The sequence below is a fragment of the Aneurinibacillus uraniidurans genome (assembly GCF_028471905.1).
Classification (GTDB): domain Bacteria; phylum Bacillota; class Bacilli; order Aneurinibacillales; family Aneurinibacillaceae; genus Aneurinibacillus; species Aneurinibacillus uraniidurans.
In genome coordinates, this window is record NZ_CP116902.1 from 1,971,354 (window position 1) to 2,029,024 (window position 57,671).

The window sequence follows — 57,671 nt, forward strand, 5'->3', positions numbered from 1 at the left end:
TTATGAACTGGCCGCTATGCTGCACACCCATATGCAAGAAAAAGGCGTCGATCTCATTTTAGAAGATGAAGTGGAAACATTCGAAGATCGCGGGCGTACCGTGAACTTAAAAAGCGGACGCCGTATCGCAACCGATATGATCCTGCTTGCAATTGGCGTTGAGCCGGAGAGCCAGCTTGCTAAAGACGCCGGACTTGCACTCGGTGTACGTAACGCGATCAAAGTAAACGCCACCTTGCAGACGACAGACCCAAGCATTTATGCGATTGGAGACGCCATTGAAGTCACCGACTTCGTAAGCGGCAAACCGACAATGATTCCACTCGCATGGCCAGCCAATCGCCAGGGACGTCTGGTGGCGGATCATATTAACGGATTGGACGCAGCGTATCGCGGAACGATGGGAACGTCCATTGCGAAAGTATTCGATCTCACCGTTGCTTCAACTGGAATGAACGAAAAAGCTTTGCAGCGCTTGGATCTTCCGTATGAAGCTGTTCACATTCACCCAAATTCACATGCCGGATACTATCCAGGTGCGTCTCCAATCTCCTTGAAACTTCTGTTCAATCGAGAAGATGGCACCATCTACGGAGCACAAGCCGTAGGGCGGGATGGTGTCGATAAACGAATTGACGTGATCGCAGTCGCGATTAAAGCAGGCATGACCGTACACGATCTGCCAGATCTTGAGCTCTCATATGCACCACCGTATTCCTCTGCCAAAGATCCGGTCAATATGGCAGGCTATGTTGCCTTAAATATTATGGACGGTTTAAACGACATTGTGCAGTGGCATCAAATCGATGACATTGTAGCGGACGGCGGTCTGTTAATTGATGTACGGGAGCCGATCGAACGAGAAATGGGCTTTATCCCAGGCTCGATTAACATCCCGCTTGGTGACATTCGAGAGCGGATGGACGAAATTCCAAAAGAAAAGCCTGTCTACGTATCCTGCCAGGTCGGCTTACGCGGCTATCTCGCAGCCCGCATCCTGCGTCAGTACGGCTATCAGGTATATAACGTAGATGGTGGTTACAAAACATACAGCAACGCATTCCAGCCACAAAAGCATCAACCCGTGGTCACAAATGATAGCGGAGTAGCCGAAATAAAAGGAGAGACACAAGTAGTGAATACAGACGCCCAACCAATCGAAGCGACCGTAACGCTTTCTGTGAATGCATGCGGCTTGCAATGCCCAGGGCCGATCATGCAAGTATATGAAAACATGCAAAGTCTCAACGACGGCGACATCCTCGAAGTAAAAGCAACCGATCCAGGTTTTGCCCGCGACATTGCCGCATGGTGCAAAAATACCGGCAATACGCTCGTATCGTCTGAATTCGACCAAAACACCTGTATCGTTCAGATTCGCAAAGGATGCGATGCCTCACAGGCTGTATGTAACCTATCCGCAGGAGGCACACAGGAAAACGCAACACTCGTTGTATTCAGCGGTGATCTAGATAAAGCAATGGCTTCGTTCATTATCGCATCCGGTGCCGCAGCGATGGGTAAGAAAGTGACCATGTTTTTCACCTTCTGGGGGCTGAATATACTACGTCGTCCTGATGCTCCAAAAGTTGAAAAAGATTCGATGGAGAAAATGTTCGGCATGATGATGCCAAAAGGAGCAGGTGCACTGCCGCTATCTAAAATGAATATGGGCGGTATGGGAACCGTTATGATGAAGAAAGTAATGAGCAAGAAAAACGTTGACGATCTCGATACGCTGATTGCTAACGCGAAACGAGCAGGTGTAAAAATGATTGCCTGCACGATGAGTATGGATGTGATGGGCATTAAAGCTGAAGAATTCATTGACGGAGTCGAACTAGGCGGCGTCGCTACCTACCTTGGCGAAACAGAAGGCTCTGGCCTAAATTTATTTATCTAATCGCAAAACCCGGAACAGTAGATTTTGTACCGTTCCGGGTTTTTTCCCGAATTCTGGTTGTGAACACCTTCATCTGCATGTATGATAAAAAAAGGATACCGTTGCGCAAGGCGGGAGACGAAAGGGGAAGGCACACGTATGAAACAGATCGTCGTAGTAGGAGCCGGCTATGCCGGTATTTCATTTTTGCACACCGTGCTGTCATTTATTCCAGAAGACGTTCAGATTACGGTACTAGATCGACTGCCCTGTCATACCATTAAACCGGAATACTATGCACTAGCCAGTGGTTCATTAAACGAAAAAAAAGTAAAGGCTCCGTTTCCCGTACATGAACGGGTGACCTACATACAGGATGAAATTCAGGAACTGCGGATTTTCAACCACGAAGTCGTGTGTGCAAATCAGACCGTAAAATTTGACCAGCTGATCTTTGCGCTTGGCTGCATTGATAATCATTTCAATGTGCCGTGGGCCGATGAGTATACGGAAAGCATCCAAACGTTTAGCAAGGCGATGAAAACACGCCAGAAAATTGATGCGCTTCATGAGGAAGGCCATGTCGTCATTATCGGTGGTGGGTTATCTGGCGTCGAATTCGCAAGTGATCTGCGCGAACAGCATCCGAAGCTACGAATTACGATGCTTGAACGCTCTAATCAGGTGCTTCCAACATTACCGGAGCGCATTCGCAACTACGTGCGCCAGCACCTTGATGATCATCACATTGATGTAATGACCGATATTAGCGTAGTGATGATTGATGATAAACAGGTGTATTATGGAGCGGAGCGAAAGACGCTGCCATACGATGTATGTGTGTGGACTGCTGGGATTATGCCGCATCCGCTGTCAAATTCGCTTCTGGCGTACAGCAACGCTGATCGAATGAACCGAATTGCTGTCAAGGAAAACTACGAGCTGCCGTATTACCATAATATTTTTGTGATCGGGGATTGCGCTGCTTCAGAATTTGCGCCAAGCGCCCAGCTTGCACATATTCAAGGGGTTCAGTTAGGAGAATTTTTCCTTTCTGAATGGTATGAAACTGAGTATAAACCAGCACCAATCAAGCTGAAAGGTGTTTTGGGGTATTTAGGTAAAAAGACTGGCTTTGGCCTGGTGAATGACAACGTGTTACTTGGTAAGGTACCGAATGTAATTAAGTCTGGTGTGCTATGGATGCATAAACATCATATGGGATAATAAAAAATAGCCTTGGGAGATCCAAGGTTATTTTTTATATCTAAAACTTTTCTCATCTCAAAATCTTAAAAAATCTTAAATTAAGAGATATATTTTTTGTGTTTTCGTTTTGTCCGATAATATATATTATGTTAACTTAGAAAAAATCAAGACGTACCAATACCTTTCGGTTCGTTGTTCTGATGTCGGACGACAAGAAACTACTCCGTTTAGCGACAAGAAACTGCTCCGTTTCCCCCTACTCTTTCCACTATCACCATATCATCATTTGCTTTCTTGAATAATTTTTACAGTTTCATCTTGAAACAAACTTTACTTTTGTATATATTCATAGATCAGAACCTGAATTCACGACGAGAAAATACTCCGAACCTTGTAAAACGACAAGAAACTACTCCGTTTAACTAAGCAAAAGCCCGGTCAACCTTTATGTGATCGGGCTTTTACAAACGGACATGTTAAATTCGCCTGTTTTAATGCTGTTTGATAACTGACCGTATTATTCCAATAATGGAATTCAGCACTTTCCCCTTTTACTTTTGGGAAAAATATAATATAGAATGGCAAATTTTTATAATCAAAAGAAATCACTGGATCTAGAATTCTTTTCCGTGCAAACTCAGGAACGACCTCTGCCCAATTTTTAAGATGATTGAGTACTAAAAAAGCCATGAGTTTAGTAAATATCCAACAAGATGTTGTCCATCCTGTATGTGCTACATCACCTTGGATACGTTCCCATCTTTCAAATATTCGATTTAGATAATGAGAATCTTGTTTTGAATAAAAGTTTACTCCCATCTTCCGAAGACCAATCCGTCTTCTGTTAACAACATCCCAGTAGTTGTTTATTTGCTCGATATGTTGCTTCCATAAGATATAGGTTAATGCATATGCGCATACCTCTTCATGATTTTGTACATCTTTATGGAAATATCGAATGCAATTGCAATGATCTTTAAATACAGTTTTCCGAAGGTGTCGGTCGATAGACTTAAACACCTGAAGTGAGCAATTGTATAAAACTTGATAAACAAAGTGCTGGCGTTGAAAAAAACTCTTAAAACCGCCATATTCCGGATTAGCAAGGAACTTCCTCTCCTGTTCCCCATGTAAGGTTACAATGTATGATGCGGATCTCATCACATTATATTGAATAGTAGGCCAATTCTCCTTTGTAGAAGGTTCAACAAATTGTAAAAAATAAAGTAGTGTATTAGGCCTATTGTCCAAGTCATCATTACGATGAAAATAAATCCTCTCTAGTCGCTCAAGTTGCTCAGGTGTTAATGAAATCCATTTTTTAATTTCTAGAAGTTGAATTTTCAACCCTTTAGCCTTTTTCCATATATCAAAGTAAAACTCTCCGTGTTTCGGAAGATTAGTCATATTTTTTCCACATAAGCATCGAAATGGACTTTCTGTATGTGTATTACTTAGAACATACGGTATTTCACGACTACAATCTAAGCATTTTGTTTCAAGGTTTTGATCTGGGTGAAATGGACAGATATGAAACAATTTAATTTGGTGTAGTACACTGTGGTATCCCCACTGCATGCATTTTCCGCAGAAAGCCACGTTCTCTCTTATCAATTTTTGGTTTTGACCGATTAAAAAATGTGGCAAGACACTGATCATTCTGGTCATAATATTTTTAGTATTGCTTACGAAGGAATTCCCTAAAATTTTATGTGCTTTTTGGTCACTAAACCCTTCTAATGTAGTAAGATTTCGAAGCTTTTTACTCCAGGAGGTTCTCATTTTTAAGCTATCTACATATTCCGTGCCTAATGTATTAAAAATATCCGTAACGTTGGCGTTATTTGCCAATTTAAATTTCTCCAAAATACCCCAAGGTGATTCGCATGGGAATATCCATTGAGGATTCCATGTATAGTCTGGACGATGGTTAGAGGGATCTCCTAAAACAATAATATGTGATGAAGTCATCTGTTCACCTGCTTATCATAGTTTTTACTTCCTCTTCCATAACATTCTTTCTTTATTGATAAAACTCAGCTGTAATATATCCGGATTGTTCAATGGCTTCTTTCCAATTTGCTTGAGTAAGCCACTCCACATGTAACCCATTAACCCCAAAATGACGCAGTGCATACTGAATCGTTGACGTTACATACTGCATAGGGATTTCGATCGATCCCTTCAGTCCATTTTCCTTTCTTAGCCTCCATACGACCTCGTACAAATCTTCAGCACACTGTTCTAACCGAGCTCCTTGTACAAACTGGTCAGGAAAAAAGAAACGAGTAAACGACCAGTTGCTGTTCTCAGGATATTCTGATTCGGTATCATAGCAAGCTAGGCATACTTTTAAATCCTTAAGTGTTTTAACTCCTTCAAACTTGTGTTCATGGATCATAAAGCGCCCAATAATTTGAGCTTTCTTTGCTTGGGAAAATGCTAAACGCCGGTGTAACAGTTCTTCTTGCCCTACCAGCATAACTGTTAAGCTAATACCAGCATCGTCCAATTCATTGTATAAGTCCATAAGCCAGTTATAATGCGTTTCAGTAAGATTTTGAGCATCGTCCATAAAGAAAATGATCCGGTTTTGTTCCGAGGTAATTCCTTTTTGGAGTAAAAATTTGAACAAACGCTCACGTTTTATGCTGGCTTTTCCCGTATGTATAATTCCATGGCCGACTCCCCTTAATAAATCCTCGAAGAAAACTGATTCATTAGGCAGACGGTATGATCGACAGCAGATATTGAAAATCGGCATCTTTATGCCAAATTCTGTGGGCAAAATATGCATGAGGTAGTTAATGGCCCTAGTCTTCCCAATACGAGGTGGACCGTGAATAATTCCACCTGGGGATCGATTTTCAATCCACTGAGATATGATTTGATACATACGTTCGATTTCATTAGTTGCAATCAGATAACGCCCAGTTTCAATAGGATGCGAACCTTTTGGTACATAAGGTCTTTGATCGTCTTGGAGGTTTTGATGAAAAGACGGTTGTACCATAACTTTGTAGCTCCTTTTTATATGTGTTTAGTAAATAATGGTCTTCTTTAACGTGCGAGCAATAGTGCTTTTCTCCTTTTGAACAACCTTTGATGCTTCCTTTTTTGGTACTTGTTCTATATCCGTAAGTTCCAGCTGTTGTTGCTTTGTTGGTTCTTTTTTTCGTGTATTTTCTAGTTGAGCTAGCTTGTTTCGTTCCCGTTTTTTGTGTTTAGAAGAACGCAAATACTCATGATATTTCTCAATGGGATCATCCTGACTTGTGTAAAATAACTGTTTTCTGCTTCGTAATTTAGTGATCTCCTTGCGTGTTTGAAGAGTATGTCTGGTAATGCCCCATTTTCCTGATGCCATTAGAACGCCGAACTCACTTCCATCAGGAAGAAAAGCTCGAACCATGCGTAAATCTTCAATATTCACAAGAATCGTCAAGGTTTTTCCAATGAGGCCGAGGCTTTGAGATAATACTTGGCTGTGGTACGTCACACCTTCATATTGAATATAGGGTCGCCTACCTGATTTCATATTGCCATTCACTCTACGTTTAGCCGTAAGAGTTAAAAAAGAAATGTCATCTCGTCTTTGCTCGGGCATGGTACGGATCGTCATACCACGTTGTACTCGCTGTTGCATGGCTTCAAGTGGTGTGAGATTATTTATTCCTTCATGGGGCGTTCCGTTGTATATAGCAATGAGAGCCTCTGTTAGCTCCTCGATGTGTTCGGCAGATATCCGATACTTGATAGCTTTTTCTTCCGATTTTTGGCGTCTAGGGTCTTTAGGATAGCTTCCTGTTGTGCTGGGTAAGCGGTGATAGCCATTCTCCTCTAATAAGCCAAAAAACCTTTCGATAATACCTCTTCTCTCTGGAGTATTTACAGGCCCAGCGTTGATGGAACAACCGATAATCTGAGTGAGTCGTTCTCGAACAATATTGGATAAGTTCGCTTTACCATTATCATAATGAAACTCATCCCAAAGCCCCCATCTTGCTTCTGGAATTAGCCGAGAAGCATATCCACCATGTTCAGGATATTTGAGACCTGTGATAGTGAAATTTTTTTCTTTCCATGGAACAATAGCATTCCGAATGCATTGCAGTACATCAGCAGATGAATATTCTTTATTGAAGCTGATGTGATACCCTAGAATGACTCGAGTTGCCACATCAATAATGACGAGCAACCATAAGCGTTCAATGGTTGTAGTAATCTCATCACCTTCCGGGGTTTGAAATGTAACAGACAAAATAGCGTCTATTCTGTGACCGTCAAATTGAACTTTTTCCAAAGGGCGAACCACTATTGGATAATTTTTTATACCTGGATCGTTTATATGAGCATGTCGAACTGCCTCATCTCCGTAACGTTTGGATGCTTCTGAAAAATATCGAGCATGCAGTTGTTTAGCATATCGTTCGATTGCTCGTCTTCCAGCATCTTTTGTAATAAAAGGATATTCATGAGGCCGTATGCCAGCTGTCCGGCAGGCATCCAAAAATTTTTTATGTAAGTGTTTTAGACGGATAACCGGTTCGCTTACATCCTTTTTATTTCGACGTAAATACAAGGCATCAATCGTTTCTTTTACAGAAGGATATTTACGTAATAATGCCTGGAAAGCACCGGTCATTTGTACAGGCTGTTCCTCAGAAGAAACAGGAAGCGACCGTGTGCGATTGTATTCTACTAATCGTTTGCGGGGAACTAGTGCGCGAAATCCCCAGATCATTCCGTTTTCATCACGCTCTAGGCACCTATGAACATAACGATGTAGTTCTCTCGGATGGATGTTTGTTTCTTCATAGATTTTCTCAGAACTTTTGTGACCAGACATATACATTTCAACTGCTGTTTTCCGGCGCATGAATAAATCCTTATCTTTTTCGGGCATATCATCTAGCAAAACAACCGGCCATCCAGAGATATCTAACTCTGATGCATGAATTGCTTCGTTTTCTATAATTTTTTTCTTAGGCATGTAGCCAAACCTCCGTGTGTAAGCCGAAAAGTAATTGGTCTAAATTGGCTTATATTTATTTTTTCTGAGTAAATAAGCTGACAAATACACTCTCGGATTTCAGGCATATACTTCAGAAAAGAAAGAGTTTTTAATTCCACTTCAGCAATTTTCCTTTTACTCATTAAGCCATACCTTTGTATGTACCGTTAAAGGATGCTTATGGAGATTGGCAAGTAATAACCCTTCATAAAATAGATGTATTATACTTTCTAATATAGTTTTGCTATTCGAGTAATCTTCAATATCTTTGATGGTCCTACAACCGTTTTGGAGTGCCTTCATAATCTTATATTTATCTGTTTCAATAAGATTTGGGTATTGTTTAAGATACGGAATAATTAATTTCATATTAGCTAAATATATAGGGTTTCCTCGGATATGTTTTTCAGTTTGTATATTGTGTTTATAACCGTTTTTTGCACACCAAACTTTTTGTATGAAGAGTTGGCGCTGTACTCTTTCATTTCGATCCGATTCAACATCTTTGCTGTACTTAACTTCTATAAATTCTTCAGTACCATCCTTTCGCTTAATCCACATGTCAAAAATGGTTTCATAAATTTTACCGTCTATTTCTTCTTGTACTTTTAAGGGTTGTTCACAAAAACTAACAATGTCAGGATTTGTTTCAATGAGCACCCAATTATCATATTCTAGATCACTGAATAACCGTACATTTCTACAAATCTTTGGACTATAGACTTCCCAGTAATTATTCCCGAATTTTTTACTTCTTGGCATAAAAATAGGCGTATATATGGCTAATCCTCCTTTCGTGTGTAGTTGGGAAGTTAATGTTATAGCTGAGTATAAAATATCAGCGCAATTATGTTAATATTATAAATTATCTATCAATCATTTCTGTTCTTGATGCAAAATAGAAAAAAATGAAATTTATAAAATTTCCGTTTGGAAATAGACTTAAAACGATAAAAAATAATCTTATTTTTAGAGCAGCCATTTTTTTATAAATGTGTCTAAAATACGAACTTTCATTATTGTATGATCCATCATTCTTTATAGAGTAATAAAATCAAGAGATCAAGCTGTATTGATCATAAAAAAAAGCACCTCATGGGTGCTAATATAAAATAATTATCAAGTTTTACTACAGAAATATTAATCTGTGTTGTTCAACGATATATTCTTTAGGATGCCGTTCACTTGCTTGGCTGTTTGACGAATGCCAACCGGAAAACAAGTGGTGTAAGTATATTATTACCTTTTAGTGGATTTCTACTGGTTATCTTTTTCAAAGTTAAGTGGAGTATGACTTATTTGTTCTAGTGAAATGTTAGTACCTTGCTTTTCCAATAAATCAACGTCAACAATGGAGCGGAATTTATAAATCCCTTGTTGAGACAGCAGTAGTATTCCAACATGGCATGTTCTACTGACAGTTGCTTTAGCTTGATTCGAAATATAATTAAACATTGACAGTGTTCGATCTAATAATTTACTCAAAAGATCTGGATCATCAGGAGCTAACTGAAATTGTAGGTTAAAAGTTTCCTTGAATTGGCTTACTAAATTTAAATTATCTATGTATTCTCCTGGGTAAAATATATGGAATTCGCCCTCATTCATTAGCATTAAGTTATTATCAAAATGTTTCTTAGACATTAAACCAATTCTACAAAAAATATCTTCGGGTGTTATTGAAACCCAAGAAAATGAAACAGCACTTGAATTGATATCTTCTATATCTAGTAACATACTATCAACAATAGCTTGTTCAATCGATTCGTTAAATATGAATTCTATTTCTTTAGGGTTATTTACTTCAGCCTGAACTAGTTTATTCTTAAAAAGTTCAAGAAAATTGTGGTATCCGACCCCTGAACACCAGCCCATATTAGGTAGGTTAACTAATTTAATATTATCATCAGAATAACCGAATTCAGCATTTTGTCCATAATTTATCCGAGTATCTGATGCAATTATAGCAATGTACTTAGAAACATAATTAATGACAACGCTCATTTTTAGTCTCCTTATTTGTCTTGTATAAGGTTTGCCTCGATATCAGAAGATATATAGTTTATGAACTTCTTTATATTTAATTCGACACATCAGATAAATTACCTTTTATATCATTCCATTTTTTAGGTCACTACGTCCGGTAATGTATAATATTGGATATAAGTGCTTGTTGTTATTGGTTATACTGGACTTTCCCTACATTTAATATTACAGAGTACCCACCCTTTTACTTTTACTGTGTATTGCCACAATTTAACGTTTTATTTGCTAACGATAGGATGAAACAATAGCCGTTTCTTTTTTCTAGCAACGGCTATTGTTCATCAGCTTATATTCTTACAGGAGAATTTATTACTAACTATTATTAAGGACTTTTTCCTGATGAAGTCTCTTTTTAAAAATATCAAAAAATATGCAAGCTTCATGAACAGGAACATCTAGTCCTAATAAAATATCTGACAGTTTATTTTCTTGTATATAAGAATGAGTTAATTTTAAAAACTGATCTATCCTTTCTTTTTTAATTTTTTTCGCTATCTCTTCTCTAAAAACAATATATGTATCGATCAAATGACTAAAGAAATCCTGCTTTACCTGATCAATAACAATCTGGTTACTATTAAGTTTATAATTGTATTTTTTCCAGTGCGTTTTATAATAATCAGTCAGTGCTTCTTTGGTTTTTAAAGGTAAGATAATATCTGGAGAAATAAGATTTATAAAGTCATCTAAAAAATCATTATTTCTTTCTCTGTAATCGTAAAAACGATCTGTAATATATTGTTGTAATTCAAACAAATCCAGGCTTGTAAGCTCCTTAATAATTTTTTCTCTTCTATCATCGTTCACTTCGTATCCCACCTTCCCCTACTAAATTATGATTACAAATTGTAATTTTTTAATGATTTAAAGTCAATAATTATATAAAAAAATGACTTTTTGTAGTTTAAATCCCTGGTTCATTCCATTTGAATTAATATGTCTTTCAAAAGATATTCAAGGGGATTTATATGAAGTGTGGAGATAGAATTGTTGAGTTACGTGAGTTACATGAAATTAAACAAAAAGATTTAGCCTCGCATCTTGGTATAACAAGCACTTCCCTTTCCCATTACGAAAGAAACAATCGGCAACCGAGTATCGAAATATTAATAGCTTTAGCTGAATATTTCGATGTTACAGTTGATTATCTGATTGGAAGAATTGATAATAAAATTGAATTTACTAATAAAAAACTATTAAAAAATTATAAAATTTCAATTGACAATAAAGAAGTAACCTCTGATGAATTGATACACTTTATTGCTTTTATCCGAGCGGAACGTTCGCTTAGAGAATAATTTAAGCCTCTTATCATTCGTAGAATGATAAGAGGCTTTTCTTTTGATTCTAAAAGTAGTTCACACATCAAGTAGTCTTTGTAAATGGTTTCGTAAAGAGGCTTCCAATTCGGTTAGTAATTTTTCTTGCAAAATTAGGTAGCCTTTTTCTACAAACATAGGTAGAGAACCGTTTAAATCTTCTTCAAGGAACCCAAAATAAGTTGGCTTGTTTTTATCATCTAACGATGTATGCTCTGTAGAGTGTCTATATAATCGTATTTTATGAAGCGTTTTGTGTATATCAGGAAACTCTTGTTTGAATTCGTTCCAAAAGTAACCTTTTTTATTTTTGGATTTTCCTGCATTATCTAGTGACTCTACAAAGGAAATATGAAGTGAACTTATAAAAACCTTAAATTGATTTTCAGATTTACATAAAGGCACGTCATATAGTTGCTGTACATTCGGAATTGGTGCTCCTGCTGTCCAGCCCACTTTATTCAATGGTAATACATGATCATCAAATTCCGTAACTAACTGAACTATAGTCTTAATTTTTTGTTTTAGTTGACCGTGATCTAAGGAAACAGAGTCTGCTTCTTCTTTATTGAATTGATTAAACATATCATCAATACAATTGATAACTTGTTCAGCTTCAAGTGAATATCCATATTCCGTAATACCATGTTTACTAGTAGATAAGTCCAATTGGTGCTTAGAAAAGCTAGAGATAATCCCATTTTTTCTGTCTACTAATAAGATTTTATTGTTATAGCTTGGTATATGAAGTAATTTGAGATTATCATTTTGGCTTCTTAACTTTATAATTTTTTCATATTGGTTTTTCTGATGAGTATCGATAAACTCTTTTCCAGATATGACTAAATTAATTTTAATGCCCTCTTTAAGCCTCTTTTGTATGGTGTAAATTAACATCTCTGGTGGTGTGCAATCCCCAATAAGTGGTAAAGAGAGATGTATTTCCTCTTTAGCTATCTGTAAATACTGATTAAAAATATTCATTGATTCTTCAGGAGGAATTTGCTTGTTCTCATCTATATATTTGTCAATATAATTGATGCTGTCTTCTGAGAAGTAGGTACCCATCTTAGGTTCTGAAACAGCTATCCCCTTTTCTTCTAACTTTTTCAAGGCGATTTCATATTCTTCGTACCTTTTTATTCCTTCGTATACTAGAAACTGAACATCACCATCATCACTACAATATATAAAAACATACATTCTTTTATAATGTGTAGTTCTTCCTTCTATATTTAGGATTTCTATTAAACTACCATCAAAATTATCTGGATCATTCAATTTGTAATCTGCAATCACTTTTTTAAGTTGCTCTTTATTAATATCATCAATTTTCGGAAATCTAAATAATGGATTCAAAACACTTATATTAATTTGTCCAGCCGACCTACCATCCATATAGTTATTATTCTTGGTTATCTTCCCAGTAAGGGCATCAACGTAAATATCAATTTCTAATTTTTCATAACTGTCTATTTTATATTCTTGCAAATAGGTATGTCCTAGTTCTGTAATTTGTTTTGTTTCTGTATCTATCAAACCATAGTGCTCTAAGTTGTACCAAGAGTTCTCTATAAGTCCAAAATCTATACCAAGGCAAGAAGCCATATCTGATAGTTCCATATCTTCTTTATATAGCCTAAGTACAAATTCATCTACAACAGGAAGCTTCTTATCTTTTAGCATTAAACATAGGACTTTCCTTTTGTATTGAGGAAATCCCTTTTCAAAATAACCGACTAATTTATAGCTTGGTAATTCACTTTTTGCTTTTTCCATAACAACTTGAATGTTCATTTACATTAACTCCTCCATTACACACTCATCAGGATACCTTTCAATGAATCGAAGAACATCAGCAAATGGATTTCCCTTATGAGAACTTGCTTTTCGAGCAAAACGAGCATTACCAACTATAATTAAGCATGTTTTTCCTCTGGAAAGAGCCACATTTAATCTTCTTTCATCACTTAAAAAACCTATTCTATTCTCAGGATTACATCTAACTAAACTATAAATCGCAATATCTGTTTCAGACCCTTGAAATGCATCGACATTGTCTACGAATATTTTTAAGTTTTTCCACTTTGAGTCATTAGGTTTTATCAAGTTGATTAAAAGCTTCTTTTGAAGATCATATCCAGATATAACTCCTACTTTAATCTTTGAACTAACCCCTGCGTATTTCCGTTCAATGGTCTCTAGTTGCCTTAAAATAATCTGGGCTTCTACATTGTTCCTAAAAGAATTAAATAGTTCTTGTTGCGAATTATTTTTTAAGCGTTCAGTATTTAACCATATAATTGATTTCGGATGCCAATCAAGTAAATGTGCTCTTTCTTCGGCTGTTTTCTTTGTGATTATATTAGTTGTAGGATAGAAAATCTTATTAATCATTTTGGAAATTGTTGGGTGCATCCTGAACTGAGCGGTAAGGACGATCTTTGCTTCTGGAGCAATTTTATCAAATAGTTCTTCAAACAAGCTTTTCTCTAAATCCGAACTCTTTATACCAATCTCAAGACTCTTGATTTTCTCTCTGTCTCTACCAATAATTGGAGGTAGCTGTTGGTGATCTCCGACTAATATAACCTTTTTTCCTCTGATCATAGGTACAAGCAATTCGGGTGCAGTAGCCCTTGCTGCTTCATCTATAATTACCCAGTCAAAAGTCATGTCATTTAATAAATGTCTTGATGCAATTCCAGTACAAGTTGCGGCAACAATAGAAGCCTTTTGAGCAAATATTTCATCAAATTCATCTAAAGCAGTTAGACGTCTGTGCCATTCTTTAATAAGAGTAAATTTCCTTTTAATTTCATTACTCCTATAGTCTAATGGTGAATGTGTTGTTTCTGTAGTTGATGTGTATTCGGCTCCTAAATTAACCAATTGATTCAATATATCCTGTTCCTCGTCAGAATTTAATCTGTAATTTTTCCTAAAGTAGTCAATTACCCCATTCTTTGAAGAATTTTTAACCTCCTCAATCCATTTAGAAAGTTGATTTTTTATCAATAAAGTTTCGGAGTACTCAGATATCCTCTCGCTTCTACCAACTCGTATAATCTTCTTATCTTCAAGATACTGTGCTATACCTTGGATTGCATGGTCAACTGCGACGTGTGATTGAGATGAAAGCAATACTTTAGCTTGAGGATCTTCCTTAAAAATTTGACAAACAATTTCTGTAATCACAGTCGTTTTTCCTGTACCTGGTGGTCCTTGAATTAGGAAAATATCATCTGTAGCCAATGCTCTCCTAACAGCTTCTTTATTAGAATCATCTAGGTTAGGGTAACAAAAATCTTTTATCATTTTAGGCTTCTTCATGGTTATATGTTGAGGATTGGCCAAAAGGTGTAGTAGCTGTTTATTAGTTGAACTATTAAGGTTAAGAGTTCTTATAGCCCTTCTTAATCTTTTTACAACTGAGGCTGACTGAATAATATCTAAACCGATTTTTCCTCTTGTACTTAGGGTATCAACATCAATATTATTATTCAGGATAATACTTAATTGATCGTTTTCAATTCCATCATAAACTCCAACAGTAACTTGGGTTCCTTTTTGATCAGTTAACTGTATTGGATCTCCATTTGCCAATGAATAATTAATTTTGTCAGTATCTACAAATAACTTCCCTGATTCCCAGTCATAGCTAAAATGCGAGTAATATCCCAAATTTGCTTTTCTGTAGTTTATTTGATCTTCCTCGCTAAGATATCTATCCCATTTTTTAATTAATTCGTTGCTTTTCTTTTCTCTACTTTTCTTAGCGTCTAGTTTTTCTTTAGCCACTATTACCTGCTGTAAAAGCTCCTTTAAGTGGGGTGTCTTGGTTGGCTTCTTACTAAAATCAATAACAGTCCATTCAATATCCAGTGTAATACCCTTGTTAAATTCACGTTCTTGTTCTGTGTAGCTATCTAGTACAAAGACTTTGTCAATAATCAAATGACTAGAGTCTTCTGACAAATAACAACGGTACTTTAATCTTTCTCCTATTAGATAATAGAATCTATTCCCTTTATAAATACTACTTTGCTTTAGATTATTGGAAATAAAGGTTTGTACATTTGCTTTATTTTTATACCCAATCTTCCCTACTTCAAACAAGTGATTAGATATTGAGTCGGAAAACTTCACATAAAAAGTTTTGGATTTTGAATACATATAAATGTATTCTTGTTTTATATCTTTAATAAATTGGTAAGCCGTTATATATCTTTCTTCAGCATTTTTATGTAACGCTTTAAAAAGTATTTTCTTTAGGCTATCTGAGCAAACTATATTATTAATACTATCAGTGATTTTATCCTTATCTTCTGGTGGGTTTTGATGAGTTAGAAGATAATAGAGAATACCCCCGACGGAGTATAAATCACTTTTAATATCTAATTTTCCTCTTGAAAGCTGTTCAGGAGAGGAATAGGCAACTGTCATGTAGTCTTTTAAAGTTTTATTTCCTCTATTATTAATCCCAAGTATTTTACTAATTCCAAAATCAATAATCTTTACATTTTCTGTATCTGAAACTAGGATATTTGTTGGTTTTAGGTCCCTATGCAGAATATTTTTATTATGTGCTTCAGCAATTCCATCTAGTATTTTTAAAATAATCTGCAATTTCTCTTCAAGGTTTAATTCTTTCTGTGCAATATAGTCCTTTAAATTGTAACCTTCCACATATTTTGTAACTATATAAAAAAAATCATCCTCAATTCCAGAATCAAGATATTCTATAATATTCTCATGATTTAATAATGAGAGAGCCTCCGATTCTCGCCTAAAAATCTCTTGTATCTCCTCAGCCTCTTTTGAGTTAACTCTCAAATTTAGTAATTTAACAGCTACTGCTTCTTTTGTCTTAATATTTTTTGCCATGTACACATAACTTGTTTCACCCTCATTAATTTCATTTAGCAAATGATATTTGTTAGCTATTATGTTACCTATCATATAGATATTTCCATCTCCCTTAAACCAAGTAATTTAGAGTTGTTTTTAGTTGGAATAAATCCTATATTTGATATCAAAACAAGGTAGTAATTACCTATATGGAATATTATAGCATGGTGCTGTGTCTAATTCCTTAATTATATTAAGTAAGAAAATACTACAAGATTGGATGCGTATCATAATTAATAATTTTCTAAAGTTGTTATATACATCGAGCTGTACCTTATTTAAATTTTGTTTTTGACTGAACTATAAAATAAAAAGCACTCAAAGAGTGCCTAAGTAGTTTGCTAGAATTCAATTAAACCTAACTGTATTAATAGTGCTGTATTCACTTTATCTATAATTTCATCATCAAGATGTGTGAAGTAACCGGCAGAAAAAACAAAAATAATACCACTGTTTCCTTTGCACCTAAAGACCTGAATCATATACTTCAAAACTTCTTGTTCTCGCGTAGGGCTAGCGTCACCCTTACGTCTGCTACACTTTGTCAAAATGGGGATAACTTAGAAGATAAGTATAACTTGTCCTTTTTACAGCAAAAGAAGATATGAACTATGTATATACTCATCTGTCACAACGTACACTGCCGTGGACACTTCTGCTTTATCTATTTCTTTTTTATACTAATGATGCTAATTGTTTATGACCTGATTCCTCTGTCAATGCTAGTATCAGCATGCAGAAAATGTGATATTTCTATAGGTCGCCCAAAAGATAATATATGCATATATAATTCATAGTAAAATATCGACGTACTTCAGATATAATTAATTCAAATAAAAACTTGGAGGTTTTAGATATTGTTTTATTTAACTCCCTTTAGAACTACAAGAAATAAATCAGGGTTTCATTTAGTTCGCGATAATTGGAATGATGATGGATTCTATACACTTTATAACTTATTTTATCTTGATGAAAACTTAAAAGAAACTGAGATTGGGTATGTCAAAATTGGTCATAAAGGGCAAGAAAGAGGATATACTCAGCTTCCAAACTCTTTCGATACTATTCCTAAGGATTATTTCTCTCTGGGAGGAAGTGTAAAATTTTATAGTAAACTTCGTGGGCTAGGCGATGATGTTAGAATAAAGTGTTTAACCGGTTTAAAGGATTTAGCATTCTTTGAAGATATTTATGATGAGGTCATTGAAGAAAAGGTAGTTAAAACGTCATTGCTAAGAGAAGTGAATAGAAAAATAGTAAGGACACAATTTAGAAGAATAGCTCATGGTGGCACAATTTTAACTAATTATGATTTTACTTTTGAAATACAATCAGGAGATAAAGTTGTTGCATTTAATTTTGATGTAACACCTGAATTATTGCCCCCAACTAATATCCATACGATTATCGGTACTAATGGCTCAGGAAAAACTACAGCTCTCAAAGGAATCATAGATGGGTATCTAGGAAATAGTTTAAATGAAGAGTTTTCAAACGCTATATTTATCTCCTTTAGTGTCTTTGATAAAAATGGCCATTATGAATCTACTAATACAGGAAAAGAATATTATTATGTAGGTGTCAAAACTCACGACTCAAAAACAAAATCCAACGAAGATCTGAAATTAGAATTTCATGATTCCATTAGAAGTATACTTTCAAAGAAAAGATACTACTACTTATATCGAATGTTGGAAATATTAAATGCAGATTATAACTTAGAAAAATACGGGTTAATAAATATTTTAAAAAAATTTTCTAATACCTCTAAAAATAACGAAGCTGTAGAAAAATGCAGTTCTTTACTTAGCAGGGTTTTTGATACTCTTAGTTCCGGCCACCAAATAATCTTATTATCAATAACTAAAATTGTGGAACTAATAGTTGAAAAAACATTAATTCTTATTGATGAACCAGAAACACATCTACATCCGCCTTTATTATCAGCTTTTGTTCGTGCAATTTCAGAAATCACAATTGCAGAAAATGCTGTAGCTATTTTAGCAACCCACTCACCGGTTGTATTGCAAGAAGTTCCTAAAACATGTGTATCTATTATACGCAAACATGGGACCCAAATGAAGATTACTCGTCCTCGTTTCGAAACTTTTGGCGAAAATATAGGTGTTTTAACAGAAGAAGTGTTTGGACTAGAAATACCTAAAACAGGATTTCATACGCTACTTAGAAAAGTAGCTGAAGAAAATCCTGATTATGATGATGTTCTTAATCTTTTTAATAATCAACTTAGTATCGAAGCAAAGTCAGTTATTCGAACACATCTAAATGAGATAAATGGAAAAAAATAAGAGGATACTGATATGTACTTATTGAAACCACCGGAATATGGGGTTGAAGAGTTTTTTGATGAGTTACTAGTTGGTCGACATAATAATTCAAAAAATCAATTCCTCATAAATAGATTATCGTCCATAAAATCTTTCCTCAAAGATGAGCAAGAAAATTACAAAGAATTAGGTGGAAATAAATTACTTCACACACTTAAAGAGCACGATACAATCAGTATACCTACTGATGCTAAATTAGATGATTCAATCTCTAGAACTATTAGTGCTAAAGAAATGGAAAAAGTTTATTCAAACTTTCTAGTTGATGAACCCGATTCAATTAAGATTGGACGTACGGCGTATGATCTAATTTTATTGAATGCATATTTTAATCTTTGTCCTTACTGCTCACATAGAGAAGTTAAAACTGTAGATCATTATCTACCTAAGTCCAAATTCCCTTCTTTTGCAATTACACCTGTAAACTTGCTACCTTGTTGTTCAGACTGCAATAAAGACAAATTAGATAATTACAATCTTAAAGAAGATAAAATGTTAATTCACCCTTATTTTGACGATATAAGTGATCAAGATTGGTTAAAATGTAAAGTTATTGATAACATATGGCCAATCACATTTTCTTATGAGGTTTCAGACGCAATCGTAGATTCAGTACTTAAATCACGTATCAATAATCAATTCAAGCTACTTAATTTAAATAAATTATATGCCGATAACGCTACAAGAGAATTTAGTAAAAGAGTAAAATCATTAGTGAGGGAGTATAATTCTAACCCTTCAAACAATGCCTTAGACTTTATAAATGATAATCTACAATCATATCAATTTGAAAATCCGAATTCATGGCAAACAAAAATGTTTGAGGCTTTAAAAAACTCTAGCTGGTTTATGGGAACGGCTCTACCACAATTACACAGCTTTTATAGAGTCTGATTCTCAGTTACTTTTTACTTCTTTTGAGGTACTGCTTGTTGAGTAGGTACTAGTTCTTCTTTACGTTTAGATGGCGATTAAACAACTTTAAAGAGCCTTTCTACATTTCAATTGTAGAAGGGCTTTGATTTTTTAAGCTGAAAATTAAACGGTTTTATTACATGAACTTTCTTAATAAATTTTCTCACAGCCCGCTTTTTCAAGGGGATTTATTTGATAAAATCCCGACAGTAGATATAAAAATACTACAGTAGTTTAAGAATACATGTTGTTGTCGTCCAACAATTGGTTACGTTTACGGAGTACTTTCTTGTCGCAACTTTTACGACAAGAAAGTACTCCGTTTAAAATAGGAATACAGATATTTACTGGTTTTTTTAGTTGTATCAAAAGGAGTAGTTTCTCGTCGTTGAACATCTGATAAGATTCATTATCGGGAACTTCCTCCCCTCTAATGTCCTGATAATGAAATCAGTGTCTGAATAACTCTCGGGGTCACATCTATAATGGATCGTTTCGTCCCTGTAACACATTTTTTTGGAGGTCGTTGTATATGGATGTTCAAAAAGCCGTCGATGATTTCTTGTTTTATTTAGAAGTTGAAAAAAACTATTCGCCGAATACGCTGTGCAGCTATGCGTTTGATCTACGCTGTTTTTGTTCTTTTTTACATAAGCAGCAGCGTTCCTTCGAGTTGAAATCCCTTGACATTACGACAGCTCACCGTTTTATCCAGGATCAGGTTCTTTCATATGGAATCAAACCTCGTACGCTCCAGCGGCGTATCTCCTGTCTCAAATCGTTCAGCCACTACTGCGTACGGGAAAAATGGATCGACATTGACTTTATGAGCGGAGTTGATTCGCCTAAAACAGACAAACGACTCCCTGTCTACATGAAATTTGAAGAACTGAGGATGCTGTTTAGAAAGCTGGAATGTGAAGAACATGACTTCGCGATTCGCAATGAACTCATGTTTAACTTCCCTGCTACTACGGGTATGAGACGCCAAGAACTGGTCGAATGTTCGGTTTTCTATAAAAACGATCTGTATCTGGTCGGTGAACACTTCGTATTTTTGAGAGATTTTAACGAATGTTATGCATGCACGCTTGTTAATTCGTTCGTAGTTTCTTGATTTCTTCCTCTAGTAAATCAGATGCTTTTGAAAGTGTAGGAATATCTCGGATTCCTAAATCTAATAATTTCTTTATCATTTCCAACTTTCCTTCTACTTTTGCCTTGTCCATCATTTCATCCAACGTCCGTTCCAAGTTGTGCATCATCATAATGAATTCACTCTCCTTTCCTTCTTCAATCATACGCTTCGCTTCTTTTTGTATTTGTGCAGGCATCCTTTATACGAAAATATGCATAAGCCAAGAGTGTAATAGCTGAAACTCTTCAGGACTCAAGTAGCGAACAGAACTGGCTAGCTTCCGCAGGCGAGGTAATTCCCCCTCTTTGTTCATCTGTTTAAAGAATTCTTATGATATCAACGCATTTTATGGATGGTACCGTCCAAATGACCAGCAATCACTTCTAATTAGCTGTAACACAGCAATGAGATCGCTACTTTTTTATTGTTCGTACTTAAAGCTTGTTATTTCATTACAGTAAGCGCATATACTACAGTACCAACGATAAGGAGGTAAGATCAATGGGAATTAGACTTTTGAAGATTGCATCTGTATATTTCTTACTCGCAATTATCCTTGGAATGTTCATGTCTATCACCCACCAATTTAATTACGCTCCTTCCCACGCTCATATCGGTTTATTAGGCTGGACTTCCCTAGCATTAGCCGGCATCATTTATCATCTCTTCCCTGACGCTGCCCGGAACAAACTAGCCACATCCCATTTCTGGCTTCATAACATCGGGCTGCCTATTATGATGATCGGGCTTCTAGTATTTGAAACAGGAAAAACCGCATTTGAGCCTGTTATCGCAATTGGTGCTACTCTTACAAGCCTCGGTGTTGTTCTATTTGTAATAAACGTCTTATTGAATGTGAAATCAAATCCATAATCGTTAACGAATAGATTTTTTTTCGAACCTATTCTTTTTCTCTTCGTGGATGCCACATCTTCACGATGTACCAAATGATTTCAGAAAATGGGCACCGCATAGTTAAGTCTCCTTTTAGTATTTAGATGGAAATAACATGGTTGAATAATCACCGTTATCCATGATCCATATGGTTGTGTGAAGTAATTTATGGAATAAAAAGATTGTTCCAGAGATGGAGCAATCTTTTTTTCGTTAAAATTTTTTTTTGTATTTTTATTCCACATCATTACCCAACAAACTCTTGGCGGTTTCTAATAACTGGTTATGGTAAGTTTTCGCATAGCGGCCTTCGTAACATTGTGGGTTAGAATTTGCTTCTTTGAGTAGTAATTCCCACTGATCTTTACTAAATGGGGTACCGCCAACATTTTGACGTAAAACCCATGCTAATATTGCTTTGAAATAAAGTTTGATCACAAACACCCCACAATCGTTTGACAAAAGCTAAATCTGCCATTATCATCAACTCAAACTTATTTACGGGAGAAATAAAGATGAAAATTTATGTTGATGCAGATGCTTGTCCGGTAAAAGATATTATTATCTCTGAGGGTACGAATGTTGAAATTCCTGTTATCCTTGTTACTAGCTTTTCTCATTTTTCTAATGCGGAACAACCATCAGGAGTGGAAATCATTTATGTTGATTCTGGAGCAGATGCTGCGGATTATCGGATTGTGAAGTTAGCAGAAAAAGGAGATATAATCGTTACGCAAGATTATGGTCTTGCTTCGCTAGGTTTAACAAAAGGGTGTACGGTTCTTCACCATAATGGGTATAGCTATACAAATGAAAACATTGACCAATTATTACAAACACGTTATTTGAATGCAATGGCCCGAAAAAGCGGAAAGCGTACAAAGGGGCCAAAACCATTTACATCAGAAGATAGGGAGAATTTTAGGGAGCTTTTTAAAAGAGCGATTTCACGTTAAAAAAGAACCGTCCATTTTTAAGGAAAACCTAGAAAAATAAGATGCTTTTTTCCTTTAAAACACCCCTTTAGATAACCATATCCAAAGGGGTAAAACGGTGCAACTTTGTTATAAACGGTTCATCTTTTTTCAAAGCTACAGTACATAGATACAGCTCTCTCAAGGGTGTTGGCTTATCCCCTACTGAAAGGAGGGGATAAGCCCATACCAATATTTGAAGCACTTATGTTAGTGATCACATCAACATTGATCGTAGCAATACTGTCATTTAGCCAAAAGAAATAGACCTTCCTTCTTTGAATTTTTTCTGAAGCACCTGAATGGTGAGGATCAAGGGCCTATTTATATTGAGTATGACTTCTCCCCCGTTAAAAGCCCCACAAACATAGCGTGTTTCCCCAATTCTCCAATATCCCCCAAGGGAATTCATATGGTGCGATCCATGTTTTATTCCAAGCGAAATCTTCGTTTTTGGACATAGGGCGTTACTCTTTTTCATAATTATTTGGAGTGTTTTTCGTTATGCATCATGGTCGTTGAGCCTCAATAAATATTTAATTAACTATCTCTCCATATTCTATCGTATACTTAGTAATTTCCTTTTCTAGCCTTACTTCTTCAGCTACATTTTTGATAAAATCAAGTTCACGTAGTTTATCAATGTTGAATTCCCCCTCATAGAAATAAATAGGAACAACAATACCAAATTTATATTTATCACTATTACTATATGGTTGAATATCGTAAGGAAAAATTTCATTGCTCAAAGAATATATATTGTTTATCTGTTGAGATAATTTCTCTTTAAAATTATCCATATCTTCAACTTTTCCCTTAAAGTTGATTACAATACCAAAAAAGTCTTTAGAATTCATTTCTTCTTTAGGATTAATGTTTATTATATTGTTGTTTGCCCTAAGCTCAGAAACTTTAGATAAATATTCATCCTTTTCGTAGGTAAAAAACTCATTACGTTTTACTTTCACTAAGTATTTTTCAAGATTACCGAATTTAATTTTATTAAAATTATTAACATCACTTGCTTCTACAATTTTTTCTCCATTGTATAGGTTAACAGTATAATCTGAAGTTGTATAATATGCTGCATGCTCTTCTATGACAAAAAAGTCATTTTTGTACTTATCTAATGCTTCACTATCATTTATATACATGTATGTATTATCAACATTGTTATCAATTTTCAGTTTCCAATTTCCATTAGAAAAGTTCTTCCTTTTTAATAAGAAACTTTTTGTACCATCTTTGGGAGCATCATCGTAATCATCAATCATAATAATAAACCCTAAAAAAGCAACAACACCAATTATTAATACTGAAAATGCAATTAAGAATGATTTCAAATTACTTTTCAATTTTATACCCCACATTTTTAATTTAGCTATCTCAAATATAAATATGAAGTGATCTTAATATATGCATAGAATGTTCGGTTTTCTATAAAAACGATCTGTATCCGGTCGGTGAACACTTCGCATTTCCGAGAGATTTTAACGAACATTATGCATATATGTTTGTTAATTCGTTCGTAGTTTCTTGATTTCTCCCTCTGGTAAATCAGATGCTTTTGAAAGTATAGGAATATCTCGGATTCCTAAATCTAATAATTTCTTTATCATTTCCAAATTTCCTTCTACTTTTGCCTTGTCCATCATTTCATCCAACGTCCGTTCCAAGTTGTGCATCATCATAATGAATTCACTTTCCTTTCCTTCTTCAATCATACGCTTCGCTTCTTTTTGTATTTGTGCAGACATCCTTTATACGAAAATATGCATAAGCCAAGAGCGTAATAGCTGAAACTCTTCAGGACTCAAGTAGCGAACAGAACTGGCTAGCTTCCGCAGGCGATTACGAAGTGATTCTTCATCACCGTTCTGATCTAATAAAAAGACAGTACCGATGAGGTTGGAAACCTCGAGAAGTTCTTCTTCTGAATACCGATTAACATCGAGCAGGATATAAGAGAAGTTAAGCACATAGTCGTCAAACAGTTCATGGGCATTCAAGGTTTCTTTAAATGTTCATTGTGCCGTCCACTCCTGCTTTCCGTTGTATAGTACAAGGCGGAAATCTTTACGTACTGCTTCGTTTTTATCGGTATTCTTCAGGATATCTCGCCAAATCTCAAGCATGTAGAATAACAGTCGAAACGGCATTTGAAAGTCAACACTAGACTGCATTTCGAGAAGAACATAGAAAATGACATTCACCACAATTAATCTCAAAATATTTTTGTTACGCAGTTTTTGACTTATTCAACAATCTGGTCCTTTTACTGAACAAGAAAAAATCCTGCATTTTCAAAACAGGATATTTCAATAAAATAACCATCTTCTGTTTACAGAGTAATTATGAAGAACTGGTGTGCAGAGAATCGTATAACCTCACTTAGCCATCTCCTAATGTTCTTCAGGCATTGGCTAAGGAAGCAGGTTTTGTCCGAAGAGTATGACTCCCATTCCGCTTAGATATAAAAAAACGATGTAACGTCTTCCAATTAAATTTATAAGGACGTTCCCTACTGTTTTGGGACGTCCTTGATATTTATAGCCTCTATAAAATTACTAAAAACTATTTATTCTTACACTCTTTATTTTCCTTTAGGGGATATCCTTCTTCCCCCTTATTAAACCACAGTGGATCTTTGTCATCGACATCACCATTATAGTTGATGAGAATTTCTTCTCCTGCTCTTATGTCTGTGTAAGCATAGAAGTCAAATGTGTGGTTCTCAAAGTTAATATCATAAGTGGCATTGGGCTTATATGAATGGTTAAACAGCATCCCATATCCTAAAACGACTGCAGTGTGGTTTGCACCATATTCAAACACGTAATCGGCAAGTACCGTTTGCTCTATAAAAACATGATCCTCATTCGGATAAGGAATAACCGGTGCCTCATGTATGAGTGTACCTTTTGCTATGTCGCGTGTCGCGAATACCCCTCTATTGAATTCTCCATCACTAAGTGTGGAAGTTTTTATCTCAATCATACTCGGCACCTACCCATTCTTTTGTATGAACCTTACTAACAGGAATCGAAAGATAAAAAAAGAACCCTTGAAAAGGGTTCTTTTTTTCAGTACGTCTATTCAGGCTCCACAACCTGATTGCAACAGACGTAGCGCAAATATCGGCTCAGACATTTACTATAACACCTTTTCAATCGAAATACCACTATGACCGAACAATTTTTCAGTCATGGTACTATATAATTAGTTAAAATAGCTGTTCGTAATCAACTAGTTGATTTCTTTATTTAACAAATCGGTTGCCTGACTTTCAGTGATCCCTTTAACTAACGCGAGTTCGCTAATCAAAATTTTCTTTGCGTTGTCTAGCATGTTCTGTTCGTTTGTATTAAGTTTCTTTTCTTTACTCCTGTATAGTAAACCACGGATGACTTTAGCAGCTGCTTGTATATCACCTGTTCCCATTTTATCCGCGTTCATGCGGTGCCTTTCGTTCCATGGGAGAGATGGTTCTGATTCGCCGTCATGAAAACCAAGCAGTATATTTTCCATTGTAAGCATATCAACAATTGGGCGTATGCCAAGAATGGATGCTTTTTCTACAGGGACCATTACTTGAATAGTACCCACGGACATTTTTATGACATAGTATGGCTGCTTTTCTCCTAGGATTTCTTTTTCTTCTATGGCTTCGATTATACCAGCACCGTGCATGGGATAAACAACCTTGTCGCCAATTTGAAACAAAAAATCCACCTCCAATCAAATCCCCTTTCCTAGGATACCAGTTAGGAGATAAATTATTATAACAAAATAATCCTACAATATGAACAAATCAAGCATCAGAATAACCGTTAATCCTGAATAGAATGAACTCAAATTGGATTGTTACCCTAAAGTTGTTCGTCCTCGCTTATCTTTTGTCTTTTCCCGCAAACCCTTTATTCCTAGTTACTTTTCTTTTTGCTCCGTCTCGCCCCTTTGATTTAGGCTTCTTCGAAGGGCGAGACTCTTCTGTGGTAAGCTGAATAACCGTATCCGACTGTTCCTTTGTCAGCAGCTTCAAGGCAACCGAAACTAATACAACAGAATCGTACCGATCCAGTAATTCGGTTGCTGTTTGCTCGAACTGTGAATGGTGACCCTCTTCGATTAGCTGAATCATCTTTTCTGACGCTATCTGTTCTTTCGACTTCATCGCTTCTGCAACTGTCGGAACCGATTTGCGGCGAATTTTTACTTTTGTAGCTTTTTCAATATCCCGAATTTGACCTGTTTTCCTCGGTGTGACAAATGTCGCTGCAATCCCCGTCTTACCAGCTCGTCCTGTTCTTCCAATGCGGTGAACATAACTTTCTGGGTCTTGTGGGATGTCAAAATTATACACGTGAGTAACGCCTGAAACATCAATTCCCCTGGCAGCAACATCTGTTGCGACTAAAATATCAATGTTGCCCTCACGAAATTTATTCATTACAACATCTCGCTGCCGCTGATTTAAATCTCCGTGCAATCCACCAGCAAGATAACCTCTTTTATTTAAGGCATCGCTCAATTCATCAACGCGCATTTTTGTTCGCCCAAAAATGACCGCCAATTCCGGATTTTCCACATCCAACAGACGGCAAAGAACATCAAACTTATCACGTTCATTTACCTCATAATACACTTGTTCCACTGCTTGAGATGTGATTTCTTTCGCCTGAACTTTAATGATTTTTGGGTTGATCATAAATTTTTCCGCAAGGTTTTGAATCGGTTTTGGCATGGTTGCCGAAAATAATAAGGTCTGTTTTTCTTTTGGTGTCTCTTTGAGGATTTGCTCAATATCTTCTAGAAATCCCATATTCAACATTTCATCCGCTTCATCCAGTACGGCCATTGAAATGTGATGTAACCGCAGCGTTTTTCGTTTGATATGGTCCAACAGTCTGCCAGGTGTTCCAGTAATTATTTGCGGACGGTGTTTTAACGCTTTAATTTGACGTTCAATTGACTCTCCTCCATAAATAGGGAGGGAACGGATTTTCGTATATTTTGCTAGGCGGTTTATCTCTTCTGAAACCTGAATGGCTAATTCCCTGGTAGGGGCAATGACAATGGCTTGAACCGATTCTTTGCTCGTGTCTATTTTTTGTAAAATCGGTATACCAAAAGCTGCTGTTTTACCCGTACCGGTTTGTGCTTGTCCAATAATATCTTTCCCCATCAGGGCAATTGGGATCGCTTTCTCCTGGATGGGGGATGCTTCTTCAAAACCCATATCCGTAATCGCTCTTTGCATGGGTTCGCTTATACCTAATTCATGAAATGTTATCATACTCAAAAACACCTTTTCTTTGTTTATATTTCATTTACTCAAAAAAAGCTGCTAACATGATTTTGTTAGCAGCCTTGCACTCATACATGTATCGTATAAGCTTTTGTTATTGGTTTATAGCTTAACAACGTTTGCAGCTTGATCGCCACGATTGCCTTGCGTAATATCAAAGCTTACACGTTGGCCTTCTTCAAGCGATTTAAATCCATCCCCAGTAATTGCAGAGAAATGTACAAATACATCGTCTCCACCTTCAACCTCAATAAAACCAAATCCTTTTTCTGCATTAAACCATTTTACTGTACCTGTATTCATAAAGAACCTCCAAAAGTTTAGTTAATATGCTGCTTATATTTGCCGTAGAAAATAAAAATTCACATATTATCGCGGGTCACATATACACTGAAAATATAACCCCTGATAACATGTGAATTATAAATATCAATACATAGTTAAATCTTAAATGTAGTATATCACATTCATTTCCAAGTAACAACAAACAAACATTTTTTATAGAGAATGTAAGTAGCACATAGGTATTTATTTTCAAGGATTGTGTGTTACTCATATTGCGATGGAAAGTACAGAAGTGTATTAAGAACAACAAAAAGCCTATCCGTAGTTGCATGTAACACAATCACGGGTAGGCTTTTAGGAAATTGTTGATTCCTAATTAATAGATCTTTTGTCCTTTGTAGACTGTTTGTTTTATTAAGAGCAGTACGAAGCCCTGTAGCTAATTTTACTGCATCGCCATTTGCCCAAAAATGCATATAAAAGAGACGTGGTTCTTCATTTAGCATATAGTTGTGTAGGGCTGTTACTTCGATACCATTCTCACGTAACGCACGAGCGACTGGATTGACCTCTCTTGTTATTTCCATATAAGATTAGGATTCTCATCTTTTAACTTATATAGCTCTTCCAACTTACCAACAAAGTAGTCCTGGATGCTATTAATATGATCCTCTTCTATTAACAAGCTCGATAACGATATTTCATGATACAAACAACTCCAACCATTTATATCATCTGGCTCTTCGTATATCCAGTCTTCATTTTCTTTTCCGAATGTTTCCATCGCTTTTAGTACTTCTTCGGTAAGACTACAATTTGGAGATACTTCGATAAGCACACATAATGTCGGGTATTCCTCTTCATTGATCCAAAAACCACACACAACGTACTTCCAATCCGATTGATCATGTGTAATAACATATCGATCATCATATCTTAGTTGCATGGCTCTATTTGGCCATTTTTTAGGCTTACCAAATAATCTGCTGAATGCCTCAGTTACCTTTCCATCCAAACAGTCGTCCATCATAGTTAGTGTCTTTCTAGCGTTTTGAATACTATAAATATCTAGAGGGGAAAATCTACGACTCTTATTCAAACGTAACTCCTCCATGTATGTAATAACCTGCTTACAATAAAGATCATTCGTATATTCTCGTAGCCAAGCATAAAACTGGTACCACTGTATTTGCTTAAACTCACTACGGTTCAATTTGCTAAAGAGAGAGCTTCCATCTTTAGGGTCATAATACTGGGTTATATAAAGTAAATGCACCCTATATCCTCGTTTACGGTATTCATTTAAGTGATCTGCATATCTCGTAAGTTGTTGATTCCCTTCACCGCTACCAAGTTTGTTCTCAATAAATAAAACATGCTTTTTTGTATGATTCCTAAATGTAATAACTAAATCCGGACGGCTGTCCACTGAATGTGTACTTAGTTTTGAATAAGTTCTTTGAGTGTGGACATGTATAGTTTCAGCTTTTTCCAACTGTTCATCTAAAAAATGATCAGCAAAGTCAGATAACTTATTCGGGCACTCAAATAGTAAACTAATAATCTCTGTTAAATAATCTTCTAATGGGTGAAAATCCGTGCTTTTTAATAAGCTATATTGTCGTAGAAAAAGTGATTTCAACTTCCCTCTCCTTTTCTTATAGAAACAAATTCCCCAAGGTAATTTTATCCATTGAGTAAGTCGTACCAATTATCTGGAAATCCAATGTCAGTAAGTTTTACATCTTCGTATTGTTCTAATAAAGCATGCAGATTAGTAACAAAACTATGCCATTCCCCGTTATCTCTGCATAACCTACGCATAATATAAATAGCTGAGAACACGCTACCTTCTTTGACCCCTTTTTGTAAATCGGAATCAAAAAGCTTAGGAGATACAATTAATTTTCTTTTGTTATATAGCCGTCCATAATGGGCACATACATTTCTGATATATGATAAGCATCTTAGCCAACTCTTAATGTAAAACGCTGAGACGTAATATGTCGACTGTGCTATTTGTTTTTGATCCTCTTTATGCAAGTTATGAAACAACATAGAAAGAGCACCGAATGATATTACTTCAACCATTACCCAAGCAGGAAGCTGCCCGTTATATTTAACTTTATGGTGAGTGATGAAAGTTTCGTTCTCGTGCTTCACTTCATTGTCTACCCGAGATAGAAATTCAGCATGCCATTTTTCATTTTGAAAAAATTCGCTATTTTTATATCCTATAGTTCCGTACTTATGGGCCAGTAAATAAGCAATGTCAGTACGAAAAGCGATTTCTATATTTTCAAGCATCGGAATCAAAATATTTCGTAATTTACGATCGAATTCGTATAAATTAAAAATATGCTCAAAACTAACTCCGGCGAAAAATTGTTCTTTCTGTTTTAAAGAGAGCATATACCCTTTTAACCGATAATAATTAACTCGCTTTAGAATTTCTGTAGCTTCTAAATCATTTTTAATAACTAGCCCCCGGATCTTTAAAAGGTTTAGTTGTTCCTCGTAGGTTACCGGCGGCTTTAGATTTGGTTGTTCGGTGGATTCACTCATAGCAACCTCCATAAAATAAAAAGACTCACCCTGGTCCGCATTGTTAAGAGGCGTGGTGAGTTCTGTTATTGTTATTATAGTCGATTAAAATACCATAGGTCAATGCAGTACGGTAAAGATCTATGAAAATCTTTGTCCTGGCTTAATGTTGGAAACAAATTAATGATGCCAGCCCTCGCCCACTCCATATAAATATCAGGGACATATGCTGAAGTTTTCATCAAATCGGCTGCATCGCCTGCATAAACCTTCCCATCCGTTCCAGCGCCTTCTCCAAATCGACGAGCGAGGTTGCATATGAGCAGCGAATAAAGCCTTCTCCGCCTGATCCGAATACATGTCCCGGTACGACCGCCACCTTCGCTTCCTCCAGCAGCCGAAGAGCAAACTGCTCAGATGACATTCCAGTAGAAGTAATGGAAGGAAAGGCATAGAAGGCCCCCTCAGGCTCGTGACAGGCCAACCCGATTGCATTCAAGCCGGCCACAAACAGCTTGCGGCGTTCATTGTAGCTCGCCATCATCTCGTCCTTGGCAGCCAAGCCATGACGCAATGATTCGAGCGCAGCAATCTGTGCAATGGTGGGAGCACACATCGCCGTGTACTGGTGGATTTTCAGCATGCCGGCAATCAGCTCACGCGGACCGCACGCATAGCCTACCCGCCAGCCTGTCATCGCAAAAGCTTTGGAAAAACCGCTAATAACAATCGTACGCTCCTTCATGCCTGGCAAGGAGGCGATGCTGACATGCTTTCTCCCGTAAGTCAGCTCGGCATACACTTCATCTGAAATAACGACCAGATTATGTTTGATAATGAGCTCTACAATCGGCAGCCAATCCTGCTCCGTCATAACTGTTCCGGTCGGATTACACGGATAATTGATCATTAAAGCCTTTGAACGGGGCGTAATTGCCGCTTGCAGTGCTTGCGGGGTCAGCTTGAACTGCTCCTCTACCGTAGCCGCCACCTCCACAATTTTACCGCCATGCAGCTGGGTAATTGGTTCGTAGGCAATATAGCTTGGCGCCGGAATCAGCACCTCGTCACCCGGATCGATCACTGCCCGCAGTGCCAGGTCGACGGCTTCACTGCTCCCCACCGTCACAATAATTTCCTGCTCGGGGTCATAGGAAAGCGCGAAGCTACCGGAAAAATAAGCAGAGATCTCCTCTCGCAGCTCCATCAAGCCGGCATTCGAAGTATATTTCGTCTGCCCTTCATGCAATGCCTGAATGCAAGCTTCACGTACCTTTTCCGGTGTAACGAAATCTGGTTCTCCGACTCCAAGGGCGATTGTATCTCCGCCTGCTGCATTTAGATCAAAAAAAGCGCGAATTCCCGATGGTCGAATATCCCGTACACGCGAGGATAAAAACTGCCCTGTTCTCTCTTCACTAAACATATTGCACCTTTTCATCATGACACCTCATTTTTCTTAAAAATCATTGATCGTTATGCCTTAAGAAAGCTGCGCGCCTGTTTGCCGATTATTTGAATACCCCGTTCGATATTTTCGTCCGTTACTCGTGAAAAACCAAGCCGCAATGTATTCGTCCCTTCGCCTTCTTGAATAAAAAACTTGTCTCCCGGTGTAAAAATAACGCCCTGTTCTGTGCAAGCTTCTAGCAGCTGGCGTGTATGTACGCCTGTCGGGAAGGTGAGGAACAAATGCAAGCCCCCGTCACCAGACAGCTGCGCCTCTGGAAGATGTGCTTCACAGCATGCCTTTGTCAGCTCATATTTGCGCTTATACTCTGTACGTGCTTTTTTTACATATTTATCGAAATTTCCGTTAAGCAAATATTGATATAAAATCGATTGATCGATTGTTGATGTATGAATGGTGCGTGCCCGCTTAATGCTTTCCAGAGTGTCGATCAGTGCTCGGTCTCCAAGCACCCAGCCTACTCGCAAGCCAGGGAACAGCACCTTGGAGAAACTGCCAATATAGATGACTCCGTTCCCTTGCCCTGCTGTCGCTATTAAGGGCGCAATATGCGATCCCGAGTAGCGCAGCTCCTCATTGAATCCATCCTCGATCACCGGAATTTGATAGCGCATCATTAATTTCATAACGGCACTGCGCTTTGCCGGCGACATGACGATGCCTGTCGGATTGTGATAGGAAGGAGTCAAATAGGCCAGATCGAAGCTATTAGTCTGCAGTACCGCCTCTAGCCGCTCCACATCAATACCGTCACGCTCCATCGGAATGCCGGTAATCTCAAACCCTTGCAGCTTCAAATTTTTGATCGCTGTATGATGGGTCGGATTTTCACAAATGGCTGCTCCGCGGCGTGCAGAAGGGCGCAATGCCGACAGCACAATGTCAAAGCCTTCTGTAAACCCGCCTGTAATCAACATATCCTTGCCGCTTATATCGACGCCCTTGTTCTCCATATAATGCATCAAGTAATCGATCAGCGGCTTGTAGCCTTTGGCATAGCCATAGTTGAGCAGCACCTGCCCCTCGATTGCCATCCGGTCCATAAAGGCTCGCCTTACATTCCCCAGATCAAATAGCTGCTCATCCGGAGCGATGCTTGTGAACGAGATGGTTCCTTTTGGAGCACGAATACCTTGCTTCATCATATCCAACTCTACAGCCGATACAGCATACTCGTTCATTCTTGTCTTCCAGTCGATCTGCCAGGCAGAGCCGTCAGCTCCTCCGTTATCTACAGCCGACTGGCCCACCATGGCGGCCACATAGCTGCCCTTGCCGGGAATCGCATACGTAAATCCGTCATCCTCTAGGCCTTCATAGGCGGCAATGACTGTATTGCGGCTCACCTTAAGCAGACCGCTCATTTCTCGTGTGGAGGGCAGCTTCTGATCCGTCTGAAGCGCCCCTTTTATAATTAAACGTTTGACGTATTCTTTCACTTGTATCGCAACTGGACGGTCACCGACGAGTTTGAAATCCTGGAACATCCTTCATCGCCCCCCTCTATAATGATGACATAAAAGACGAGAGAAAAAAAAGAACCACCGCACTGGATTTTTCATCCTTAGGTGGTTCTTCCGCATTTACTTGGTTCAGTCTTCAGCCTACCCTGACAATGAGTTAACACTTTGTCAGTTCGTAGCACCCTGCTTTATTTTCAATTTCTTTTCTTGTGGAACGGACCGTTTTATAAATAATGAAACGATCCATGCGATGGCTACTAGTCCGAATGCAAGTAAGAACGCGCTTTTCATTCCAGCAATCATCGCTAGGATTTGTAATGTAGACTCATCTTCCTTGATCACCGTTTTTTCCATAAAACGAGTAGAACTATTGGTCATGATTGATACAAGTAATGCTGTCCCGACAGCACCAGCCACCTGCTGGAGAGTACTGATAATAGCCGTACCGTGCGGATATAATGGAGGTGGCAATTCGTTCAAAGCGTTGGTCATGATCGGCATCATGACCATTGAAATCCCCAACATTAATAGCGTATTGAAAATCATAATCGTGCTGTAGGATGTTGACAATGTGATAAAGGCAAATTGCCACAGCGTATTTGCGATCAATCCCAATCCGATAAGCGCAAGCCACTTGGCACCAAATTTATCAAATAATCGGCCTGTAATTGGTGACATGATCCCCATGACAATACCACCTGGCAACATGATCAAACCTGCCTTCAACGGACTGTAACCTAACGCATTCTGGAGAAAAATCGGCAACAACATCATCGCTGAAAACATCGCCATCATGACAATCATCATAATCAGCGTCGACATCCTAAAAATGTTGTATTTAAATGTTCTTAAATCTAGCAACGGTTGTGAAATCGTCAATTGCCTCCAAGTAAACAGGGCTAAAGAAACAACGCCGATTGCAATTGGAACTAGGACTTCATTGCTCGACCAACCCCCATGTCCTGCACCAGAACTGCTGAATCCATACACAATCCCTCCAAAGCCTAAGGTTGAAAGTAGAAGCGATATCGGATCAATCTTCGGGTTAGTCGTCTCCGTCACGTTTTTGAGCATCACATATGCCAATATAATAACAAACAGTGCGATCGGCAGAACGCCGTAAAAGAGAACCCTCCAACTGAAATGCTCTACAATGATCCCTGATAGAGTGGGGCCAATCGCTGGAGCGAAAGTAATAACAATTCCAATTGTCCCCATTGCCGAACCCCTTTTTTCAATAGGAACGATGGAGAATACCACATTAGTTAATAAAGGAAAGAGCAACCCAGTACCCGCCGCTTGAAGCAGCCTTCCGATCAAAAGTACTTCGATCCCTGGTGCGATAGCCGCTACAAATGTCCCCACCATAAACGAGCCCATAGCTCCAAGGAACAAGCCTCTTGTCGTGAACCGCTGAATTAAATAAGCGGTGACCGGTATAAGCACACCAATAACTAGTAGATATCCAGTTGTCAACCATTGCGCGGTACTCGGCGCGATTCTGAAGTCATTCATAATTTTCGGCAATGCTACGTTAAGTAGTGTTTCATTCAAAATGGCTACAAACACACCTAGAATCATAATCATGACCAACAAAAAGTTGCCTCTGCTCCCGAATGTCCCTCCGTTTTGAGTTGTTTCATTTTGAACTTTCAAATTCTTTCTCCTTTCGACTTGCAAAATACCTAAGTGAACTAATAAGCGTGATCCTTCACGTTTGATATTGATAGAAGCATTCCAGTCCCTGTCTGCTACAAAACCACAATCACAGTGGAATGTACGCTCAGAAAGAGATAGAGACTCCTTTACTTGATCGCAGTATGAACAAGTTTTGGATGATGGAAACCACTTGTCTATTTTGATAAGCTTCTTCCCTTGCTCCTCTAACTTGTACTCAAGAACGGAACTTATAGGCGTTGTTTGCCATATCGAACCACCTCACTCCTACAAAGAACATTTGTTCTATTATATCATGATTGCGACACCTTTGGCTTACGCCAACCGAAATTCATCTCCCGCTTTCACTGGTGCTATTGCACCTTCACGTTTAGAAGTGGTAGATGAATTTCGGAAGGAAGTTAAAAAAATAAAAATAGGGGTTGACTGAAAAGGATTTTTTGATTTATAATTAAAATGGATATATTTTATACAAAAATACATTGGTGGTGTATCTATATAAATTTACCACAGTTTATCCTTTTTATCAATGTATTTACACGACCATCGCTATGATGGATCATAATTGTTGCAAATTTAAAGGAAGAAGGAAATTCCAATATTAAAAAGCCCAATTTCTTAGCATTACTCTTAAGAAATTGGGCTTTTTCCGTTACTCCATTAATTAGCTTTAGAAACGCTTTAAAAACAATCATATTTCGTAAATTTCATTATTGTGAAAGACTACAGTTATCTTCACTTATGTTCGCTTTTCTATAAAAATGATCTGTATCCGGTCGGTGAACACTTCGCATTTTTGCGGGATTTTAACGAATGTTATGCATATATGTTTGTTAATTCGTTCGTATATTGTTAAAAGGTAATCTTTCGCATTCAAGCTAGTCCCTTTATTATCTTAGGCTTTTATACCGCTGGCTGTTTCTTCGCGTTTCGGAATCCCATTGCGTCCTGGAAAATCCGGAGCCAGTTCTCGAGCATTGGGCATCTTGAGCCACAATCTTAGCAAATGACGTCTTAGCTCCGGTTCTTCATAATCTTCAAATTGAGTACGGGAATGCCAAACCGTATAATTATTAGCGAATTGGATATCGCCTGGTTCAAGCATCACATCTAGACGATTATCCTCATCATGAAGAATGGAATCAACGATGTCAAAAGCTTCTATTTCCACCTTGGACAACGGGGTCCCCGCTGTCTCATGTGCCAATTCGACATAACGTCGCATATATCGAGAACTTAATTTACCAGCGTGATAACTAAAGGTCGGGGTAAAGTCTGGCCCGCCATCACCAAGATTATCCATCAGGGCTGGGCGGTAGAGAATTCCAAGATACTCTGGATATTTTTCCAAAATTTCATTATAAAGAGTCATAGCACTTGCCAGGCTACTTAAACCACCTGATTTTGCTTTACGAAGAGACAGTAATCCGACCACATCAGATAAATCGGTGTGATAGGGAAGGTACTCATTCGTTTCGTAAACACGGACAGTTTTCGTATCCTTCGCCCCTATGTTCTTCACATGTCCTAAAAGGTCTCCTTTTGCGTTTTGCGTGACCGGAATGCCGATGTGAAGCCCAAGACCATAGTAAATGATGCTTACTTGTTCATCCGTATATCGTTCGATCGGCAATCCACGAAGTAATAGAAACCCCCTCCCATTCTCTAATTCATCAACAAAGTAAGCAATTTCATCAGTAAGGTCAGGAATTGAAAAGTCCTCCTTGGTAAAATCTGGTGCCCGTAACCCCTTTTGTTGTACATGATGTAAAGCATTTTCAAGAGATGCAATCGCTTCTTTAGACCAATAATAAATCCAGGAACCATCCTGTAGTAGTTCTTTTCCTTTCCACGTTGCTGATCCTTGAATTTTTTCCTTTAAAATAATTCCCATCATCTAGTCCTCCCTTAATCGAATTAATCTATCAACCTATCAATCTAGAAAATCAGGCTGTTCTTTTTTTATACGTTCCCATAGGGGTTGAAACTGAAACGAAACCAACCGATTTCACTGTTCCCCATTTGCTCGCTTGTTAGCCGGGCAGAATCTATAACCAGAAAGACGTAGCTAATCGTTCTTTTCGGTGTTGACGTTCTTTTTCAACCGAATAAAATTTAGATTGTTTAGACAATTTTAATTCTGCCTTCATACTCGAAATAATCGAGGTTAAAATATCATATTTAGAAAATAACACCTATTTAGATAAATTGCAAATTATTAACAGTAAACATTTTTAATCTTCTTTCATATATACCAGGTCAGCTCTCTATCCGCAAAGTCCTGCAGAATGTATGACGAGGAACTGCTGGTCGGCAAGCTCCTCGTCATACATTTCTTATTAGCTAAACACTTTTAGCGTCTTTTATTTTATTTGAACAAAAAAGAGCATTTTTTTGGAGGATAGTCGCTTCTTTCTCTTGAGCTTTCTTCTAATTGAGCCATAATGGATAAAACAATGTTTTCTTGATGAGGTATCGACACAATTTGCACCGCGACAGGAAGACCTAGCGAGCCTTTTTCCGCATCCATCGCCGCCTTTTGAACGATGTCATTTTTGTTTCGTTCAAGAACTTCTTCCCCACTTTTAACAAAACTGTACGAAAAAGCGCCTGAAGGAAAACCTAAATAATTGATGAGAGAATTGTACGCTCCCTCGTACGAAAGATTTTTAGAACCATTATGAAATAACGCAGGCGTTGGAAAAACAGGACAAATAACGGCATCCAAACCTTTTTCCCGCATGTCGTTTAAAACCAAGTCCCGATATTGCTCTCGATTTAATAAAAGCTTCTGATATTCTTCTTCTGTTTTGGCACCCGTAAATGGAAGGACAACCGATCCGATCGTTTGTTGTCTTAATAATGTAAGAACGGAGACCACCAGTTTTCTCTTAACCTTTCCCAACCTTTGAGCACTGAGTAATTTTTGTATTGGATATTCCTGTTTTGATACTCCGATCGTTTCCTCGATGCCCTTACCTCCGTCTGCACAGATCATCCCGTAAAAATTTTGCATGCTTTCTTTAATTAGCGGAAATTCATAAGCAACCAATTTTGCGCCACGCTCTGATAATACTCCAGCAGCTTCTTCTATCGCTCTTGTGATAGAACGCGAGGGACAAAGGATGTGATCAGTTGTCCAAACGCCGATTTTCAAACCTTCGATAGTTTGAAGGCTCATTTCTTTGCCCGCTAAAACCTCGAATGCCAATTTTAAATCGTCTACAGTTCTGGCTATAGGTCCAATTGAAGACATCGCCCCTGCTTCTCTTCTAATATGGGTGATACGTTTCGGCGGGTGCTGCGGTACTACTCCTGGAGTAGGCTTTAGTCCATGGACTCCGCAAAAATGGGCTGGCGTTCGAATACTTCCACCAATGTCCGTACCTATGCCAAGCGCCGAAAACATAGAAGCGACAGCAGCCCCTTCTCCTCCAGAACTTCCTCCAGGTGTTCGTTGAAGATTCCATGGATTATTTGTTCTCCCGTATACCGGATTAAAGGTTTCACACCCCATTAATAGCTGCATGGCGTTGGTCTTAGCGAGAATGATAGCACCAGCATTTTTTAATCTTTCTACAGAAGGATCATCTTCTTTAAGCAAATCATCCTTACCTTCTATCCCCCAAGTAGACGGTGTTCCCGCCACATGAATGCTTTCTTTCACTGTGACAGGAACGCCGTGAAGCGATCCTAAAAATTCTCCTCTTGCCGCCATCTCGTCACGTTTCTTTGCTTCAACGCGCGCTTTTTCGAACAGCGGAACCGCGATAGCATTGATATCCTTATTCTTACTTTCAATTCTTTCAATAAATGAATTGACCACTTCCAATGAAGTAAATTCTCCATTTCGAATACCCTTTGCAAGTTCAATTGCCGACAATGTGTATAATTTCATTTTCTTACCCCGCTTATAGTCATCTCCAATACAAGATTCATTGTAACTCAGCAAAATCCCTGCAATTATTAAAGTTAATTAGCGTGCCCCCTTTAATGTCAATCAAGGAAATGTGACGCTTTTGCACGCAAAAAACACACTATCCAGGTTTAGAAATAGTGTGTGGTTATGTGTCCTTTTTTGATGGTTTGATGAGCGGAATCTCTAGCAAAAAGGTATTTGTGGCAAACAGCTTTTTTCATAAAAAGATAGATTATGCAAATAGATTTTCCGAGTTGACCATTTTTGATATGTTTTCATTACTGTATTCCAAAATACTGTTTAGCTGTCCTATGTAATCAAATGCATTAATTTCTCACATATTATTAATTTATACTGAAATCAACAAGAAAAAGGCCATTGATTCGTTTGGAATCTAACAAGAAAGCTGCCTCATTTTACCGAGGCAGCTTTCTTAATCAATCCTTTTTGAAAGAGTTTAATCGCTAATTGTGGATACGTTTCGGTTAAAGTAATTGAGAGTTTTGCCAAGACTCGATACGGCTGCATTGACTGCGCCGAGTGCCGATGAACCAATCGTCGCTTTTTAATAGTGTCATACTATTATTTCTTTTTCTCTCCTGTTATTTTTAAATCATGAACAAGAAGATCGTATAACACACTGTCTTTCTTATTCAGCGTATCCAGAAACGCTTTGCCGTCATTCGCTGTGACCTGTTCTTCTGTAAGGTACTGGGAAGCTGAAATCCCTTGAGCTTTTACCGGTTGATTGACGTTCCAGCTTTCACTTTCCGTTTCAATATCTACAGATTTCACTCCGCTTTCTTCAGCATTCGGCAGCCCAACATGAATCTTCATATTGGACTTACGCTCATGAAGGGTATTATCTACAAAGATATCAGACTTCACATAATTATCCTTACTGAAAAGCATTTCGAATTCTTTGTCTTTTTTCGCTGCATCTAGATCTTTTTTGAAATTCCCAATCATCGTATCTAATTCTTTCTTGAATGACTCAGCTGTCACTTTCGTAGAAGAATCTGCCTCATTGATCGCACGTACGAATACCGCAATTGCCTCTTTATCTTTACTGATTCCCTCCATCAAACCGAGTACAAGCGAAGGAACTTCATTTCCATACACCTCCAAATGTATGTTATGTCCATCAACCATCTCATTGTGTACTTTATCTTGTTTAGACATAACTTGAAGTGTGGATGGAGTTGGCATATGTTTTACAAGATACGGGATAACCTTTTTACATGTTTCCGCATAGCTTTCCTTTGAAGCAGCTGGCAATATATTTTTATCTATGATACGAATTGGCTTACTTGCATTATCCAACTGTATAATTACTTCATTTCCTTTTACAAATAACTTAAATGGAATCTTGCCTTTTTTTAATGTTAGTGTCCCTTCCATTGACACCGTGTCTTTGTTTTCTGTTACCACGTGTGTTGTGATTTGAATATCACTAAATAAATTGAGCAGTTTACGACTATCTTGGTCTTTTACTTTCTTCTCATCATAATTCAGGTGAATCGATGTTACCCCATTCGCCTCCATTGACGTAACTTCCATTTGCTTTGTAATATACTGGCTAAAGTCTATGTTTCCGGCAGACGAGCAACCCGTTAATAATACGATGGCTGCACCAGTACCTACTATGATTTTCTTCATGTTTTTCATGTTCATTTCTCCTCTGTTATTTTTTATTTTGTAACATCATTCATTTGATGATTTCCATATTCTAGTGTTCCATCTGAATAGTACACTAGAACATTATGCAAGTCAAACATTTTCTATTCGCTGATATTCCCTCTTTTCTTATTTTGGGTAAATTCACTATCAAATTTGAAGCTGGTTCAGCAATATTTACGCATAATTGTTTCAACCGGCCCTCGCTTCAGCCACTTTCTCCATATATGCGAGAAGATAATCGCCAACACAAAGAAACAGCAGCTGTACGCGAGCGCAAATGATATTTGCCCATTCTCCAGGTAGTTGACCGCTTCAAGAATGCCCAATCCGATGATGATATGTCCGATATAATGGGATAACGAGAGCTGACCGGTATGGATGATCGCCTTCGTCAGACTAGACTTCTCCCACTTGTCCACAATATACAAACTTAGAGCAATGACGAAAAGGGCGGAACATATGCTGGACAAAACATATAGCATGCCGGGCGGCATCGGTTTAGTCCCGAATAGGTAATGAGTCGCTTCCTTGTCCAGTATCGATGACGTCCCTCGGATTAGAGCATAGGAAATTGTCTCGAATACAGTCGTCCCGATTGCACCGAACAGCAGAAGCGTCATCCGATTTTCCCTGTTTAACCATTGCTTGCGGCCGATCCACAAGCCGATCAGGAAAAAGCACAGCCAGGGGAAAATCGGGTGAAAACCGTTGAATAGGAGATTACGCACGAATCCGGCGATTGTCCAAAAACCCGAATATTCATGGAATGTGGCATTCCATCCTTTGCTGTAGTCGAACAAGAGCAGAAACAGCTGCGACAAAATCAGCACAGCTCCGAACAAAACGATGAGCAACCGATCCGCAACAGTAAGCAATACGGACGCAACGAGCATAAACACGGCGTAATAATGCAAAATATCCGCATTCCAGCCGAATAGCAGCAGCATGAGCCCAGCCAAGAATAGAAATACCGCTCTTCGGTGCAAGCTGTTCCGACTTTTCCGTAGCGCATCCCGTTCCATCGAGCTTCTCGCTTTGGCGGTCATGAGCGATACGCCGATACCGGCCAGCACCACGAACAAGGCGGACGCTCTCCCTTCGAACAGGCCGGCGATCACTTGCAGCCATTCAGCGCCGCCGCTTTGCGCTTGCATTGCCAACTTGTAGTTCACAATAATCATGCCGAAGATTGCCCATGCTCTCGCGTAGTCAAGAGCCGTGATACGTTGCGTTTGTGTCGGTTGATTCACCCTCTATTCACCCCTAACGATAGATTTAACCGCTTTAGCCCAAATTTTGTCATAGCGACATTGAAAGCCATAGGTCATAAAATTATCCATGCTGTCGATAATCATCGTCAGCATTTGGGCATGAGCCAGCGTATCCCCGTCCTTGACTGCCCCGATCGAAACGCCGTGCCGCAGCAGCTCGTGGAATCCCGTTGTGAATCCGTCCAAACTTTCAATCAGCTTCTGCATATACTTCAGATTCCGATAGCCCAGCGCTTGATATTGATGCATGATGCGTGAATAATACTCGTCTTCCGTCTGGCTTTGAATGGTGCTTAGCCCGTCTGCAATAAGCTTTTCCTCGAAATTGTCCTTCGAATATTGCTCGATGCTGAAGAAGTTGACAAATGTGATGCTTTTGCAAATTTCATCAAAAAGCACATCGATGATCGCTTCCTTCGATTTAAAGTGATAATACAGTGCGGGCTTTGAGATACCGATCTCCTTGCCGATTATCGCCATGCTCGTTTTGTCAAAACCATGCTCGGCAAACAGGCGATAAGCCGTCTTCAATATGGCTTCGTACGTCGTCGACGTCGTTGATGTTTTCATGTTATATCCTCTCCCTTTCAATTTACTTAACGGTCGGTAAGTAAACTATAATCGATTTCCAATATTTTCACAATAGGTTTCCAGAGCGGTAGATGTATGAACGGCAACAAATACAAGAAAGCTACCTCATTTTACCGAGGCAGCTTTCTTGTAGCTTAACTTATTATGTGACCACCTTCCACATGGAGAACGGTTCCAGTCACAAAACCATTTTGGAGCAGGTATAGTACGCTTTGTGCGACGTCTTCTGCTTTTCCAACTCGTTTCACAGGGAGTTTGTCTGCCACTGTTGCATAGAAATTATTGCGCGCATCTTCAGGCATTTTACTGCGTGAAGGCGTATCAATAATGCCCGGTGAAACGATATTCACGCGGATTGGAGCTAGTTCCAAGGCGAGAGTTTGGCCAAGACTCGATACGGCTGCATTGACTGCGCCAAGTGCCGATGAACCAATCATTGCTTTGTAAGCAACAACACCAGAGAATAAAGTGATCGAACCGTACGGCGAAATTTGGGCTGCGCCGTATTTAGCTGCATAGTATTGGCCCCAGAATTTGTTTTCGAACAATTTCCGAGCTTGGACAGAATCCGTTTTGAGGAATAACCCGCCCGATGTTTCCGCGGCGCTGACGACCAGATGATCGAAATGACCGACTTTTTCGAAAAATGTTTGTACTTGCAGTTCATCAGTTGTATCCAGTTGATAAGCTGTAGTTTTGGATCCCAGAATCTCTTTTGCTTTTTGCAATTTATCCTCAGAGCGGCTGGCTATTATCACTTCTGCCCCAAGTACTATCGCTTGTTTAGCTGTTTCTAAACCAATGCCGGAGCTGCCGCCGATAATCACTACTCTTTGATCTTGTAACATGAGATTACCTCCCTAAGATGTGCTTCGAGTTCGGATACAAACTTATCGATCTTTGGATTTTTAATGACATCGTAGCAAGCAAAGCTCTTTACAGGCTGCATGCCGAGAAATTCCTGTGCACGATGCAAATGACTGAGTGCTCCTTCTAAGCCATCCCCTTTAAAAAACTGTGTTGGATCGTTAAATGCTTTTTCCGGGGCATTCCAAGTCGTAGAAAACATATACATTTTTCCGTTTAATAATCCGCCGCTCCCATATTGCTGAGCGCCTTTGAAAAATAAGCCGTATGCATATACTTCATCCATGTATGTTTTTAATAACCCGGGAACACTAAACCAATAGATGGGGGTTTGGTAAATGACAATATCGGCCCAAATAAACTTCTGTTGTTCTTCTTCGATGTTATATCCATTTTGAATACTTGTTGTTTTTACGTTGTTCTTTTCGTTGAATAGACTCACCATGCTATCTACTAACGTTTGGTTCAACTTCCCCTCCGCCGAACCATATTTTTGGTGACCATTTATGATAAGTATATTTTTCATTTTCTACCCATCTCCTTCGAATCCCAAGGTTTAACTTTCCAGTATGACACCAAGTTGTTGCATTATTGTAATCACCTCCTCATTTAGAAACGGAATTATCGGCTCACATTGATATTGTATATATAGTAAGTTTATTTAAGGAAGTAGTGATATTAAATACATATAGTTTCCGAAAAGATACTATTGTGACATAATAAGATAAATCAGTAGAAAATATTTTTTTGGAGGATTTTTCAATGAGTGGTCTTGAACCGATCGAACTGACTAAAGGAACACCGGGTGAGCCTTGCCCCATTGCCAAAACGCTTGACGTGATAGGGACTAAATGGACTTTTTTAATTATTCGGGACCTGCTTATCGAAGGAACGCTGCGATTCAGCGACCTGCTGAAATCCATGGATGGGATTAGTCCAAAAACGCTCTCACTCAGACTTAAGGAATTGGAGGAACGCGGCATACTGGAAAGGAAGGTATTTCCGGAGGTTCCTCCGCGCGTGGAATATACGTTGACGGAAAAAGGAAAACGATTGGAAGGTATTTTTATTGAATTAAAGAGATTTGGGTTGAATTTATAATATGGATACGTATTGTTTGTAAAATAAAAACCGTAAAGAGAACTAAATCGATTCTCTTTACGGTTACTTTATTGGCCTAGTGATATAAGGTAGCCGGGATATTCTTAGCCTTCGATTTCTGAGCCGAGGTATTTTTCCACAAAACGCAAAAAAACCTTAGTGCACGGCGAGAGATAGCGTCCCTCAACGTAAAAAACAGAAACCCAACGTGAAAGAGGCGGGTCCAAAGGTAAAATAGAAACGGTTGGTCCAGGAGACTCCGCCATCAAACGCGGAAGTATCGAAACGCCTAACCCCTTTGCTACTAGTGTTCGTGGAGAGGCGCACTCGTAGGCAATAAGCGGATCGAAACCTTCACTAATGCATGCCGCAAGTAGTTGTGAACGAATTCCAGACCCCTCCTTAAAGAATACAAATGATTCTTCCCTAAGTTCCCCGATAGAAATTGTTTTTCGCTTCTCCAGTGGATGTCCTTTCGCGACGACCAAAACCAATTCATCTTGATATAGAGGTTTTGAGCAAATCCCCGTCTGCGCTACTACCCTTACCAAATTCGGTGAGTATGTAACATCCAATGTGTGGCCCAGTGCGAGATCTAATTCTCCTTTCTGGAGATCCTCTAGCAACGGTTCAGTAGTATTCTCCCTTATAAACACTTTAATCCCAGGGTACTCTTTCCCGAACGCTACCAGCAAGCTTGGCAGCCTAGTTTGTACTAAGGACTCGAGCGCTCCTATCATAATTTTGCCGTGCGGATCGTTTGTGAACTCTTTAACTGAGTCTTTCGCTCTTTGCGCCTCTGCTAAGGTCTTTTCAGCACCAATATAAAATTGCTCCCCAGGCTCTGTTAACGTTACCCCTCGCCCGATTCGTTTAAAGAGCTTAACGCCGAGTTCCTGTTCCAAATTACGTATCTGTTGCGAGAGCGCTGGTTGGGCTATCTTTAGCCGTTCTGCTGCTCTTGTAAAATTTTCAAGTCTCGCTACCTCGACGAAGTAATTTAGCTGTCTAAGCTCCATATATTCAAAGACCACCTCACATCAAGATATAAGTAATTCTTATGATTATTATATTATATATATATTTTTCTTATTGATTGCACTCTATTATAATCCTTTATATAGAAAAAGGAAAAAACATCATGAAAAATGGGGAAAGAAGGAGAACAAGTGAGTCGCAATCAATTAAAAGGAAGATGGTATTTTGGCTGGAACATTGTAGCCGTGTGTGCAGTTCTTACGTTATTAACAGTAGGGACGCGGTTAGGCATTGGGCCGTTTGTAAAACCAATTTTGAATGACTTAGGGATGGATAGAACCGCACTCTCGGTCATTATTGCCATCAGCATGTTGGTCTATGGCATTGGTATGCCGTTGGCAGGGCGACTGCTGGATTGGTTTGGAACACGCACTGTTCTGCTGATCGGTGTAGGATTGGTCGTGTTATCTATTATTTGGACATATTTTTCTCATGACGTACTAAGTTTTGCGATTGCTTATGGCGGGTTGCTCTCATTGGGATTATCCTTTACCAGTCCGGTAACAGTTACTCCGGTTGTGAGTAGATGGTTTACACAGCAAAGAGGAAAGGCGCTGTTTTACTTGGCAACTGGTTCTATGGCAGGGATTGCTATCATGACTCCGATTTTTACAATGTTTATTACTCTTGTCGGATGGCGCAACACGCTACTGTTGCTCGCAGGCATCTTTATCGTTATCGCTGTCCCTTCAGCCATTTTTGTCATCCGCGATGAAGTGCCTGAGGGAGGCGATGCGCTGCCAGGAAACCAGAGGAGCTCATCCCGTACTAAAGGACAAGAACCTGTTGTTTTATCCTCTTGGACTGAAGCGCTTAAGACACGTCCGTTTTGGCAGGTAGCTTTTGGTCTGTTTGTCTGCGGCTTCAGTATGAATCTGCTTGGATCTCATGGTGTGCCAATGCTGACTGATCATCATTTTTCTAATGTCACCGCTTCGTTCGGGGTCGGGATAATTGGTATTGTTGCAGTGATAAGTACGGTGTTCTTGGGTTCTGTTGCAGATCGCATTTCTCGTCGAAATATGCTGGGTTTGATTTATTTTGTCCGTGGATTAGGTTTCTTAGGTCTCGTTTTGGTGATCGCCCCATGGCAGCTATATTTAGTGGCTGTAATCGGAGGTTTGGTCTGGGCAGGCAGTTCTGCGCTTTCCTCTGCGATTCTGGGAGATATCTATGGTGTGAGATGGCTCGGTATTTTATATGGTTGGGCTTATTTCATTCATCAAATCGGCGGAGCAATTGGTTCTTTTCTAGGCGGATGGAGCTATGAGCATTTTGGTACGCATCTGGTTGCCTATGGCATCACCACCGTATTATTAATTTTGGCGAGTGTGGTATCTTTACAAATCCCTTCCCAACTTAATTTACCCAAAAAGCAAGATTCGTTTTTTAAGGTTACATTGTAAAAAACAATTTTCTTATGGCACTGCCTCACTTGTTTTACAACATAAGAATGAGAACGAAATCGGGGATGGGTCCAATTGTGCTCTTTTCACAAAGATAGCCGGTTTTCACCATGTTAAGGGTGTAACCGGCTTTATTGCTATCTTTTAGAATGCAACTTGAGGAAAAAATCGGTTTTTATTATCATTATAATATTTTCGATTTTATATTTTTATTACATAAGTTTTTGCGGCTATATCATTCCATCCCTGTTTATCCTTTTGCCAGGCAATCCAAAAGTATCCTATTCCTAGCAAAGCAACACCAATCATCCAAATCCAGTAGCGAACAAATGCATCCTTATAGGTAAATTTACTTCCATCTATTTTTACGATTTTAGTTCTAACCAACATCTTCCCAATGGTTTGTCCACCTAAGAACCAAAACAACGTATAGTAGTTATAATCAATAAATTCATAAAATATAAGAATAAACCAAATGGATTCACTCCATGGAGTTAGAATGATTGGTTTCAACCATTGATAAAGCAAATAAGTAAGTAATACAAGAATGATTTCATCAATGGTTAAGGCCAATACCCTTAACCAAAATCCTGCCTTTTGATTCATTTTTCAATTACTCTCCCTTCTGATAGAAGAGGTACGGATGATTCTACACTTTTTTCCGGATTATATCCGATATTCCCAAAGTTTCGGAGAGCAAAATGATACCCCATATTACGAATGATATTCCACCATAATCCAGTCTTCGATTTCCACATTCGTTCTATAATAGATGGAATTGAATAAAATTGGCGCGCTGCCCATTCCGTCCCCATCAATAATTCTTCCGGAGACATAAGAGCTGGTTGAAAGACTACATCTTTTTTTCCGTTATATTTGGACCAATCTTTCGTTAGAATTCTGCCCTCTCCCTCAAGTTTGCGAAATAGCGGGGTATTTGGAAATGGAATCAATACACTAATTGTTGCGGAGTCGAGACCGATTTCTCTGTAAAATTCTACTGTCGTACGAAAAATCGACTTATCATCATGATCAAATCCAAAAACGGTCCCTGCTTGAACGGCAATGCCATAATAATGAAATCTCTTCATGATCTCCTTATATTTATAAACCTGGTTATGAGCCTTATTAGCGCCATTCAGACTGCTTTGAGAGATTGTTTCTAATCCTAGAAAAAGTGCCTTACACCCGCTGTTTGCGGCAAGTTCCATAAATTCATCATCAAATGCGACATCTGACGTAGCCTGACTTGTCCACCATCTTTGAAAAGGAGCAAGGGCTTTAAATAATTCTTTAGCATAGGCTTTATTTGCCCCAATGTTATCATCCCAAAAAATAAGAGCTCGTCCTGGCATACATTTTATTTCCTCTATGATATCCGAAACAGGGCGATAGCGCATTTTTCTCTGATACATGTTTGGGATTGTGCAATATTCACAAGCAAATGGGCATCCCCGGGTAGCAATCGTAACTCCCTTTCCATACACTCGTCCTTTGATTAAATCCCATCGGGGACGAGGCATATTATGTAAATCAGGAAGTTCGCAGGATTTATATATAGGTTGCAGACATCCATTTTCGTAGTCGTTTAACAGCTTTGGCCAGACAAGTTCCCCTTCTCCGATTACCACGGCATCTGCATGATTTTGAACTTCTTCAGGCATGAGTGTAGCATGAGGGCCACCGATTATAACTTTAACCCCTCTTTTACGGTATTCAGACGCAATCCAGTATGCATGAGGAGCCGCAGCTGTATTTGCCGTTATCCCCACTACATCGACTTCTTTAGTAAAATCTATGCGTTGTACAATTTCGTCTGTATGTGTAACTTCCCAATGGGAAGGAGTGTAGGCGGCAAGTAATGGCATTGTTAATTGTGGAAAACGGATCATTCGCCGATGTCGTACAAAGCGTGAGGACTCAGATTCAGCGGTGATTAGCTCTACTTTGTATTTTTTTCTTTTCACTATTATTCTCCTCTTTAAAATAGTTTTCTAGATTATACCAAAATAACAAAAAACAAACCTTAATTTTATGCTTTTTGACAGTGTTCAGATCGCCCTAATCCATTTTGACTTAAAATGATTTGACAATATAATCAATTCAATAAATCAATTGAACAGTTGGCTTGCTGAATTATTCGTTGCTAATTTTATGGTATCTTTACATCGTTTGAATGAAAAACAATTAGTTGAGATTCAGCGGTTAAAGACTGAAATTCTACAACATCATGAAAGCATGGAACCTGTCGCATTGGAAGAAATACTGGAATGGATGGATAAAGGTGAAGTTTTGTTGTTAGATGTAAGGCCGAGGGAAGAGTACGAAATGGCACATGTTCCTGGTACAATTTCTATTCCTATTGAAGAATTGGAGAAGCATCTTGCATTATTACCAGCCAATAAAGAGATTGTAGCTTACTCCCATGGTCCCTATTGTCTTATGTCTGCTCAAGCGGTTGAAATAATGAGGACGAAAGGTATTAAAGCCTCTCGTTTAGGGGACGGCGTTTTGCTTCAGGTGAAGCACTTTCAGGAATGGTTGCTCATTCCAGTTATGCAACACTCCCCCTCGCAGGAGGATTCCTTTCACTACTATTGATACCAGTCGGCATATGGTACCATGGGAGAAAAATAACATGAATTTTTAAAAAAGATGCTGCTTTTTTAGCATCTTTTTTGTTAATCGTAATTAATTTATTACTGGTATTGCACAGGATATTTTTGGTATTGATATGGAGTGACAGTGGCGTAATAACTCGGTAGTCCATGTTCCGATTTTAAGACATCCAGTGGAATCAGCTGTAACACATCGGAACTTTTCACTGTCTTAGGATTATCGTTGTTGTAGGTTACAAGAAGATGTGCCTTTTCAGAAATGGGAGTAATCCAATGCCACCATCCCATAGGAATAAAGACGACCTGACCTGGTTTCACATGGTATTGAAGCAACTGAAGTGTATAGGGATCGATAACGGAAGTTACTACCTCACCTGAGATTATATAATCCAACTCGCCAGCATTTGGATGCCAATGTGGTTCGCCTTTATTATTATGAGTAAGTAAAAGGTCAGTTAGTGCTACCCCTTGCATTGCCGGTAGTTGTGTTGAGGTAACTTTGAATACGGTACTTTTAGAACCCTTTTGAGATAATTTATTATTTTTCAGATCAAAGAAGAGATTTGGTGCTCCCGATTGATCTTTACCTCTGATATCCATTGAATACGGCACTACGGTTCCCTCTGCCTCTCGTTTAATTTGATCTATTTTTATGATAGGTAATTGTCTTTTGTATAGGCATTACTTCTTGTATAGACACCTATATTACAGACATTTTTTGTTTTTTAAAGGGAACATGCACATGCACATCAAGCCGCGAGCATGCAGTGATTTCGATACGGTTCACCGCACTTATAGCTACAAATAATTACAAATAAAAAACCGGGCATACGCCCGATCCTGTATTAATTTAACACTTTAACAACCTTAAGCTTTCTATACGATAAGAAAAGATTTGCTCCCTTGATTTAAGTCAATGACCAATCATGATCTTTCTATTTAAAATAAAAACCAACAACGTAATGTAGGAGGATATTTTATGACTACCTTAGTAAAAGAACGATCATTGCAGCGAAAAGTCGCTCTGACTGCTGGCATCTCACTTCTAATCATGACACTTGCTGCGTTTTTTTCCTATGGCTTTGTCCATGGAAGCCTTGTGGTGAAAGGCGATGCCAGCGCCACATTTCACAACATCATGTCATCAAACATGCTTTTCAAAGCTGAAATCTTCGGTTGGGTCATCATCTTGATCAGTGACATTGTGGTCGCCTGGGCTTTCTATATCTTCCTGAAGCCAATTAATAAAAGCCTTTCATTGCTCGGTGCATGGCTCCGTCTTACCTATGCGACTATATTAGGAATTGCTATATTGAATTTGATATTTGTGCTGCTTCTCTCTACTAGTACAAACTATTTATCGCTATTTAAAATCGATCAACTTCAAGCGCATATGATGCTGTTTCTTGAAGCATTTGAATCGATTTGGTCTATCGGTTTGATCATTTTTGGTGGGCATCTAATGATTGTAGGCTATCTGGCTTTCAAATCAGACAGCATACCAAAAGTCATTAGCATCTTATTGTTGTTGGCTTCAATAGGCTATATTTCCATTCATCTATTTAACATATTTCTTCCGCAATATGGTGGAGTACTTTCAACACTTACATTTGTATTTAGTGTACCAATGATCGCAGGAGAATTGAGCTTTGGTATATGGTTGCTGTTCAAAGGAGGAAAAGTCCCTAAAGGTGTATGACAACATCCTAAAATTGATCTTTGTATACCCGCTTCTTGATTCTACTTAATGACTCTGGGGTAATACCAAGATAACTCGCCAATTGATACTGAGGGACACGATCGACTAAATGAGGTCGTGTCCGTAATAGTGCTTTGTAGCGTTCTTCTGGTGTAGATGCGATAAATGAAGCCCATTCATCTTGTACCTTACCCAAGTTGTGCTCGATCATCTTGCGTGTCATTGTTTCCAATTGTGAGTATTTGTTATACATATCCTTTTCGGTGTCAAGATCACCAACGACCAATATACAGTCTTCAAGACAAGTTAAAGCGTACGCGGATGACTTATCTTGTTTATGATGATTCAAATTCGAAATGGCTTGTTCTTCTGTGTAGAAATTAGATGTGACCTCTTTTCCCGTTTCATCTATAGAATACTGCCTAACACATCCCTTCAATACAAAATAACATTGAGCCGGAACATCTCCTTGTCTAAGGAGCACTGTTCCTTTTTCATATTCTTTAATCAGTATATCTTCAACGATTGCCTGTTGTTCTTCTTCGTTAAGTGTTGTAAATCTAGTCATATACTGCAACAATATTCTTTTCATTTTGCTTTCCTTTCAACCCTTTGATTAAGTCATTATACAAATATCATCGGGCCTTAGCTACCGAATAAACGCCAATTCTCTATTAGCGAAGGCATCTTTTAACCATCGAGGATGCATGTTTAATAAGTCTTGCGGTAGGTTCTGTTGTGCAAAAAACTTAACATCTAGTGATTCAGAAGAATTACAGCGTAGTTCTCCACCCGTAATTTCAGCAAGAAAACAAGTTGTTATAAAATGTATTACCTTACCATTTGGATAAGCAAATACTTGCGAATTAGGGTCAGAGTATACACCAATAAGCTTTTTAATTCTTATATCTAAATTAGTTTCCTCTTTTACTTCCCTGATAGCCGCTTCAGAAACTGTTTCCCCGATTTCTATATGCCCCGAAGGAATCCCCCATAGTCCTACATCTGACCTTTTCTGTAATAAAACCTGGTTTTCCTCATTCAAAATAATAACGGCAACTCCAGCTTTTACATCATCAATTCTGTTCACAAATTAAACCTCCTTACAATAATAAAAAAGGCCCGAAGAGAAAGATTTCAACGCATCACAAATACGCTGAACCCTTCCCCTCGGACCTTTTATGTCAATAGGTGCCTTTTACATATCGTAAAAGAGATAGCCCTTGGTCACTGACCTACCTAGATAGCGGAACCCTAGCTACAATTTTCCGGTTCGTCTTTATTATAGTCTACTCATCACAAAAGTTCATTGATTTGTTTCGTAAGTTCTTTAAATTTCTTATCGAGTTCTGTGTACGCTTTATCATTTGGAGTCATAAAACTAAGCTTTCCTAAAACTTCTTGTCTTTCTGTTTCAAGTATTAACCGTAGTTCATCCAGATTAGCTCTTTTTGGAGATAATTCATTCAATTGCTTTTGTATGCTATGATTCGAAATAATGAGTTTACTGTTTGTCGTTTTTTCGAGAAAATATCGATCATGCGAAACGACGATTAGCGTTCCATTATACTGTGCTAAGGTATCTTCAAGTTGTTCACGTGAAGGTAAGTCAAGATGATTTGTCGGCTCATCTAAAATAAGCACATCTTTCTCCTCTACTATATGTTCCATTAACTTACACTTTACACGTTCACCCATACTCATATTCTTAATGGGTTCTGTCCAATGAGATGTCATAAATCCCAAATGCTTCATTAACGTTTGGACTTTCCCTCGCGCCTCGAATGTTTCTTTATAAAATAGCTGCTCCGGTGTTTGTTCAAGTGGTAAATCAAATACTTCTTGCGTTAAATAGCCAATCTTTACAGATGGTGAAATCCATACATCACCTTTAGCCTTTTCCTGCCCAACAATTACCTTCAATAAAGTCGTCTTTCCACTACCATTCGGACCTATTATCGCAACCTTCTCACCATGCTGGATCGTAAAATTGACGTTTTTAAATAATGTTCGTCCGGCAAAACTCTTTGTTACATTCTTAACTTCTAAAAACCGTTTTCCTACCTTGTGCTTTGCTTTCATTGAAAAATGTATCGTATACTCTGACGCAACAGGTTCAGCTTTTGCTTTTTCAAGCTCTTTTTCAAGACGCTTTTGTTTTGATTTTACTTGTGCATCCATACGCTTTGCTTTTACACGATAGTATTCTTTAGGGAATTCCTGTTTTGTTGATTGTGCATGAGCTTTTTTCGACCAAGAAGTGAGTTCATTCATTTGATCTTCAATTCGTTCAATCATTTTTTGCTGTTTTTCATATTCCCGTTGCTGGGTAAGTCTTTTCTGTTTGCGAAACTCCATATAGCTAGAATAATTTCCTTTGTGTTCAATAAGCTTTTTGCCTTCAATCGACCATATTTTTGTTGCAACAGCATCTAAAAAATAACGATCGTGCGAAACAAAAATAATGGTACCTTTATAATTCTTAATTTGTTTAGTCAAGAATTCTAAGCTTTGAGCATCGAGATGATTTGTCGGTTCATCTAATAGTAAAAGGTCCGCACCTTTTGAAAAGCCTTTTGCAAGTCGTGCTTTTAGCTTTTCTCCGCCACTTAATTGTAGAAAATCATGGGCTGGTACATGCCATTTCTTTAGTAATTTGACTTCAAAAGGGGTCTTATCTTCGGAAACGTACGACTCAGTTTCTTGTTCAACCATAAAAATTTCCAAGCCTTGTTGCAGCCATTGTACTTGTCCTTGTGTCGGCACTAAATCATTGTTAAGTAATTGCAACAACGTAGATTTACCAGCACCATTTTTGCCAATGACACCGATGATGTCCCCTTGTTGAACGCTAGCATGTATATCCCCAAAAATGGTAAGGTCCATTACTTCATAGCTGACATTGGATAATTTTAAAATTTCTTTCATATAATCGATCCCTCTCTTCAAAGGGAGAATAAAAAAAATCCTCCCGTTCATTTGGAAGGATTAGCCGTACCTTTACATGATGAAATAAGCTATTTTCATTAATAGCTCTACAATTTATAGAAAATGGGCAGACTAATCCTATTTTGTATGATTTGAAATATGCGATTTCAAATTTTAAAAATAAGATTAGTTAATCATCGTCCACCCATCACTCCTTCTACGATTGTTAAAATTAGTATATCACAAACTCAGCTGTAAAAACAAAAGTAAGTAACCATGTGCTTGATTTCCTGTCGTGGAAATATACATCCTAAATCCTCTTCGATATCTTATTAATTTGTGAACATTTTTCAACAAAATATATTGAACTATTTTAAATGTTGTAATATTATTAATTCATAACCAAATCCAATATGAAGGAAGTGTATTGCTATGATAAATGCTGTGAAATATACTGGGGACTTCGTTAAAGGTATCTTTTATGCAGCCTATTCCTTTGCAGCTGTCTTAGTCTTAGTGATTCAGGAGTTGTCAAATCTATAATATGAATAATGTAGCGATAAGAACATAACCATCATTATCTTCTATGGATAGATAATGATGGTTATTTTATTTTCTTGTACCATAGCGTCTATTCTTGAATAGTTTACATCCCCGCTCACTCCTGTATATTAGGGATTTTCCATATAAATATTAGGGAATTTACTTACATGAAGTATATTGAACGTTTGGTATAATGTTCTAAAAAGTACAGGAGGATCTATATGGAACTCTATCTAAATATCGAGCAATCTTTTGATGTAAAAGAACTCATCCGCATAAAGAGAACTATTCAAGAAGAAGTTACAAAGCCGATGCACTGGAAAGAAAAAAACCGGCTTTACAAACAAATTCAAACTATTAATGAGAGAGTTCGAGATCTTCTTGATGCCTAATAAAAAGATGGCGGCTTAACTAGCCGCCTTCTAACACGTTTTTACTCATGCCTTTTTAATCCAGTTAGCAACAATAAATCCTGCTCCTTCTTCTTGTCCGTGACGAGAACGCTGCCTTTCAAGAGCATAAGCTTGTTCTTTCGTAACAAATTCATCAGGGGCGGTATATAATCCAAATTGAATAATAGAAGGCTCCTTTGTGTATAGCTCTTTTATCTCCTGCACAGTAAAAAAGTGAGCACCAGAAAACACGCTTTTCTTTTTGTCTTTCCCCTGCTTTTCATACAGGGAAGCCCACTCACTCTGTTTGCCAATCATCCCTACTGTAAGTCGTCCTCCTGGTTTTACCACCCTCATTGCTTCAGCTAACACATCTTCTGGAGAATCAACAAACTCAAGAACGAGATTAGATATAACAAGGTCAAACGTATGGTCAGCAAATGGAAGGTGATGAATGTCTCCTTCCAGGAAGCTAATAGCTTGCCGAGATTTCTCCGCTTTCTCCTTTGCTTTTTTTAACATAGCTGTAGAAATATCAATACCTGTTACATTTACTCCTTTTGAAGCAAGCAGCAGAGAATAAATCCCGGTACCACAACCAATATCCAGCACCTTTTCCCCGGATTTAGGTTCGGATACTTCCATTATCATTTGTTTTTCGATAGCATCAACAAAAGAGCCGAGCGGAGTAGCACACCACTCATCGTATGTTTCAGCAGAATGATCAAATAAAGCCATAATACCTTTCCACCTTTACTTTTTTAGTGTTTCTTTTATAATGAATCGTCTGTCAATATAGAAAGCTACTATAAATGCCAATAAACTAGTTAAAAGCATATTACCATACGTTCCAAGCGGTAATGGTTTGCCTTCAAGATGGATATTACTCGAACGATATTCGAATCGTTTTACAGCGTGTTTAGCAGTTAAAAGGTCTTCTTGTTTAGCGAGATCTTCTAACGGCGCTTCAAATGCATATCTGTTTGGTGAATCGCTATGGATGAAGAGCGTCTCTTTAGCATTACCTTCTTGACTCCAACGTTTGATATCTGCTGCAGCTAGTGATTTCGCGTTGCCACCGGGTATGATCATTTTATCCAATTCCAGGGCATTTGATATTTGATGTCTAGCTACTATAGTAAGATTATGTTTTGTAGTGATTGGGGCATCTGAACTTGAAACAGTCAAGACTTGTGTCGTTCCTGTATCTGCGTAACTATCAAATATAGAAGACAATGCTATTTCGTCCATACCGTTATACAATAATACACCCATCTGTTTCTTATTCCAATGGAATGCACCATTTAGTATATAGGTTGCAAATTTTAGGTCCATACGAAAAGGATCGACCTTTGGATTTTTAACGAAATGGTAGGAAGGGTAATTCATTTCTTTCGCTATTTTTGCAGCAATGGGTTCTCCTACCTTCTGAGATATCACGTGTAGCACAGCATCGATACCTGCACTTTGTCCAGCCGAAGTTACGATATTTCCATCGTGAACATACCGCACATCCTCTTTCCATCGTGTATCCGTAAATTTCCTGCTTAACGGACCCATTGCTTGCCAGTGCGTGGTGGCTGATTTCCCTTTTAATAATCCTGCATCGGCGAGATTCCCTGATCCTCCACAAATGCTCAAGAACGTGGTTTTACTGCTAGAATGTTGTTGAATCCATGCGCGAGTTGGTTGATATTCTTTTTCGTCAACAATAGGCATAAAAGGAACTACGATAATATCTGGACTTTTTCCTACTAACGTATCTAATTCTTTATACGAGTAATGCGGTACTACATCCAGTCCACCCGATAAAGACTTCACGTTTTTGTCGGGTGCAACCGCGTATACATTATAAGCGCCTGTCATAGAGAACAGTGCGTATGGAATGAGAAAATCGAAGTCCTCCGTTACGATCCCTGCACCTCCTAAAACGACTGCCACTGTAGGTTTATTTGGATTGTATGGAGGTACTTTTACTCCTTGTAGGGACGGAACCGACTCATGACGGACCGACCCGTAAAAGTCATTCTGAGAACGGCTAAGCTGGAAAAAACCAACCCCTCCTACAAACACAACAAAACTCACTATATAAACAGCCAAACGTAATAATACTTTTTTCATTTTATTTTTTCCTCCTTGCAATCATAATTTGTTTAATTTACATTACCCATGTAAGGTATATAAGACACCTGATTTCCCCTCCCCCGGAAAATTTTATTG

Annotated in this window: 52 protein-coding genes and 2 pseudogenes (1 of these 54 only partly in view); 13 read left to right on the top strand and 41 right to left on the bottom strand. The window is 38.2% G+C overall.

Going from position 1 to position 57,671, the window contains the following annotated elements; translation table 11 throughout:
- Both PO771_RS09915 and PO771_RS09920 read left to right on the top strand, forming a co-directional pair.
- Positions 1–1,903: the 3' portion of a CoA-disulfide reductase gene (locus PO771_RS09915; protein WP_272559516.1), read on the top strand. The gene continues 581 nt to the left of window position 1, outside the view; only the last 1,903 of its 2,484 coding nucleotides appear in the window; its start codon lies beyond the left edge, outside the window; it ends in the stop codon at positions 1,901–1,903.
- 138 nt (positions 1,904–2,041) lie between these two features.
- The gene (locus PO771_RS09920; protein WP_272559517.1) at positions 2,042–3,109 is read left to right on the top strand and encodes an NAD(P)/FAD-dependent oxidoreductase; all 1,068 of its coding nucleotides are present in this window, start codon (positions 2,042–2,044) and stop codon (positions 3,107–3,109) included.
- Between the two features lie 420 nt (positions 3,110–3,529).
- Here the strand turns inward: PO771_RS09920 and PO771_RS09925 are convergent, their stop codons facing one another.
- The 6 genes from PO771_RS09925 to PO771_RS09950 all read right to left on the bottom strand — a co-directional run bounded on the left by PO771_RS09925 (position 3,530) and on the right by PO771_RS09950 (position 10,958).
- Complete coding sequence (locus PO771_RS09925; protein WP_272559518.1) at positions 3,530–5,062, bottom strand: hypothetical protein; 1,533 nt, start codon at positions 5,060–5,062, stop codon at positions 3,530–3,532.
- 52 nt (positions 5,063–5,114) lie between these two features.
- Positions 5,115–6,104 carry an ATP-binding protein gene (locus PO771_RS09930; RefSeq protein ID WP_272559519.1) on the bottom strand — a complete coding sequence of 330 codons (990 nt, stop codon included), beginning with the start codon at positions 6,102–6,104 and terminating at the stop codon, positions 5,115–5,117.
- Between the two features lie 27 nt (positions 6,105–6,131).
- Positions 6,132–8,084, bottom strand: coding sequence for a hypothetical protein (locus PO771_RS09935; RefSeq protein WP_272559520.1), 1,953 nt, complete (start codon positions 8,082–8,084; stop codon positions 6,132–6,134).
- A 156-nt stretch (positions 8,085–8,240) separates the two neighbouring features.
- Positions 8,241–8,765 (bottom strand): Tn7 transposase TnsA N-terminal domain-containing protein, encoded by a 525-nt coding sequence (locus tag PO771_RS09940; protein ID WP_272559521.1) that lies wholly within the window; start codon positions 8,763–8,765, stop codon positions 8,241–8,243.
- Between the two features lie 597 nt (positions 8,766–9,362).
- A complete protein-coding gene (locus PO771_RS09945; RefSeq protein WP_272559522.1) occupies positions 9,363–10,109 on the bottom strand; it encodes a hypothetical protein in 747 nt (248 codons plus the stop codon).
- Between the two features lie 354 nt (positions 10,110–10,463).
- Entirely contained in the window at positions 10,464–10,958 is a 495-nt protein-coding gene (locus tag PO771_RS09950) for a hypothetical protein (RefSeq protein ID WP_272559523.1), read from the bottom strand.
- Positions 10,959–11,119: 161 nt separating this feature from the next.
- Between PO771_RS09950 and PO771_RS09955 the strand changes: the two genes are divergently transcribed.
- Entirely contained in the window at positions 11,120–11,449 is a 330-nt protein-coding gene (locus PO771_RS09955) for a helix-turn-helix domain-containing protein (RefSeq protein ID WP_272559524.1), read from the top strand.
- Between the two features lie 60 nt (positions 11,450–11,509).
- Here the strand turns inward: PO771_RS09955 and PO771_RS09960 are convergent, their stop codons facing one another.
- Positions 11,510–13,267 (bottom strand): hypothetical protein, encoded by a 1,758-nt coding sequence (locus tag PO771_RS09960; RefSeq protein WP_272559525.1) that lies wholly within the window; start codon positions 13,265–13,267, stop codon positions 11,510–11,512.
- The gene (locus PO771_RS09965) at positions 13,268–16,432 is read right to left on the bottom strand and encodes a serine/threonine-protein kinase (RefSeq protein ID WP_272559526.1); all 3,165 of its coding nucleotides are present in this window, start codon (positions 16,430–16,432) and stop codon (positions 13,268–13,270) included. It abuts the gene before it with no gap.
- 806 nt (positions 16,433–17,238) lie between these two features.
- On the opposite strand from PO771_RS09965, the gene PO771_RS09970 reads away from it, so the two are divergent.
- From PO771_RS09970 to PO771_RS09980, 3 genes are all read left to right on the top strand, one after another.
- Positions 17,239–18,690, top strand: coding sequence for an AAA family ATPase (locus PO771_RS09970; RefSeq protein WP_272559527.1), 1,452 nt, complete (start codon positions 17,239–17,241; stop codon positions 18,688–18,690).
- A 12-nt stretch (positions 18,691–18,702) separates the two neighbouring features.
- Positions 18,703–19,623, top strand: a complete 921-nt coding sequence (locus PO771_RS09975; protein ID WP_272559528.1) for an HNH endonuclease — start codon at positions 18,703–18,705, stop codon at positions 19,621–19,623.
- Positions 19,624–20,176: 553 nt separating this feature from the next.
- Positions 20,177–20,761 carry a site-specific integrase gene (locus tag PO771_RS09980; RefSeq protein ID WP_272559529.1) on the top strand — a complete coding sequence of 195 codons (585 nt, stop codon included), beginning with the start codon at positions 20,177–20,179 and terminating at the stop codon, positions 20,759–20,761.
- Here PO771_RS09980 and PO771_RS09985 read toward each other — a convergent pair.
- Entirely contained in the window at positions 20,739–20,912 is a 174-nt protein-coding gene (locus PO771_RS09985) for a hypothetical protein (protein WP_272559530.1), read from the bottom strand. The genes PO771_RS09980 and PO771_RS09985 overlap by 23 nt on opposite strands.
- A gap of 371 nt (positions 20,913–21,283) precedes the next feature.
- Here PO771_RS09985 and PO771_RS09990 point away from each other — a divergent pair, with 371 nt between their 5' ends.
- Positions 21,284–21,655, top strand: a complete 372-nt coding sequence (locus PO771_RS09990; RefSeq protein WP_272559531.1) for a cytochrome-c oxidase — start codon at positions 21,284–21,286, stop codon at positions 21,653–21,655.
- A gap of 255 nt (positions 21,656–21,910) precedes the next feature.
- Here the strand turns inward: PO771_RS09990 and PO771_RS09995 are convergent, their stop codons facing one another.
- Positions 21,911–22,114: a hypothetical protein gene (locus tag PO771_RS09995; RefSeq protein WP_272559532.1), complete on the bottom strand. Its 204-nt coding sequence runs from the start codon at positions 22,112–22,114 to the stop codon at positions 21,911–21,913.
- Positions 22,115–22,191: 77 nt separating this feature from the next.
- Here PO771_RS09995 and PO771_RS10000 point away from each other — a divergent pair, with 77 nt between their 5' ends.
- Positions 22,192–22,632 (top strand): YaiI/YqxD family protein, encoded by a 441-nt coding sequence (locus PO771_RS10000; protein ID WP_272559533.1) that lies wholly within the window; start codon positions 22,192–22,194, stop codon positions 22,630–22,632.
- Between the two features lie 554 nt (positions 22,633–23,186).
- On the opposite strand, the gene PO771_RS10005 is transcribed toward PO771_RS10000, so the two are convergent.
- The 22 genes and pseudogenes from PO771_RS10005 to PO771_RS10100 all read right to left on the bottom strand — a co-directional run bounded on the left by PO771_RS10005 (position 23,187) and on the right by PO771_RS10100 (position 44,252).
- Positions 23,187–24,005, bottom strand: coding sequence for a hypothetical protein (locus PO771_RS10005; RefSeq protein ID WP_272559534.1), 819 nt, complete (start codon positions 24,003–24,005; stop codon positions 23,187–23,189).
- 162 nt (positions 24,006–24,167) lie between these two features.
- Positions 24,168–24,374: a hypothetical protein gene (locus tag PO771_RS10010; protein WP_272559535.1), complete on the bottom strand. Its 207-nt coding sequence runs from the start codon at positions 24,372–24,374 to the stop codon at positions 24,168–24,170.
- A gap of 36 nt (positions 24,375–24,410) precedes the next feature.
- On the bottom strand, positions 24,411–24,659 hold the full coding sequence (locus tag PO771_RS10015) for a hypothetical protein (protein WP_272559536.1): 249 nt from the start codon (positions 24,657–24,659) through the stop codon (positions 24,411–24,413).
- Positions 24,660–24,674: 15 nt separating this feature from the next.
- Positions 24,675–24,866, bottom strand: coding sequence for an Rpn family recombination-promoting nuclease/putative transposase (locus PO771_RS19440; protein ID WP_422664938.1), 192 nt, complete (start codon positions 24,864–24,866; stop codon positions 24,675–24,677).
- A 358-nt stretch (positions 24,867–25,224) separates the two neighbouring features.
- Entirely contained in the window at positions 25,225–25,647 is a 423-nt protein-coding gene (locus PO771_RS10020; protein ID WP_272559537.1) for an SET domain-containing protein, read from the bottom strand.
- A gap of 249 nt (positions 25,648–25,896) precedes the next feature.
- Positions 25,897–26,388 (bottom strand): CarD family transcriptional regulator, encoded by a 492-nt coding sequence (locus PO771_RS10025; protein ID WP_272559538.1) that lies wholly within the window; start codon positions 26,386–26,388, stop codon positions 25,897–25,899.
- A gap of 151 nt (positions 26,389–26,539) precedes the next feature.
- Positions 26,540–27,946 carry a degradosome RNA helicase CshA gene (gene cshA / locus PO771_RS10030; RefSeq protein ID WP_272559539.1) on the bottom strand — a complete coding sequence of 469 codons (1,407 nt, stop codon included), beginning with the start codon at positions 27,944–27,946 and terminating at the stop codon, positions 26,540–26,542.
- Between the two features lie 114 nt (positions 27,947–28,060).
- Positions 28,061–28,261, bottom strand: a complete 201-nt coding sequence (cspD, locus tag PO771_RS10035) for a cold-shock protein CspD (RefSeq protein ID WP_272559540.1) — start codon at positions 28,259–28,261, stop codon at positions 28,061–28,063.
- Between the two features lie 245 nt (positions 28,262–28,506).
- Complete coding sequence (locus PO771_RS10040) at positions 28,507–28,830, bottom strand: DUF1259 domain-containing protein (RefSeq protein ID WP_272559541.1); 324 nt, start codon at positions 28,828–28,830, stop codon at positions 28,507–28,509.
- The gene (locus tag PO771_RS10045; RefSeq protein ID WP_272559542.1) at positions 28,821–29,885 is read right to left on the bottom strand and encodes a PD-(D/E)XK nuclease family protein; all 1,065 of its coding nucleotides are present in this window, start codon (positions 29,883–29,885) and stop codon (positions 28,821–28,823) included. The genes PO771_RS10040 and PO771_RS10045 overlap by 10 nt, the downstream gene beginning before the upstream one ends.
- A 44-nt stretch (positions 29,886–29,929) precedes the next feature.
- Positions 29,930–30,808 (bottom strand): Abi family protein, encoded by an 879-nt coding sequence (locus PO771_RS10050; protein WP_272559543.1) that lies wholly within the window; start codon positions 30,806–30,808, stop codon positions 29,930–29,932.
- 220 nt (positions 30,809–31,028) lie between these two features.
- Positions 31,029–32,213, bottom strand: a complete 1,185-nt coding sequence (locus PO771_RS10055) for an aminotransferase class I/II-fold pyridoxal phosphate-dependent enzyme (protein ID WP_272563136.1) — start codon at positions 32,211–32,213, stop codon at positions 31,029–31,031.
- Positions 32,214–32,263: 50 nt separating this feature from the next.
- Positions 32,264–33,745, bottom strand: coding sequence for an aminotransferase-like domain-containing protein (locus tag PO771_RS10060; RefSeq protein ID WP_272559544.1), 1,482 nt, complete (start codon positions 33,743–33,745; stop codon positions 32,264–32,266).
- A 144-nt stretch (positions 33,746–33,889) separates the two neighbouring features.
- A complete protein-coding gene (locus PO771_RS10065) occupies positions 33,890–35,377 on the bottom strand; it encodes a DHA2 family efflux MFS transporter permease subunit (RefSeq protein WP_272559545.1) in 1,488 nt (495 codons plus the stop codon).
- Between the two features lie 75 nt (positions 35,378–35,452).
- A pseudogene (locus PO771_RS19445) lies at positions 35,453–35,650 on the bottom strand (zinc ribbon domain-containing protein); the annotation flags it as partial.
- Between the two features lie 643 nt (positions 35,651–36,293).
- Complete coding sequence (locus tag PO771_RS10070; RefSeq protein WP_272559546.1) at positions 36,294–37,295, bottom strand: TauD/TfdA family dioxygenase; 1,002 nt, start codon at positions 37,293–37,295, stop codon at positions 36,294–36,296.
- Positions 37,296–37,766: 471 nt separating this feature from the next.
- Positions 37,767–39,296: an amidase gene (locus PO771_RS10075; protein WP_272559547.1), complete on the bottom strand. Its 1,530-nt coding sequence runs from the start codon at positions 39,294–39,296 to the stop codon at positions 37,767–37,769.
- Between the two features lie 603 nt (positions 39,297–39,899).
- The gene (locus PO771_RS10080; RefSeq protein WP_272559548.1) at positions 39,900–40,985 is read right to left on the bottom strand and encodes a hypothetical protein; all 1,086 of its coding nucleotides are present in this window, start codon (positions 40,983–40,985) and stop codon (positions 39,900–39,902) included.
- A gap of 176 nt (positions 40,986–41,161) precedes the next feature.
- Positions 41,162–42,247, bottom strand: a complete 1,086-nt coding sequence (locus tag PO771_RS10085; protein WP_272559549.1) for a DUF418 domain-containing protein — start codon at positions 42,245–42,247, stop codon at positions 41,162–41,164.
- Between the two features lie 3 nt (positions 42,248–42,250).
- Complete coding sequence (locus tag PO771_RS10090) at positions 42,251–42,838, bottom strand: TetR/AcrR family transcriptional regulator (RefSeq protein WP_272559550.1); 588 nt, start codon at positions 42,836–42,838, stop codon at positions 42,251–42,253.
- Between the two features lie 155 nt (positions 42,839–42,993).
- Entirely contained in the window at positions 42,994–43,707 is a 714-nt protein-coding gene (locus PO771_RS10095) for an SDR family oxidoreductase (RefSeq protein ID WP_272559551.1), read from the bottom strand.
- Positions 43,686–44,252, bottom strand: coding sequence for an NAD(P)H-dependent oxidoreductase (locus PO771_RS10100; protein WP_272559552.1), 567 nt, complete (start codon positions 44,250–44,252; stop codon positions 43,686–43,688). Before PO771_RS10100 ends, PO771_RS10095 begins: the two co-directional genes overlap by 22 nt.
- 236 nt (positions 44,253–44,488) lie before the next feature.
- Between PO771_RS10100 and PO771_RS10105 the strand changes: the two genes are divergently transcribed.
- Positions 44,489–44,827, top strand: a complete 339-nt coding sequence (locus PO771_RS10105) for a winged helix-turn-helix transcriptional regulator (RefSeq protein WP_272559553.1) — start codon at positions 44,489–44,491, stop codon at positions 44,825–44,827.
- 104 nt (positions 44,828–44,931) lie between these two features.
- On the opposite strand, the gene PO771_RS10110 is transcribed toward PO771_RS10105, so the two are convergent.
- Entirely contained in the window at positions 44,932–45,846 is a 915-nt protein-coding gene (locus PO771_RS10110) for a LysR family transcriptional regulator (protein WP_272559554.1), read from the bottom strand.
- Positions 45,847–45,996: 150 nt separating this feature from the next.
- Here PO771_RS10110 and PO771_RS10115 point away from each other — a divergent pair, with 150 nt between their 5' ends.
- Positions 45,997–47,271 (top strand): MFS transporter, encoded by a 1,275-nt coding sequence (locus PO771_RS10115; protein ID WP_272559555.1) that lies wholly within the window; start codon positions 45,997–45,999, stop codon positions 47,269–47,271.
- A 201-nt stretch (positions 47,272–47,472) separates the two neighbouring features.
- On the opposite strand, the gene PO771_RS10120 is transcribed toward PO771_RS10115, so the two are convergent.
- Positions 47,473–47,877 (bottom strand): RDD family protein, encoded by a 405-nt coding sequence (locus PO771_RS10120; protein WP_272559556.1) that lies wholly within the window; start codon positions 47,875–47,877, stop codon positions 47,473–47,475.
- The gene (locus tag PO771_RS10125) at positions 47,874–49,238 is read right to left on the bottom strand and encodes a B12-binding domain-containing radical SAM protein (RefSeq protein WP_272559557.1); all 1,365 of its coding nucleotides are present in this window, start codon (positions 49,236–49,238) and stop codon (positions 47,874–47,876) included. Before PO771_RS10125 ends, PO771_RS10120 begins: the two co-directional genes overlap by 4 nt.
- 271 nt (positions 49,239–49,509) lie before the next feature.
- On the opposite strand from PO771_RS10125, the pseudogene PO771_RS10130 reads away from it, so the two are divergent.
- A pseudogene (locus PO771_RS10130) lies at positions 49,510–49,740 on the top strand (rhodanese-like domain-containing protein); the annotation flags it as partial.
- Between the two features lie 230 nt (positions 49,741–49,970).
- Here PO771_RS10130 and PO771_RS10135 read toward each other — a convergent pair.
- Positions 49,971–50,501: a cupin domain-containing protein gene (locus PO771_RS10135; protein WP_272559558.1), complete on the bottom strand. Its 531-nt coding sequence runs from the start codon at positions 50,499–50,501 to the stop codon at positions 49,971–49,973.
- A 367-nt stretch (positions 50,502–50,868) separates the two neighbouring features.
- Here PO771_RS10135 and PO771_RS10140 point away from each other — a divergent pair, with 367 nt between their 5' ends.
- Positions 50,869–51,588 (top strand): DUF4386 domain-containing protein, encoded by a 720-nt coding sequence (locus PO771_RS10140; protein WP_272559559.1) that lies wholly within the window; start codon positions 50,869–50,871, stop codon positions 51,586–51,588.
- A 7-nt stretch (positions 51,589–51,595) separates the two neighbouring features.
- Here PO771_RS10140 and PO771_RS10145 read toward each other — a convergent pair whose 3' ends face one another.
- The 3 genes from PO771_RS10145 to abc-f all read right to left on the bottom strand — a co-directional run bounded on the left by PO771_RS10145 (position 51,596) and on the right by abc-f (position 54,516).
- Positions 51,596–52,180 carry a Crp/Fnr family transcriptional regulator gene (locus tag PO771_RS10145; protein WP_272559560.1) on the bottom strand — a complete coding sequence of 195 codons (585 nt, stop codon included), beginning with the start codon at positions 52,178–52,180 and terminating at the stop codon, positions 51,596–51,598.
- A 57-nt stretch (positions 52,181–52,237) separates the two neighbouring features.
- A complete protein-coding gene (locus PO771_RS10150) occupies positions 52,238–52,678 on the bottom strand; it encodes an NUDIX domain-containing protein (RefSeq protein WP_272559561.1) in 441 nt (146 codons plus the stop codon).
- A 206-nt stretch (positions 52,679–52,884) separates the two neighbouring features.
- Positions 52,885–54,516 (bottom strand): ribosomal protection-like ABC-F family protein, encoded by a 1,632-nt coding sequence (abc-f, locus tag PO771_RS10155; RefSeq protein WP_272559562.1) that lies wholly within the window; start codon positions 54,514–54,516, stop codon positions 52,885–52,887.
- Between the two features lie 764 nt (positions 54,517–55,280).
- On the opposite strand from abc-f, the gene PO771_RS10160 reads away from it, so the two are divergent.
- Positions 55,281–55,451: a hypothetical protein gene (locus tag PO771_RS10160; protein WP_272559563.1), complete on the top strand. Its 171-nt coding sequence runs from the start codon at positions 55,281–55,283 to the stop codon at positions 55,449–55,451.
- Positions 55,452–55,496: 45 nt separating this feature from the next.
- On the opposite strand, the gene PO771_RS10165 is transcribed toward PO771_RS10160, so the two are convergent.
- Positions 55,497–56,189, bottom strand: a complete 693-nt coding sequence (locus PO771_RS10165; protein WP_272559564.1) for a class I SAM-dependent methyltransferase — start codon at positions 56,187–56,189, stop codon at positions 55,497–55,499.
- Between the two features lie 15 nt (positions 56,190–56,204).
- Entirely contained in the window at positions 56,205–57,572 is a 1,368-nt protein-coding gene (locus PO771_RS10170) for a DJ-1/PfpI family protein (protein WP_272559565.1), read from the bottom strand.
- Positions 57,573–57,671 lie beyond the last annotated feature (99 nt).

Bases quoted from the DNA above. Each gene is read 5' to 3' on its own strand.
- PO771_RS09920 (WP_272559517.1), top strand. From the start codon at position 2,042: ATGAAACAGATCGTCGTAGTAGGAGCCGGCTATGCCGGTATTTCATTT.
- PO771_RS09925 (WP_272559518.1), bottom strand. From the start codon at position 5,062: ATGACTTCATCACATATTATTGTTTTAGGAGATCCCTCTAACCATCGT.
- PO771_RS09930 (WP_272559519.1), bottom strand. From the start codon at position 6,104: ATGGTACAACCGTCTTTTCATCAAAACCTCCAAGACGATCAAAGACCT.
- PO771_RS09935 (WP_272559520.1), bottom strand. From the start codon at position 8,084: ATGCCTAAGAAAAAAATTATAGAAAACGAAGCAATTCATGCATCAGAG.
- PO771_RS09945 (WP_272559522.1), bottom strand. From the start codon at position 10,109: ATGAGCGTTGTCATTAATTATGTTTCTAAGTACATTGCTATAATTGCA.
- PO771_RS09955 (WP_272559524.1), top strand. From the start codon at position 11,120: ATGAAGTGTGGAGATAGAATTGTTGAGTTACGTGAGTTACATGAAATT.
- PO771_RS09960 (WP_272559525.1), bottom strand. From the start codon at position 13,267: ATGAACATTCAAGTTGTTATGGAAAAAGCAAAAAGTGAATTACCAAGC.
- PO771_RS09965 (WP_272559526.1), bottom strand. From the start codon at position 16,432: ATGATAGGTAACATAATAGCTAACAAATATCATTTGCTAAATGAAATT.
- PO771_RS09975 (WP_272559528.1), top strand. From the start codon at position 18,703: ATGTACTTATTGAAACCACCGGAATATGGGGTTGAAGAGTTTTTTGAT.
- PO771_RS09980 (WP_272559529.1), top strand. From the start codon at position 20,177: ATGGATGTTCAAAAAGCCGTCGATGATTTCTTGTTTTATTTAGAAGTT.
- PO771_RS09985 (WP_272559530.1), bottom strand. From the start codon at position 20,912: ATGATGATGCACAACTTGGAACGGACGTTGGATGAAATGATGGACAAG.
- PO771_RS09990 (WP_272559531.1), top strand. From the start codon at position 21,284: ATGGGAATTAGACTTTTGAAGATTGCATCTGTATATTTCTTACTCGCA.
- PO771_RS10000 (WP_272559533.1), top strand. From the start codon at position 22,192: ATGAAAATTTATGTTGATGCAGATGCTTGTCCGGTAAAAGATATTATT.
- PO771_RS10010 (WP_272559535.1), bottom strand. From the start codon at position 24,374: ATGATTGAAGAAGGAAAGGAAAGTGAATTCATTATGATGATGCACAAC.
- PO771_RS10020 (WP_272559537.1), bottom strand. From the start codon at position 25,647: ATGATTGAGATAAAAACTTCCACACTTAGTGATGGAGAATTCAATAGA.
- cshA (WP_272559539.1), bottom strand. From the start codon at position 27,946: ATGATAACATTTCATGAATTAGGTATAAGCGAACCCATGCAAAGAGCG.
- cspD (WP_272559540.1), bottom strand. From the start codon at position 28,261: ATGAATACAGGTACAGTAAAATGGTTTAATGCAGAAAAAGGATTTGGT.
- PO771_RS10040 (WP_272559541.1), bottom strand. From the start codon at position 28,830: ATGGAAATAACAAGAGAGGTCAATCCAGTCGCTCGTGCGTTACGTGAG.
- PO771_RS10050 (WP_272559543.1), bottom strand. From the start codon at position 30,808: ATGAGTGAATCCACCGAACAACCAAATCTAAAGCCGCCGGTAACCTAC.
- PO771_RS10055 (WP_272563136.1), bottom strand. From the start codon at position 32,213: ATGTTTAGTGAAGAGAGAACAGGGCAGTTTTTATCCTCGCGTGTACGG.
- PO771_RS10060 (WP_272559544.1), bottom strand. From the start codon at position 33,745: ATGTTCCAGGATTTCAAACTCGTCGGTGACCGTCCAGTTGCGATACAA.
- PO771_RS10070 (WP_272559546.1), bottom strand. From the start codon at position 37,295: ATGATGGGAATTATTTTAAAGGAAAAAATTCAAGGATCAGCAACGTGG.
- PO771_RS10075 (WP_272559547.1), bottom strand. From the start codon at position 39,296: ATGAAATTATACACATTGTCGGCAATTGAACTTGCAAAGGGTATTCGA.
- PO771_RS10080 (WP_272559548.1), bottom strand. From the start codon at position 40,985: ATGAAAAACATGAAGAAAATCATAGTAGGTACTGGTGCAGCCATCGTA.
- PO771_RS10090 (WP_272559550.1), bottom strand. From the start codon at position 42,838: ATGAAAACATCAACGACGTCGACGACGTACGAAGCCATATTGAAGACG.
- PO771_RS10095 (WP_272559551.1), bottom strand. From the start codon at position 43,707: ATGTTACAAGATCAAAGAGTAGTGATTATCGGCGGCAGCTCCGGCATT.
- PO771_RS10100 (WP_272559552.1), bottom strand. From the start codon at position 44,252: ATGAAAAATATACTTATCATAAATGGTCACCAAAAATATGGTTCGGCG.
- PO771_RS10105 (WP_272559553.1), top strand. From the start codon at position 44,489: ATGAGTGGTCTTGAACCGATCGAACTGACTAAAGGAACACCGGGTGAG.
- PO771_RS10110 (WP_272559554.1), bottom strand. From the start codon at position 45,846: ATGGAGCTTAGACAGCTAAATTACTTCGTCGAGGTAGCGAGACTTGAA.
- PO771_RS10120 (WP_272559556.1), bottom strand. From the start codon at position 47,877: ATGAATCAAAAGGCAGGATTTTGGTTAAGGGTATTGGCCTTAACCATT.
- PO771_RS10140 (WP_272559559.1), top strand. From the start codon at position 50,869: ATGACTACCTTAGTAAAAGAACGATCATTGCAGCGAAAAGTCGCTCTG.
- PO771_RS10145 (WP_272559560.1), bottom strand. From the start codon at position 52,180: ATGAAAAGAATATTGTTGCAGTATATGACTAGATTTACAACACTTAAC.
- abc-f (WP_272559562.1), bottom strand. From the start codon at position 54,516: ATGAAAGAAATTTTAAAATTATCCAATGTCAGCTATGAAGTAATGGAC.
- PO771_RS10160 (WP_272559563.1), top strand. From the start codon at position 55,281: ATGGAACTCTATCTAAATATCGAGCAATCTTTTGATGTAAAAGAACTC.
- PO771_RS10165 (WP_272559564.1), bottom strand. From the start codon at position 56,189: ATGGCTTTATTTGATCATTCTGCTGAAACATACGATGAGTGGTGTGCT.
- PO771_RS10170 (WP_272559565.1), bottom strand. From the start codon at position 57,572: ATGAAAAAAGTATTATTACGTTTGGCTGTTTATATAGTGAGTTTTGTT.